Raw genomic sequence first — 54820 nt, 5'->3', positions numbered from 1 at the left:
TGCGCGGCTTCACCTCCCCCGAGGCCTCGATCGTCTTCCTGGCGCTGTCGACCATGTTTCCGCTCCCCGTTGGCACATCCGCTCGGCACCGGGCGAGGGCACTTCCGGCCCTCTCGGTACTTACTTGACGCCCGGCTAGTTCACTACACTGGGGACGGTAGACCCGTCACTAGCCGGGCGTCAAGTAAGTTCACTGGGGAGTGGCATGTCCAGCAGCAGTCCGCAGGGTCGTCGTGGCAACACGCGCCAGCGCATCCAGGACGTCGCACTGGAGCTCTTCGCCGAGCAGGGGTACGAGAAGACGTCGCTGCGCGAGATCGCGGAGCGGCTGGAGGTCACGAAGGCGGCGCTGTACTACCACTTCAAGACTAAGGAAGACATCATCATCAGCGTCTTCGAGGACGTGACACGGCCCATCGACGAGCTGATCGAATGGGCCCAGCAGCAGCCGCAGCCGTGCACCCTGGAGACCAAGCGGGAGGTGCTGCGCCGCTACAGCGAGGCCATGGCGGCGGGCGCGCAGCTCTACCGCTTCATGCAGGAGAACCAGGCCACGATGCGGGAGCTCAGCATCGGCGAGACGGTCAAGCGGCGCCTGTTCACCCTGGTCGAGCTGCTGCGCAACGAGGACGGGCCGCTGACCGACCAGGTCCGCTGCGTCAGCGCCCTGTTCACGCTGCACGCGGGCATGATGTTCCTCCAGCACGTGGAGGGCGACCCGGAGGAGACCCGGCGGGCCGCGCTGGAGGTCGCCACGGACCTCATCACCCAGGCCCACCACGGCTCCTGACCGGCCGCACCCCGGCCGGGGGCCGGCCTAGCCGGGGAGGTAGGCGAGGGCGCCGGCGCGGGGCAGCGTGACCCAGGTCCGCGTCCCGCCGCCCGGCTCCCGCGAGTCCCCGAACCCCCACTCCCCGCCGCACTCCCGCACGACCACCCGCATGAGCCGGAGGGCGGCCCGGCGCCGGGCCTCGCAGTGGGCGGCGATCCGGGGGTGGCCGTGGGCCTGGTGGCCGTCGTACACGGCGAGACGCAGGACGTCATCGCGGTAGCGGGCGGACAGGTAGACGTTGCCGCCGGGATCCAGCCGCCAGGCGGCGGCGAGCAGCTCGCCGGTCACCTGCACGGCGGCGGGCACGAGAGGGTCGAGCCCATGCGCATGCAGGGCCGCCCCCACCGCGGACCGCGCGATCTGCGCGCTCCAGGACTCCCCCGGCACGCTGAGACTGCACGCCAGCATGTCGGGCAACGGCGCGCGGCCGGACCCGGATTCAGCCCGAGCGGTCGGGCAGGCGGCAATGCTGTCCACGGACGGGTACGCGAAAGACGGCACGGACATCTCGAACTCCTCAAGCACTACACGGCGGTTGGGGCTGGCGTGGCTGCGGTGAGGTCGACGCGCACGGATGGCTACGCAATACCGGGGAGCTGTGGCCCGTCCCCGATGCAGGACATGGCGCGGCCCGGAAATGCACTTCAACTGCCTTGCGTGAGCGGTGCGATACGCACTGTAGCCGTCTTGGTGGGCTATTCACCACCGGATCCCGGTGATTGAGCCACCTTGTGGTGGGCGGGTCGGCGCGCACGGCAGACTGCACGCATGCCACCCAGGACAACACCCACGGAACGGCAGAAGCGCTTGGGCGCCGAGGTGCGGAGGCTGCGACTCGCGGCGGGCGTGTCCGCAGAGTCCGCGGCCGGGCTGCTCGGCATCGACCGCTCGAAGGTCTCCGCGATCGAGCAGGGGATCCGCACCATCAGCGAAGAGCGGCTGCGGTCGCTGGCCTGCCACTGCGACTGTGCGGACGGGGAGTACATCGACGCCCTCGTCGCCTTGGCCCAGACCGGCAGGCGCGGCTGGTGGGAGCGCTACCGGGGCTCGTTGCCCGCCGCGGTACTGGACATCGCCGAGCTGGAACAGCACGCGCAGCGCATGCGGTGCGGGCACTCGGTCCACATCCCCGGCCTGCTGCAGACCAGCGACCACGCCCTCGCGATCTTCAGGTTCGCCGTACCCGCCCTTCCGGAGAAGGAGGTGGCATTGCGCCTCGCGCACCGGCTGCAGCGGCAGCAGGTCCTGGACGGTGAGACAGCACCCGAGTACGTTGCCGTCGTCCACGAGGCAGCGCTCCGCATGGAGTTCGGCGGCGCCAAGGTCGCACGTGCGCAGTTGGAGCACCTGCTGCACATGTCGGAACGGGACAACGTGACACTGCGTGTCCAGCCGTTCAAAGCCGGCGGGTTTCCCGGCGCGGGACAGACGGTCAACTACCTGGAGGGGCCGGTCCCCCAACTCGACACCGTGCAGATCGACAGCACACACGGACCCGACTTCCTGCACACTGAGGCTCAACTAGCGAAATATCGGGTCCAGTTGGAATGGATGGAACGACTCAGCCTGACACCGGCGGCGTCACGGGACTTCATCCGCAGTCTCGCCCGAGAGCTTTGAGAGGACCGATGGCCGACATCACCTGGGAAGACGCCTTCTGCGCGGAAGGCAGCGCCTGCTACCGGATCGGGGTGGACGGGGAAGGCAACAGCTACATCGCGGTCGCCGGGCAGGAGGCCGCGTACCTCACCGACAGCGCGGAAGCCCTGCGCCAGCTGATCCGGGACATCAAGGCCGGCAAAGCCGACCACCTCCTCGACACCTGACGCGCAGGGCGGCACGCACCGCGCCCGACCACAGCTCGGCCGAGCGCGGGATTCGATCAATGCGGCGGCCCCACTGCAGTCCGCAGCCCACGTCAGGGTCAGGCCGCGGCGCCCGGTCCTCCTCCGGCCGTCAGTTCCGCCCATAGGCCCTCGCCTCGTTGATCGGGGCACTGTCGGCGCTCACCCTCGCCCGAATCGTTCGGCCTCCAACGACACACCCAGGGGTGCAACAGCCGCAGGACTTGACCGGGTGCGGCGGCCGGAGGAAGTCGACCCCGAGGCCGCCGATCGGATGTGCCGGCCGAGCCGCCCACGCCGCTGAAGGTGGAGAACGCCGCTCTGCGCAAGAAGGTCCACGAGCCGGAGGAGGAACGCGAGATCCTGCGGAAGGCGGCGCACTATTTCGCCGGGCGCCCTGCGCCCGACGACACCCGGCCGCCAGCGGGATACGGAATGTGCACCGGAAATCGGACGGCACCCAGACCGCCCAGGGTCACCGCCGAGCCTGCTGGAGGTTGGGCGGGACCTGAAGTTCTCCAAGCCGTCTCGCGAGGCCGGCCACCGACTCTCTGCCGCATGACAGGACGACGGAGAGTTTGCTGAGCGTCACACCCTCGGGTCGCTTGGTGTAGGGGCGGCCGTGGTTACAGTGGCCGGATGCGCGAAACGTCGGAAGACCTCAAAGAGCTTCAGGCCCTCCTCGATGCCTCCCTCTCCCGCTCCACCTCGCACCTCCGCTCGATCATCAACACCGAGCGGACTCTGACAGCGCAGCAGCTCACCCAGGTGCTCACCGGCATGTGCACCCTCGCCCTGTCCACCGTGACGGCGAAGGGCGAGCCGCGGATCAGTGCCGTGGACGGGCACTTCCTGCGCGGAAAGTGGCACTTCGGCACGGCGCGCACCGCCGCCAAGGCCCGCCATCTCGCCGCGCGGCCCGCCGTCAGCGCCGCGCACCTGCGCGGTGAGGACCTGGGCGTGTTCACGCACGGCAAGGCGGAGATCCTCAACCCCCAGGACGGCGAGCCGGCCGCCGACTGGCCGGACCTGCTCGCGTACTTCCAGGACTTCTACGGCGCTGACGCCTTCGACTGGGACAACGACGTGGTCTACTACCGGCTGCATCCGCACTGGATGACCGTCTACGCCCCCGATATCGCGAAGCTCACCGCCACACCCCGGGCCTGATCCGACCCAGGGCGCCAAGACCGACCACAGCCTCAGGCTTTCGGATCACGCTCGGAGGGCGTCGTCCTCGACCGCCCGCACCCGTGTCACCGGCGCCTGTCGGTTGAACCGGGGAACGGGCCGAGGATCGCACCACAGCAGTCGGGAAGGCGACACGCGGCAATTCCTCCCTCCCCACGGCCGTTCCGGGCCGCTGCCCTTCCGACTCCCGAACTCCCGTTGCTGCTGGTACCGTTGGCGCCTCTGATCCGCACCCGACCCTGACTTGCCAGGGGCGGCGCAAGATCTCCGCTGTCGCGTTGGAGGATCTTGCCATGTCCGGAATCACACCGGTGACGAACACACCCCACGGCCGATTGCACTTGCTGACCGCAGTCAGTCCCCGGAAGGGCGCAGGCAGCAGCCCCACGGGAATCATCGGACGCCGCCTGGCCCGGCAGTTGGCGGCCGTCGGCGACCGTGTGCGCGTCCTCGCGGAACCCGACCAGCTCCACGACTGGCCCGTGGGCACCGAGGTCGTCGAGGGCTCCGTCAGCCGGCGCCCGTCGGAATACGCCGAGGCGTTCGACGGCGTGGACGCGGTCTTCCTCGCCGGCGCGGTTCCGGCGACCGTCCAGGAGGTGCTGGACACCGCCCGGGGTGCCGGGGTGCGGCGGACCGTGGTGCTGTCGTCGCACGGGCCGGAGTACGAGGAGGCGTACCCGCCGGAGACGTGGTTCTGGCTGGCCATCGAGCGGGCCGTGGAGCGTTCGGGCATGGAGTGGACGCACATCCGCCCGTCGGCGGTGATGGGCGCGGTCATCGAGGGCACCTACCCGGCGACGGGCTCGGACTGGACCGACACGATCAGGAACGAAGGCGTCGCGCGGGAGGCGTTCCTGAACGGCGGCCACTACCCCTTCATCCACGAGGACGACCTGGCGGCCGTAGCGGCGGCAGCGCTGCGCACCGACGATCACGTCGGCAAGATCCTCGAAGCGGTCGGATTGCCCCTGAGCACCCGCGCGCGGGTGGCGGGCATCGCGAAGGCCATCGGCCGCGACATCACCGCCGTCGATCTGACGCCCGACGAGAGCCGCGAGACCTGGCGCCGCCGCGGCTGGCCCGACGACGGCATCGACGTGACCCTGTACGCACTCCAGGAGTACGGCGCCCGACTCGCCGAACTCACGCAGTGGACCCTTGCCCAGCGCCTGAGCGTCCACGAGATCACCGGCCGCCAACCCCGCTCGTTCGACGCCTGGGCAAGGGAACACGCCCACCTCTTCCGCTGAGAACGGCACCCGGCGGCTGTGGCGGCATCAGTGCAGTGCATCAGATGTGTGCCGACATGAGTCGAGGGCTCCGGCGCACAATGCGCGGTGCGACAGCGGCCGGCTGCCGGAGCTCCGGGAAGCCGGACGGTTGGTGTCGAGAGGCATGTGCGACGTGCCAGTGGCACGGTCAGGCGCGTCCAGACCACGGTACGTGGAACACGGCCGGCCACACGGCGATGAAGTCGCCCACCGGCTGGACTCCTTCGATCAGCGGCCGCGGTTCCCGGAAGGCGTCCTCCACCGCCGCGATCCGCTCCGGACCGCTGCTGTTGCGGGGGTGCCCGTAGCTGGCCAGTCACCGCGCATTGGCTGCCAAAACCCGCTCGACGGGCTCCAGCCGCCAGTAGATCCACCCGGGGGCTGGCCCCGCGGCGGCCACGGCGCAGGCGGGTCACGGCTCGACGGAGCGGGCGTAGTCGATCAGGGCGGGGAGGGCGGAGCCGCCGCCTGCGGCGTTGGGGCCGCCGGCCCCGCCCCAGTTCTCGGCGCTCTGGCCGGCCACGACCCGCGGCCAGGGGTCGCCGTCCCACCAGCCGAAGAACGGGCCGCCGGACTGGCCGCCCACCGCGTCGTTGCGGTGGACGATCCGGAACGAGTTGCGGCCGGCTGTGGTCTCCCCCACCGTCCGGTCCATCACCCCGCGCGGGTGGTAGACGGGCCGGACCCCGGAGCCGATGTCGAAGGGGTAGCCGACGTGCCCCCAGAGCGGTTTGGCGTCCCAGTCGGTGGAGTACGACCGCGAGCCCATCCACCCGACGGTGTCGCCCAGGCGCTGGCTGAGCACGCAGACGACGTAGTCGAAGGCAGCCTCGGTGGAGTTGATCCCGTCGGCACCGTTGGCGCGGAGCCAGGAGTAGACGCGGGTCGAGTGGGCGGTGCCGAAGGGCGTGCTCGTGTCGAACTGGGCGGGCGTGAAGGTCATCCAGTCCGCACCGCCGCTCGCGAGCCACGGCACCGAGTGGCTCGCGGTCAGCACGTGCCGGGGGCCGACCATCACCCCCGACGCCCAGCCGGAGGGGGTCTGGACGCGGCCGCAGGTGCGCCACGGGAACGAGGTGTCGGAGAACTCGAAGCGGTCGTCCGGCTGGAACACGCCGGTGGCCTCACCCCGGTCGTCCCCCTCCCGGCCGGGAGGCCGCCGCCACATGGGCGGGCGTACCTGCTCGGGCGGCACGGGCCGCGGGACCGCGCTGACCGCCACCCCCTCGGGCAGGTAGCCGTCGATGTCGTGGGAAATCTCCCGGTCCAGCGCGGACAGGTGCATCTGGGTCACGTGGACGGTCTCGGGGCGCGGGGGGAAGGAATGCCCCGGGTCCTGCACCGACCGGGCAGTGATGCGGTCTTCCCAATCGGAGGACGGGATCGGGTCGGACATGGCGGCCTCCTCGGAGCTCGGTGCGCGTCGCATTGGGCGCGGTGTGGCGCGCGACGGAGCCGAGCCTCCTCCCGTCCGGCGCCGCGAGCGGATGGGGAACGCCGGGCGGCGCCGAACACCGTACGAACGCCACACGTCCGGATCAGCGCAGCCGGCGGTCGGCCTCCTCGATCGGGACGTCGTTGATGCTGGCCTCGCGGCGGCGCATCAGCCCGTTGTCCTCGAACTCCCACTGCTCGTTGCCGTGACTGCGCCACCACTGGCCGGAGGCGTCGTGCCACTCGTACTCGAACCGGACGGAGATGCGGTTGCCGGTGTACGCCCACAGCTCCTTGCGGAGGCGGTAGTCGAGCTCGCGCTCCCACTTCTCGGCGAGGAACGCGCGGATCTCGGCGCGGCCGGTGAGGAAGCGGTCGCGATTGCGCCAGACGGAGTCCTCGGTGTACGCGAGGGCCACCCGCTCGGGGTCGCGGGTGTTCCAGGCGTCCTCGGCGGCCTGCACCTTGGCGCGGGCGGACTCCTCGGTGAAGGGCGGCAGGGGCGGGCGTACGGCGGGTGAGGTCGAGGTCATGGCGGACACACCTTTCGACGGAACGAGACCAAGGGACCAAGGGGCCAAGGGACCAAGGGACCAAGGGACCAAGGGGGAGAACGAGCGTTCTCCACTCATGCAGCGACCATAGAGAACGGCCGTTCTCTGCGCAAGGGGTTCTGGGTTACGCTGCCGCCATGGACGACGAAGAGGCCCGCACCCGGCTGCTCGACGCGGCGGAGGCGCTGTTCTACGCCGAGGGCATCCAGGCCGTCGGCATGGACCGCATCCGCACGGAGTCGGGCGTACCGCTCAAGCGGCTCTACAAGGTCTTCCCGGCCAAGGATGCGCTGGTCGCGGGCTACCTGGCGCGGCGCGACCGGCGGTGGATGGACAGCCTGCGGGCGGCAGTGGCGGCTGCCCGGGCCTCGGCCCCGGCCGACCCGGTGGGGGCCGTCTTCGACTGGCTGGCGGCGTGGTTCTCGGAGCCGGGATTCCGCGGGTGCGCGTTCATGAACACGTACGGGGAGCTCGGCGCGGCCGGGCCGGCCGGGGTCCTGGACGTCGTACGCCGGCACAAGGCGGAGCTGCGGGAACTGCTGGGCGAGGTTGCCGGGCCGGGGCGGGAGGAACTGGCCGACCAGCTCCTGATCCTGGTCGAGGGCGCCACGGCGGTGGCCGCCCTCACCCCCGGCCCGGAACCGGCCCGCCGCGCGGGCGCGGCGGCGGCCGCCCTGGTCCGGGCGGCCGGGGCCGGGGCCGGGGCTGGGGCGGCGGGCGGCTAGTTCCCGGCGCTCCGGGGGAAGGTGATCTCGACCCGGCGGTTCTTCTTGCGGCCTTCCTCGGTGCTGTTGTCGGCGATCGGGTAGTCCTCGCTGTAGCCGCGGACGTCGTACACCACGCCGGGAACGGTGACGGTCTTGGCCAGCTCCGCCTGCACGGCGTCGGCACGCTGCTTGGACAGCTCCTTGCCGTGCTCGTAGCTGCCCTGGTCGTCGGTGAAGCCGAAGACGCGGATGCGGGTGGCCTTCTGGGTGTTGATCTCCTGCGCGATGGCCTGTATCCGGGCGGCGGCCTGGGCGTTGAAGACGGCGCTGTTTTCCGGGAAGAGGACCTCGGACTGGAGCGCCATCATGACGGTCTGGTTGGTCTCCTGGCGGCGCTGCTCGCCGCCGAGGTCCTCGACGACCTCGGCGATGTCGAGCACCTTGATGGGGGCCAGGGTCCCGCCTTGGGGGATCTTCAGGCCGGGGGCCTTGGAGTCGATGGGGACGGGGGCGGCGGCGGAGGGCTCCGTGCCGGGGGGTACGGACGGCTTGACGTCGTCGGCGCTCGCCACGCCGACCCCGACGGCTTGGACCGCGGCCATGACGAGGCCGATGACGGCTACTGACGCGGCGGTGCGGTGGCGTTTTGTCATGGGGTCACCCGGAGATTTTGATGGTGGCCGTGGCGAAGGTGGGGAGGCTGAACTCAACCTCGGAAGTGGTGGCTGGGGGGGCAGGGAACTGGGCGAAGAAGGGGACTGTTTGCCCAGCCTCGATCGTGGACACTCCTGTCGTGCACAGACACCTGCCATCCGTGTCCCGGAGAACGTAGTACCGCTTCTTCCCCACCTTGTCCGTGAGAGAGACGCCAGCAACCGAGGTGCCGCTGGCCGTGAGTTCGTTGCCGCGCCACGCCGTGGTGTTCACGAACGCGGCGCTTCCAGCGTTCTTCAGCTGGCCGCTCACAGTGAGGAAGCCGCCCGATTCACGCGTTGCGGAATTGATCGACAGGACCATGCCGCCTTCACCGTTCGCGGTGGCGATAACCTGCGTCGGAGCGGGGGCCGCAGAGGCGGCGCCTCCTTGGGTGCTGCCAGCTTGAGGCTGTGAAGCCGACGGCTTGGGATCTACCTTCCCCTTTCCGTCGTCTCCACCGCATCCGGCCGACGTAAGGGTCAGTGCCACCGCAACAACCGCGGCCGCTCCACCACGGACCTTCGCCGTGTGCCGAATCCTCATCTGTGCCGCTTCCTTATCTATCGTTATGGTCAGTCGACCAGCCGTACGCTGAAGAGGGACCTAGCCAAGCGATCCAGCGCGCCTGGCTTCTCTGGATCGAGCGTGAGCGTTTCTCCCCTGCACACGAACGCGACACGGCCCAACCCGGCCGACGGCGAAGGACTCGCCGTCGGCGCCGGGTTGGCGGTGGATGTCGGCGTGGGAGCTGGTGTCGGCGACGCCGACTTCAGGGAACACCTTGGCTCGATCAGGGCCTTCGCCGTGGCTTTGCCGTGCAGAGTCTCGCTCCCGGGAACGACCGACTTGCCGACCGCCCCCTTGGTACTCACCGCGACTGTGAAGTGGGGGATGGCTGCTTCGCACCGCGCAACGGAGGCATCGTTCAACGCTGCAAATTGTGTCGCCTTTCCGCAGGATCCCTTCGCGTTCAGAAGGTTCCCCTTAACCAGTTCTTCCCAAGCGGCGGGGCTGAGCGAGGGCAGATCGAGGCCTATGAACACGTTGTCTCGCACCTCACGAGCTGCAGCCAACGCCGCCGCGTCAGCCGCGCCTTGGGCGTTGCTGCGCGTTGTTCCGGCCATACCAACCACGAAGAACGCCAGAGCAGCAAACAGGAGTCCCGCGACCAGGACGACGTAAATCGGGAAGGCCTGCCCACGATCGCCCCGACCTCCGGCCATCACTTGCCAGCCGTGATACCCGCAACCTGCGACTTGATCTTGTTGGTGATGTCCTGGCCGATGCCCGTGCCGACGATGGCGCCGATGATCACTACGACCACCAGGATGATCCCGAGGTATTCGAACGCCGTCTGGCCGCGGTCGCGGCCGGTCTGCTCGTACCGCTTCCGCAGCCGCGCCAGCGTGCTCTGCTTCATGAGGGGTCCCTCCCGGTCCGGTGGCGCTGTTGGTTTGCGGACGGTACGGCGCGTTACGGGTCGTCACCAAGGGTCCCGGGGCCCAATTACGGACCCACTGCGCACTCCGTCTACCCATGTCCCGTCACCCCCGGGCGGGCGGTTCCCAGCCAGCGGGCTATCGCCTCGCTGCGGCTGGCGCTCTGCAGCTTGGCGAAGATGCGGTTGATGTGGTTCTTCACCGTCTTCTCGCTGATGAAGCAGGTGGCCGCGATCTGCTGATTGCTCATCCCGGACGCGATCAGATCCATGATCTCCACCTCCCTCGAACTCAAGCCGAAGAGAACCGAGTTGTGCAGCCGCTCCGAAGACTGTGCCACAGTTCGTTGCGGCTGCGAAGAGGTGCGGAGGTCGGCGAGGAGGGCGCTGGCCGCCGTCGTCGTGAAATGGGCGCGGCCCTCGCGGACGTCGCGGACCGCCCGGACCAGGTCGTCCGCCGTGAACTCGCCGTGGACCAGGTAGCCGCCCGCGCCCAGCAGGAGCGCTTCTCGGACAATCTCCGATTCCTGGCTGTACGTCAGCATCAGTACGGGCGCGAGGCGGACCAGGTGCGGGAGGGCCGAGATGCCGTCGACGCCGGGCATGCGCACGTCCAGCAGGATCACGTCCGGGGCGTGGCGGCGGGTCAGGCTCAACGCCTCGCGGCCGTCGGCGGCCTGGGCGACGACCTCGAGGTCGTCCGTGGTGCCGAGGAGGGCGGCCAGGCCGGCCCGGACCACGGGGTTGTCGTCGGCGATGAGGATGCGCAGCGGTGCCATCACGGGCTCCCTTCGGGGGTGAGGGCCGCGAGCGGGAGGTCCACGCGGATCCGGGTGCCGGGCCGGCCGGGGCCGGCGGGCGTGCCGCCGGGGCCGAGGTGCAGGCGGGCCCCGACGGCGGCGGCGTGTTCCGCCATGCCGAGCAGGCCGTAGTGGCCGGCGCGGCGCAGGGCGGCGAGGTCGGGCCCGTCGGCGGGGAGGCCGCGGCCGTCGTCCTCGACGGTGAGGGTGAGGTGCGCGGTGTCGGCCGCGGCGGAGAGCGTGATGCGGGTGGCGTCGGCGTGGCGGCGGGCGTTGTCCAGGGCTTCCGCCACCACGGCCAGGAGGTGGCGGGAGACGGGGGCCGGGACCGGCGGCAGCGTTCCGGATGTGGTCACCTCGGCCTTGGCCACCTCGGCCTTGGCCACCTCAGCCTTGGCCACCTCAGCCTTGGCCACCTCGGCCTTGGTCGGCGGCTCCGCTCCGTCCCGCCCCGGCCGCGCGCCCGCCGCCAGGCGGTGGAGTTCGGGCGGGAGGTGGACGCCCGGGGTGTCGGCGGCCTCGGCCTCCTGCCGGAGGTCGGCGAGCAGGGCGCGGGATTCCGCGGCCGCGCGCCGGGCGGCATCGGACAGCAGGCCGGCCTGGCGGCGTACGGCGTCGGGGTCGTCGGTGCGGGCGAGGGCGTCGGCGGCCAGGGCGAGGCCGTGCAGGGTCTTCGCCACGGAGTCGTGCATGTCGCGGGCCAGCCGTTCCCGTTCGGCGCGTACGGCCTCGGCCACCGCCAGGCGGGCCCGCGTGTCGGTCAGGGCCCGGCTCGCCGCGCCGAAGCGGAACAGCAGGTCGCGCAGCGAGGAGCCCGCCGCCCCGGCCACGAGGCACAGCACGGGCAGGGTGAGCCCGCCGGCGAGGGCGGCCACGGCGACGGCCTGGAGAGCGGCGTAGACGGCGGAGCCGCGCCAGCCGTAGACGAGCCCGGCCAGCAGCGGGGTGCACAGCGAGACGAAGCCGAGCGGGGATTCGGGGGTGGCGGTGACCAGCAGCAGGCCGCTGAACGCCATGTCGCAGGCGAGCAGCCAGCGGTGGCGCAGCAGCAGGGGCCCGAGGCGCTCCCAGTCGCGGAAGAGGGCGTACGAGAGCATGAAGGTGAGCAGGATCGCGCCCGCGACGAGGTACGTCGGTGCGCCGGGGGCCGTACCCCCCAGGGCCACGGGCGCGCCCAGGCCGATGGCGAGCATGCGGAAGGCGAAGACGCGGCGGCACAGGGCCTGGAGGGCGTTCGCCTGGAGCGCCGGGGAGCCGCCGTCCTCATGCCGAGTCCCCGCCGGGGCTGCCGCCCTCTCGGCGCGTCCCCGCCTCCCCCGGGGCCACGGCAGCAGAGCCGCGGTGTCCGGCAGCAGTGCCATCGCCGCTCACCCGCCCCCGAGCAGGGCGCCGAAGTCGACGTCCGCCCCGTACACGAACCCGCACACCAGCAGGATCAGCGTCCCCGGCAGCATGAACATGGTCACCGCGAAGGTGGCCTTGGGGACGGCGCGGGCGGCGCGCCGGCGGGCGTTCTGCGCGTCCGTGCGGCGCATGTCCTCGGCGATGGCGATCAGCGTGTCGACGATCGGGGAGCCGAGTTCCTCGCCCTGCTGGAGCGCGGTGACGAACTGGGCGACCTGCTCGGAGTCGTTGCGCCGCCGCAGCTCGTCGAAGGCCTGGCGGCGGCTGACGCCCATGTCCATCTGCTGGAGGGTGATGCGGATCTCGTCCGACCAGGGGCCCTCGTACTTGCCCGCGACCCGCTCCAGCGCCTGCCGGAAGCCGAGCCCGGCGCTGACGACGACCGCGAGGACGTCCAGGAAGTCGGGCAGGGTCCGCTCGATGTGGTCGCGGCGGATCCGGATCGCGGACCACAGTCCGACCTCGATCCAGAACAGCCCGAACGCGACCATCAGCAGGGCCGGTACGAGCTGCCCGTTGATCAGCATCGCGAAGGCGCCGAGCGCGCCGAGGAAGCCGTACACGGCGCGCCGGGCGGCGTAGCGGTCGATGGTGAGGCCGGCCGGGTTGCCGGCCATGTCGATCTGGCGGCGTTTGCGCGCCACCCGCTCCGGGCCCATCAGCCGCAGCACCAGCGGGGCCCAGCGGATGCCGAGCCGGTCGACGGCGGAGCCGACGGCCGTGGTGCGGGTGGCGCCGACCTCCAGGGCGAGGGCCAGGTCGGACGGGAGTTTGGTCTCGGCGCGGTAGAGGCGGATGCCGTGGAAGATGCCGAGGACGGACAGGCCGAGGGCCAAGGCAAGGGCCAGGGCCAGGGCCGGCCCGATCGCGATCGCGGTCACGTGTCGTCCGCCCCCTCACACGTCGATCTTCGACAGGCGGCGGATGAGCACGAACCCGAGCGTGAACAGCCCGATCGCGACGAGCACCGCGCTCTGGCCGAGGAACGCGCCGGTCATCCGGTCCAGGGCGCCCGGCATCATCAGGTTCACCAGCAGCAGCGAGCCGAGCCCGATCGCCGGCACCAGGTACGCGGTCACCGTCACCTGGGACAGCTGGGTGCGGATCTCGCGCCGCGTCTCCTTGCGCTGCTCCAGGGTCACTGTCAGGTTGCGCAGGGAGCCGACGAGCGCGCCGCCCGCCCGCGCGGACAGGACGAGGGTGGAGACGAGGACGACCAGTTCGCGGGAGGGGAGCCGTTCGGCGATCTCGCCGAGGGACTCCTCGATGGAGTGGCCGACGGCGAGGCGGTCGGCGACCCGGGAGAGCTCCTCGCCCGCCGGGGCCTCCAGCTCCTCCGCCGCTATGGCGATGGCCGTACGCAGGGCCAGGCCGGCCTGGGTGGCGTTGGCGAGGATGCGGGCGAGCTCGGGGAGCTGGTTGATGAACCGCTCGGTGCGGCGCGCCCGCTGCCAGTTGAGGAAGGCGTCCGCCGCCCACAGGCCGATCAGGCCGGCGACCGGGCCGAAGAACGGGGCGAGGAAGCTGGCCGCGACCAGCCATGTCCCGGCGACCGACATGAGCACGTAGACGAAGAACTCGCCCGGGGTGAGGTCGAGGCCGGTCACGGCCAGCTTCACCTCGATCCGCTTGCCGAGCGCGGTCGTGCGCAGCCGGCGGTCGACGGCGGCGAAGCGGCGTCTGCGGCCGGGCGGTTCGGGGGCGCCGTCGGCGGCGAGGCGCTCGATGAGGGCGGTGCGCTGGGCGCGCCCGGCCGTGTACACGTGTACGCCCGCGATGACGAGGACGCAGGCCAGCAGCGTGGCACCGAGAGTGAGGAGGATGAGTGGGTTCACAGGGCGGTCCGGGTGATGCGGGTGGCGAGCTGGTCGTCCGACGTGGCGACCCCGAACGCCTGCGGGATCGGCTGGTTGTTCATGTAGAGGCGCTCGGCGATGCGGCGCGGCAGCGGGTGGTACTCGAACCAGCCGTGGACGCGGCCGTCGGCGCCCATCGGCTGGGCCGCGAAGCGGCAGACAGTGGTGATGCGGAAGGGTTCGCGGCCGTGGGAGTCCAGGATGGCGATCTCGGTGACGCGGCGGGAGCCGTCGCCGAACCGGGTCAGCTGGACGACCACGTTCACCGCGCTGTTGATCTGGTCCTGGAGGGCTTCGAAGGGCACCTCCACCTCGGACATCGAGGCGAGGGTCTGGAGGCGCATGAGGGCGTCCTCGGCGCTGTTGGCGTGGACGGTGGCGAGGGAGCCGTCGTGGCCGGTGGACATGGCCTGGAGCATGTCGAGGGTCTCGCCGCCGCGGACCTCGCCGACGATGATGCGGTCGGGGCGCATGCGCAGGGAGTTGCGTACGAGGTCGCGGATGGTGATCTGGCCCTTGCCCTCGACGTTGGCGGGGCGGGATTCGAGGCGGATGACGTGGGCCTGCTGGAGCTGGAGCTCCGCCGAGTCCTCGATGGTGATGATCCGCTCCCCCTCCGGGATGAGGCCGGAGAGGGCGTTGAGGAGGGTGGTCTTGCCGGTGCCGGTGGCGCCGGAGACGATCACGTTCATCTTCGACTGGACCAGGCCCGACAGCAGCAGGAGCATCTGCTCGTCGAGCGAGCCGAGCGCGATCATCTCGTGGAGGGTGAAGGCGCGCGGGAAGCGGCGGATGGTGAGGGTGGCGCCGGTCAGGGAGAGCGGCGGGATGATGACGTTGACGCGTTCGCCGCTGGGCAGGCGGGCGTCGACCATCGGATTGGCCTCGTCCACGCGGCGGTTGACGGTGGAGACGATGCGCTCGATGGTCTGCATGAGCTGCTCGTGCGAGGCGAAGCGGAGGGGGAGCTGCTCGACGCGGCCGGCGCGCTCCACGAAAATCTGGTCCGGGCCGTTGACCATGATCTCGGAGATCGACGGGTCCTCGAGGAGGGGCTCGAGCACGCCGAGGCCGAGGGCCTCGTCCACGACGCGGCGGATGAGCTGGGCGCGCTCGGCGGTGGAGAGGACCGGGCCCTCGCGGCTGATGATGTGCCCGAGCACGCGCTCCAGCCGGGTCCGCCGCTCGGCGGGGCTGAGCGCGGACATCTCGGCGAGGTCGATCTCCTCCAGCAGCTTGGCGCGGTAGGAGGAGACGAGGAGGCCGTCCTCGCGGGGGCCGTGCCGGTCGTCCGGCGTGGCGACCCGGGAACGCAGGCTCATGGTCAGGGTCCCTTCGGGTCGCGGTCGGGGTCGTCGTTGGGCATGACGGCGGTTGCCGTGGCCGGGTCGAGGGAGAGGCCCGGCACGATCGACTTCACCGTGATGGTCACGGTGGCCGTGACGGTGTCGCCCCTCGACGGCGGGACGTTGATCTTCGCGTCGAGGCCGGAGCGGACGGCCGCCAGACCGGCCGCCTCGCCGGCCCCGGGCTTGCGGGCCTCCACGCGAGCCGCGGTCCGCGCCGCCGTTTCGGCCTGCTGGTGGACGTACGCGACCCAGCCGAGCTGGATCCCGCAGAGCGCGACGAACAGCAGGATCGGGATGAACCCGATGTACTCCAGCGCCACCTGCCCGCGGTCGCCGCGCAGCAGCGCGGAGGGTCGGGCCGCGGCACTGCGGGCACGCGCGTCCGCGCGCCCGGGGCCCAGGCCGGAAGCCGAGCCCGGTCGGGGGTGGAGGGAGCGAATCCGCTGTCCGGGCCCTCGACTGCCCCACTCCCCCGCCGCGGCCGGGCGCGACCCGGCCGGCGCGGGTCCTGGGCACGCACCGCGGCCCGCCCCCTCGGGCACACGGCCCGGGGCGGGTCGGCGCTGAGGGCCGGGCCGGAACTCGGAGGCGCCGGCAGTCCGCAGGCGCACCCGCCGGTCCCGGCGATCGGCACCGACCTCTGCGGGCACGTCAACACCGCACCCGGTCGCCACGTCCGGGCCGGGCGGGGCTGCCTCGGCCCGTACGGGCGAAGGCGGTACGGGCGAAGGCGGTACGGGTGAAGGTGGAACGGGTGAAGGTGGAACGGGTGAAGGTGGTACGGGTGAGGGCGGTAAGCCGGTTCCGGCCGTGTCGGAAACGCGAGTGGGGGCGGCTCGGCTCCCCCGGCCGGGCCCGAAGTGGGGGTGGGCCGTCATGTCAGTTCCCCTCCCTCTCCATGGCCGCGCCGGCCTCGCCGCGGATACCGCCGAAGCTCAGCGACGGGTGGAGCACCGGGATTTCGAGCGTGACGGTGGCTTTGTAGAGCGCGCCCTCCCGGCCGCAGTCCGGTTTCATGTTCCAGGCGCTGCCGATGTGCTCGGCGGCGGCCGCCGCGCACGCGTCGCCGCCCTTGACCGCGCCCGCGCGGGCCGCTTCGTCCGCCGCGTTGCCCGCCAGGGAGAAGGCGTAGCCGATCAGGACACACTCCCAGACCGCCGCGACGAGCAGCAGGATCAGCGGGACCATGCCGACGAACTCGACCGCCACCTGCCCGCGGTCCCCGCGGCCCCGGCGGAGCCCCTGGAGGCCTCGCGGCTCGGCGGGGCGCCGTCGGGTACCGGAGCGACGGTGGGCCGAGGCAGCCGTGTCGGCCGCATGGCACCAGCGGGCGCTGCGGTGCGGGGCCGCCGGCGTGGCCGGGGTGGGGCCGGTCGGCGGAGGCCCGGCGGCGGGGCTGGGGGTGGGCATGTCAGTGCTCCCGGTTGCGGCGGAGCCAGGGGCCCAGGGCGCCGCGGTCGCCTGCGCTGCGGCGGAGCCGGGCCACGGGGCCGGGCGTGCGGATCGCGAGGGCCGCGCCGGGGGTGCCCGGGGTGGGTACGGGGGTCGTCGTCGCCCCGGCCGCCGCCAGCGCGCCGGCGGCCGTCGGCTCCGGGGTGGCGGGCGCCGCCAGGAGGCCCAGTTCGCCGGCCACCGTCCACAGGGCCCGCTTGACGCTGGAGCGGTTGTCGAGGTCCTGGACGCGGCCCGCGTCGACCACCGCCTGGAGCTCCTTGAACGCCGCCGGCACCGGCGTCCGCACCACCCGCGTCTTGGTGATCTTCTCGATCAGCGCCGGCTGGATCTCGGTGTGCCTGCTCCAGCGGTTGACCACCATCGCCGTGTCCTCGGCCTTGCGGACCTGGAGCCGCTCCCACATGCGGACCATCCGCTTGGCCGCCCGTACGGAGACCACGTCCGGGGTGGTGACCAGGACCGCCACGTCCGCCCCCTCCACCGCGGCCGCGTTGGCGCCGGTCACCTGGGTGCCGCAGTCGATGACGACGAGCTCGTACCGGCTGCGCAGGGCGGCGACGACGTGCCGCGCGGCCCGGTCGTCGACCTCCTCGCCGCGCTCGCCGTCCGCCGGGGCCAGGAGGAGGGCGAGGCCCGTGCGGTCGTCGTAGACCGCGTCCTGGAGCACCCGCGGGGAGATGTCCTGGATGCCGGCGAGGTCGGCGATGGAGCGCCGGAACTGCACGTCGAGGTAGGAGCCGACGTCCCCGGCCTGGAGGTCCATGTCGACCAGCGCGGTGCGCCGCCCGGCCGCGGCCGCGGCCAGCGCGAACTGCACCGCCGCGAAGGTGGTGCCGACGCCGCCCTTGGCTCCGGCGACGGTGACCACCCGGCCGCCGGGCCCGGTCGGCGCCTCGGCGGGCCGGCCCAGGTGGCGACGTACGCCGGCGGCCCACTGGGCGGCAGCCTGGACGCGGGCGGCGAGTTCCTCGTACGAGGGCGGCAGCCCGATCAGACCGCGGGCGCCGGAGTCCATGGCGGCGGAGAACAGCGCCGGCCCGGTGTCCGAGGACAGCAGGACGACCCCCACCGCAGGGAAGCGGAGGGCGACCTCGCGGATCAGGTCGAGCGCGGGCACGGGGCCGATCCGCTCGTGGACGAGGACGACCTCGGGCAGTTCGTCGACGGAGTCGGCGGCCAGCCGGCCCAGGGTGTCGAGGAGGGAGGCGGAGTCGGGGACGGGGGCGGCCGGCTCGGCGGCCGGGAGCTGGCTGAGGAGGGTGGAGATGGCGCGGGCGGCGTCCGGGTCGCCGGCCGCCGGGAGGATTCGGGTGGTCATCCTGGCCTCACCTGTCCCCGTCGAGGGTGTACGTGCGGTCGGCCGCGCCGGGCGCGGAGTCGGTGCCGGGGGCCACCAGGGCCAGGCGTACGTGCTCCGCGAAGGACTCGGCGTACGCGACGCGCTGGGTGTCCTTGGTGTTCAGGGCGAAGGTGATCGGGACGGCCTCGGCGGGGCCCTTGCGGTCGCTGTCCTTGTCGAGGGCGGTGAGCTTGCCGACGTTGATGACGCGCGCGTTGGCGACGATGATCACCGAGCGGGCGGGGTCGGACTCCTTGGCGCCCTTGAAGGTGGCGATGATGTTGACCTTCGCGCCCGAGTAGATCTTCCCGGCCACACCCGTCGCCGCGTCGATCATGATGGCGATCTCCTGCTCGCCGGGCTGGAGCTGCGGCTTGTCGACGAACATGTCCGACTGGAGCAGCGAGCCCTTCTTCAGCGTGGTCAGGGCGATCTTGTCCTTGAGTCCGCCGAGGTCGGTGACGGCCGTGTCGGACAGCCACCGCTTCGGGATGCTGACCTCCTCGAACTGCCCGGCCGCCAGCGGGCTGTAGGGGGCGATATCGGTCTTGGCCCGGTACGCGACGACCTCGGCCCCCACCTTGGAGTTGACGTCGCCGATCACCACGAGGACCCCGCCGAACGCCGCGAGGGCGCACAGGACCGACAGGAGCAGCAGGATGACGCCGCGGCGCTGGCGTGAGTTCATGTGCCGTACTACCTCGCCGTTCTTCGTTCGTTCGGGGTGGTCGGGTCAGTGTCTGGACCGGGGGCGGGACGCTCCCCCGCCCGCTCCCCGGCCCCCGCCCGCAGCCTCGGCCTCGGCCGGCGTCGGCGGTGCGGCCGACTGCGGGGGGTTCAGCGGGGCGGCGCAGAAGCCGCACCGGTCGCCGATGAGTTCGAGGCCGCACCAGCGGCACTCGTCGCGGCGGACGGAGGCGACCAGTTGGTAGAGGACGGGCAGGTCCGGGATGCCGGCGGCGAACTCCACCAGTTTCGGCGTGGCCCACCAGGCGGCGGAGTCGGCGGGCAGCGGGTTCTCCATCACGCCCTGGACCTGCCAGGCGGGGGCGAGTTCGGCCGTCACCCAGTCGGAGGCGAGCTGGCCGCGCGCGAAGGTGAGCTGGGTGGCGTACGCGGGCCCCGGGGGCAGGACGGCGCCGCCGGCCTGCCGCGCACCGCCCGCACCGAGCGCCCCGCGTGCCCGGCGAGCCCGCCGGCCGCGCCCCGCGCGGCCTTCCGGGCCGGACCCGGAACCGCCGGACCCCGACCCGGACCCCGGCCCCGCTCCCGATCCCGAAGTCCCGAGGCGGGCCAGGTGCGGCGTCGGGTGGGTCAGGACGGCGAACTGGGCCCCGGGCGACCAGGACCGGGCGTGCGCCTTGAGCCCGACCGGGACCCGGTCGAGCCGGGCGACCGAGCCGAGCAGGGCACCGGCGTGGATGTAGTGGGACAGCAGGCGGGCGGCCGCGGCGACCACGCCGGGGCTGAAGTCGCAGATGCTGAGCTGCCGCAGCTGACGTACCAGCAGGGCGGTGCCCAGGGGCGGCAGATCGACGTCGAGGAGGGCGATCCGGTCGGTTTCGAGGATGGCCCGTACGGTGTGCAGCCGCCGGACGGTGGCGGGCGGCAGCCAGGACGGTACGACGGCCAGGATGTGGCTGTGCCGTTCCAGCAGGGCGCCCATCTCGGCGAGGCTGCCTTCGAGGTCGAGCCGTCCCGGCGGGCCGAGGACGGCGGCCGTCGGGGTGTGCCGGTCAGGGGCCGGCAGCACCAGATCGGCACTGGTGACGGCAATGGCGATCGGCACGCGAACCCCCCTGTTCACCCCGTACACGCGCAGCAGTTCGCATGGCCGCCGCGTACGCGCGCACCCTGCGCGACCGCAAACGACCGACGAGCTTTCCCCCTTGCCCCAGAACCATATCGGCGTCGCCCCTGGCAGGGCAGGGCCTTGGAAATTCCCGTGCCGCGAGCACATGTCACAGGTGGCGGGAAACCCGGACAACCGGGATCGGACGGCCGATCAGTTCAAGCCACTTCGCAAAGACCCTTGACACCAGGATTGGTCTGGACCAATTCGCGTGCGGGGTCCCCCACTTGTGCCGCCGGGTGCTTCCCCATCCGCCCCGCCACCCGTTTCCCCGTCTTCCGCACCACCCCTTCCCCGCCCCCGTTCACCTCCCCTTCCTCCCCCCACGAAGACCACGTGAACCGCATCCTCCGCCTCGCCCTCCCGGGCGCCGCGACCCTCACCGCAGGCGACCTGACCGCCCCGGCCGCCGGCCCGGCGCAGGCCGCCGACGTCGGCGTCGTCCGCAACGGGGGCCTCGAGTACGGCCTCGCGCACTGGAGCTGCCGCTCCGACAGCGGGGCCGCCACTTCCTCGCCCGTCCATTCCGGAACGGCCGCCCTCCGGGCCGCTCCGTCGGGCCAGGACAACGCGAAGTGCGGCCAGACCGTCACGGTCAAGCCGAACTCGACGTACACGCTCGGCGCGCAGGTCCAGGGCTCGTGCGTGCACCTCGACTCGGCGACAAGCCGTCGAAGACCCACCCGGGACTGCGCGGCGCGATGACCCGGTCAACCAACCGGGACGGCAAAGCGGGTGGCGCTTGGTCGAACACGGTGGGTCCGAAGGTCCACGGCCTGTCGTAGGCGGTACCTGTGGGGGTGGCCTGCACGGGATCTGGCCGAATCAGGGCCCTTGACCGGGACATGCCACAAGAGCACGCTGTGCGCGTCCGCACGGCTACCCCCACACTCCCCACCCAGGAGAACGCATGCGGCTCCACACCCGACGCAGGGCCGCCGTCACGGCGGCCCTGCTCGCTCTCGCGCTCGGCGCACCCGCCTACGGCATGAGCGCCACGGCGGCCCCGCCGCCCTCGCCGTCCACCGCCACCCAGGACGAGGCCGTCGTCCAGTACGAGATCAAGGGCCCGGCCACCCCGCAGGAGCGCACCGCACTGCTCCGCACGGGCGTCTCCATCGACGAGGTCGACGCCCGCTCGGTCGTCGTCAGCGCCGACACCCTGCAGGCCAGGGCCCTGCGCACGCTCGGCTACACCCTCACCCCGCTGCCCGGCCCGCCGGACCGGTCCGAGCGGGGCGTGAAGGCGAGCCCGATGGACTTCCCGTCCGCGGACTCCCGCTACCACAACTACGCCGAGATGAGCACCGAGATCGACCAGCGCATCGCCCAGTACCCCTCGATCATGAGCAAGCGGGTGATCGGGAAGTCGCACCAGGGCCGCGACATCGTCGCCATCAAGATCAGCGACAACGTGGCCACCGACGAGAACGAGCCCGAGGTCCTCTTCACCCACCACCAGCACGCCCGCGAGCACCTGACCGTCGAGATGGCGCTCTACCTGCTCAAAGAGTTCGGCGCCGGCTACAGCACCGACACCCGCGTCACCAACGCGGTCAACTCCCGGGAAATCTGGATCATCCCCGACCTCAACCCGGACGGCGGCGAGTACGACATCGCCACCGGCTCGTACCGCTCCTGGCGCAAGAACCGGCAGCCGAACTCCGGCTCCTCCTACGTCGGCACGGACGAGAACCGGAACTGGAACTACAAGTGGGGCTGCTGCGGCGGCTCCAGCGGCAGCAAGGGCTCCGAGACCTACCGCGGTCCGGCCGCCGAGTCGACGCCCGAGGTCAAGGCCGTGGCGAACTTCGTCCGCAGCCGCGTCGTCGGCGGCAAGCAGCAGATCAAGGCCGCCATCGACTTCCACACCTACAGCGAGCTGGTGCTGTGGCCGTACGGGTGGACGTACAACGACACCGCCCCCGGCCTGACCGCGGACGACCTCGCCGTGTTCAAGACCATCGGCACGCGCATGGCCAACAGCAACGGCTACACCCCGGAGCAGGCCAGCGACCTGTACATCACGGACGGCACCATCGACGACTGGCTGTGGGGCGACCAGAAGATTTTCGGGTACACCTTCGAGATGTACCCGGAGTCGGGCGGCGGCGGCTTCTACCCGCCGGACGAGGTGATCGACCGCGAGACGGCGCGCAACAAGGACGCGGTGCTCCAGCTGCTGGAGAACGCGGACTGCATGTACCGCTCGATCGGCAAGGAGGCGCAGTACTGCTCGTAGTGCAGGTGCTGCGCAATGGTGGCCGTAGTGCAGTTGCTGTGAAGTGGCGCTCGTAGTGCTGCTCTTGGCGCTGCTGCAGTGCCGCGGCCCGGCCGGTGGTCCCGGGGCGCCCCCGCAGGCAGGGGGGCGCCCCGTTCCGCTGCCTGCGGGTGGCGGCCGCTCTCGACCCCGTCGATGTGGACCCATCGCCACCTGGGATGTTAGACAGCAGGCGGTACTACCCGTAACGCACGTTGCAGAGCATGCAACGCGAGGAGGATCCGCATGGGCAGCAGTGACGCAGTCCGCAAGCTCGCCGAAGAGCCGGTCGACCACCGCTTCAAGGGCCTGCCCCCGGACGCCGAACGGGCCGCCCTGACCGTCGGCGGGCTCGCGCAGCAGCAGCGCAACCTGTTCACCGGCGGGTTCACCACCCCGGTCCTCACCCTCGACGCCGACGCGCTCGAGCACAACCTCACCGCGCTCGGCGAGTACGCCGCCCGCCACCACCTGGCCTTCGCCCCGCACGGCAAGACCTGCATGGCCCCGCAGCTGTTCGAGCGGCAGCTGGAGCACGGCGCCTGGGGCATCACCGCGGCCGTCCCCCACCAGGCCCGCGTCTACCGGGCCTTCGGCATCCGCCGGATCTTCCTCGCGAACGAGCTCGTCGACCCGGCCGCCCTGCACTGGGTCGCCGAGGAGCTCGCCTCCGACCCCGACTTCCGGTTCGTCTGCTACGTGGACTCCGTGCGCGGCGTCCACCTCATGGACCGGGCCCTGCGCGGCCGGGCGGCCGTCGTCGACGTCGTCGTCGAACTCGGCGCCGGCGAGGGGGCCCGTACCGGCGCGCGGACCGAGGAGGACTGCCGGGCGGTCGCCGACGCGGTCGCCGACGCCGCCTCCCTGCGCCTGGTCGGCGTCGCCGGGTACGAGGCGGAGGTGCCGAACGCGGACCCGGAGTCGGTGCACGCCTGGCTGCGCCGGCTCACCGCGCTGGCCGTCGAGTTCGACAAGGCCGGCCGGTTCGCTCCCGACCTGGAGGAGATCGTCGTCAGCGCGGGCGGCTCCGCCTGGTTCGACGCCGTCTCCGACGTCTTCACCGAGCTGCCCGAGCTGTCCCGGCCCGTGCTGCGGCTGCTGCGCTCCGGGGCGTACGTCTCCCACGACCACGGCTGGTACACCCGCCTGACCCCGTTCAACCGGATCCCGCAGGAAGGGGGCCTGCGGCCCGCGTTCCGGCTGTGGACCCAGGTCGTCTCCCGGCCGTCCCCCGTGCAGGCGTTCGTCAACGCGGGCAAGCGCGACGTCGCCTACGACCTCGGCCTGCCCGAGGCCGAGCTGGTCCGCGACGCCCTGACCGGCGAGGAGCGGCCCGCCGCCGGGGTGCGGGTGGTCAAGCTGTCCGACCAGCACGCCTGGCTGGAGACGGACTCCGCGGACGCCGTCGAGGTGGGCGACTGGGTGGCGCTGGGCATGTCCCACCCGTGCACCATCTTCGAGAAGTGGCCGCTGATCCCGGTCGTGCAGGCGGACGGCACGGTCACGGAGTTCGTGCGCACCTTCTTCTGACGCCTCGGGTGGTCCGGGGGCCCGCGTCGTCGACGGCACGGGCGGGCCCTCGTACCGCGCCGACGCCGGCCTCCACGGCGGCCGCATCGCCGGGATCGGCCGGGTCCTCCCCGGGGCGGGCCGTTCCCCGGGGCGGGTCCTCCTCGGGGCTGATCCCCGCGGGCCCGGGCCGCCCCTAGGCTGAACCTCATGATCGCTTTCGCGCCGGCCGCCGTCCTGCTGCTGCTGTTCCTGGTGAGCGTGTGGACGGACCGCCGGCGCTTCCGCAATGCCGTCCTGCTGGGGCTGACCCTCATATGGGCCTCGATCGGGGTGCTGTTCCTGATCCCGTCGCTGCCGCCGATGCTCGCGATCACCGCGGTGGCGCTGGTCCTGCTGGTGCCGGCGCTGGGCACCCTCGCGCTCGGCGTGTTCCTCGTGGGCAACGGCATCACCATGCTCCGCAAGGAGGGCCGCCGCCCCGCCAACCTGCTGTCGCTGGCCGCCGGGCTGGGGATCTTCGGGCTGATCGCGCTGATCGCCTGGGTCAGCGACCGGGGCTCGCCGGCGATGGACGCGGCCGTCGGCGGGCTGGTGCTGCTCGTCGGCTACGTCTCCTTCCTCTTCGTGTGCTTCCTCGCGTACGCCTTCCTGTACGGGCGGACCCCGGTGCGCCGCGAGGTGGACTACGTGGTCGTGCTGGGCTCCGGCCTGATCGGCGGCGAGCGGGTGCCTCCGCTGCTGGCCTCCCGCCTGGAGAAGGGCCGGCGGATCCAGGCCGCGCAGGCGGCGCGGGGCGGGAGGGTGCCGCTGCTGCTGGTGTCGGGCGGGCAGGGCCCGGACGAGAGGCTGCCGGAGGCGCGGGCGATGGCCGACTGGCTGATCGCGCAGGGTGTGGCGCCGGAGCTCGTCCGGCTGGAGGACCGCTCCCGGACGACGGACGAGAACCTCGCCTTCAGCCGGGCCGTGATGGAGGAGGAGGCCGGGCCGGACCACCGGTGCGTCGTCGTCACCAACAACTTCCACGCCTTCCGCGCCGCGATGACCGCCCGCAAGGCCGGGGTGAACGGGCAGGTCGTGGGCTCGCCGACGGCCCGCTACTTCTGGCCGAGCGCCACCATCCGCGAGTTCGTCGCCGTGTTCTGGGAGCACCGGCTGGTCAACCTGGTGGTCTGCGGCGCGATCGTCGTGGCGACGGGGGTGGCGGCGCTGTCCGCGTAGTGCCGCCACCGGGTGGTCCGTGCCGCGGCGCCGGCAGGCGGTGCGCTGTGGATCTGTGATCAGGGTCGAAAGCCTGGTCAGGGTGCAGATCGGCGGGGCGGTGGGCGACGGTGCCGTCGTCACAGGCGCTGCCGGAGCGCGGGGACGTTCGGGGCTGCGCCGGCCCCGTCTTCCTCCCGCCGCTGAGCATGGGGATCTCCTCGGATTCCGCGGGGGACGCGGAATCCGCCGTAATTCCAACGGGGGCCCGGGTGCTGCCGGTTGGCCCCTCCCCCGGTGTCACGGCCGGGCCGCGGCCGCGGGCGGCGGCCCGCCGAGGTGCGTTCTTGGGGCCGCGGCCGGAGGATGGGGGCAACCAAGCAGGGCACTGCAATGGAGGCACCGATGGGAACTGAATCGGACCAGCAGCCCCAGGCCACATCCCGGCCGGTCAGGCTCAACACCGGCGGGGAGGGCGCGTACGACCCCGAGGACCTCGTCATGGCGACGGGCGCCGACCCGACTCCGGAGCGGGTCGAAAAGGCCCGGAAGCTGATCGAGAAGGAGGGCAAGCAGGTCATCGAGCGCTTCCTTCCGTAACGTTCCGTAACGGAAGGCGTACGAGGGCTGCGGTCGGCCCCGGCCGGACCCATCCGGCCCGGGGCCTCGCGTTGCCGCTGCCCGGCCGGCCCGGGCCGGCACGCCGGGGCCCGCGACGACCTGCGGTTCGGCGGTGCCGCAGTCGGCCGCCGGCGCGGGCACGGCCGCCGGCGCGGGTACGGCCGGTGGGGCGGGCACGGCCGGTGGGGCGGGGTGTGGCGCCCGGGGCGGGGGGCGGCGCCCGGCGCGCGAGCCGGTCCACGAGCCCGCCGAGCAGCGGCCCGTGCGTACCGCCGGCCGGTGGCCCCCGGCGCCCTCGCGGGCGAGGCGGACGGCCCCACCTGGGCTCGCAGACCAGCCTGCGTTGCGCCATGAGTGTGACGGACCGTATCCGGGCGAGCTGAAGGATCGTTAAGGCAGCCGGGGACCGTTACTCGGAGGCAGCATGCAGACGATCACCGTCGACTGGGACCACCCCACCGACCCCGCGCCGGAACTCGCCCGGGACCACGTACGCGACTACGTGCGCACCGGCGGCGTCGACGGCCACCTCTGGCACGGGGTGCCCACCCTCCTGCTCACCACCCTGAACCGCGCCACGGGCCGCACCTTCCGCACCCCGCTGATCTACACGGCGGACGAGGACCGGCTGGTCGTCGCGGCGGCCGGCTGGGGCGCCCCGCAGCACCCGGCCTGGTACCGGAACCTGGCCGCCCACCCGGAGGTCCGCGTCCAGGTGGGCCCGGCGGTCCGCCCCGCCGCGGCCCGCAGGGCGACGGCGGTCGAGCGCGAGGTGTACTGGCCGGCGCTGGCGGCCCTGTGGCCCGCCTTCGACGACTACCAGGAGCACACCCTCCGCGTGATCCCCCTGGTCATCCTGGACCCGGCCCCGCCGGCCCGGTACTAAGCGGCCTCGGGGAAGTGGGGTGCGTTTCCGCGTCGTCCGGTGCGGTGCATCGGCGTGCTGCCGCATCGCCCTCGTACTGGACGTACTTGGGTGATGTGGCAGTGCGGCGAGGTGCCGTGCCGGGCGGCGCGGGGGCGTGCCCCACTTCCCCGAGGCCGCTTAGTCGCCCGGGCGCGGTCGCGGGTCCAGGCCAGGGCTCCCACCAGCAGGGCCACCGCCACCGCGGACAGCGGAAGCCACAGGGTCGTGGTGGCCGCCAGGCAGTCGGCGACGGCCTTGCGGCTCTGGTCCTGCCGGGCGAAGGCCAGGGCCGCGGCGTCGCTGCCGGCCAGGTTGCCCAGCGCGGCCTCCGCCTGGAGGGCCGCGTACCGGCCCGCCAGCCCGCAGCTGCTGCGGGTCTCCGGCATCGGGAACAGCCAGGCCCGGCGCTGGAGCACGGGGGCGAGCGCGATCGCCACGCACAGGCCGACGACCAGCGCGTACGCGACCAGGCTGCGCGTGTACCCCGCGCGGAGGTCCGGCGTCCACGGCGGCCGCCACTGGAAGGCGACGCGGGCTTCCTCGAGCTGGGATCGCTCACGGGCCTCTCCTGCGGCGGCGGGGAAGGCCCCGGCATCCGTCGCGGGACGCCGCGGCCCCCGGCGCCATGCCGTACGGGCCCGGGCGCCCCGCCCGGATGGGCCCCGGCCACCGGCCGCCCGCGGGGGCTAGCCGGCGGCGGGGCGCGGGGTGCGCCACATCGCCCATACCCGGGGGCCGCCGCCCGGGAGCTCCATCTCGGCGACCACGGCGAAGCCGAAGTGCTCGTAGAACGGGATGTTCTCCGGCTTGGAGGACTCCAGGGCGACCGGCATGCCCTCCGCGTCGGCCTTGGCCAGGCCCGAGCGGAGCAGCGCGGCCCCGTGCCCCTGGCCCTGGGCGGCCGGGTCGGCGCCGACGACGGCCAGGTACCAGTGGGGGTCCCGGGGCGGGGCGGCGGCGGCCGCCTCGACGGCGTCCCGGAAGAGGGAGGCCCGGTCGCCGAGGATGCCCTGGAGCTCCTCGACGGTCCCGGCGTCGGGGACGGCCTTGTCGAGGGCGTGCGGCGGCACCCAGAAGGCGGCGGCGGCGTCGGTGAGCTCGCAGACGCCGTGGCGGCCGTACTGCCGGGTGAAGAGAGTGGCGAAGTAGCGGCGCATCCCGTCCTCGCGGGAGGCGTCGTCGGGGAAGAACCAGCGCATCATCGGGTCGTCGCCGAAGGCACGGGCGAGGGTGGCACTGACCGTTGACGCATCGTCGGGCGCTGCCGCCCGCGGAGTGTTCGCATTCGACATACCGGTCATTCTGCACCTGATGATCTTGGCCGTCGACGCGGGGGTCCCCGGCCCGCAAAACCAACAACTCCGCTTCAGCGGGAAGTTGGCTCCCACCCCCCTGGGGGCGACTGCGACCAGCAGTCAGGGCCTCGGCTCCCTCCCGGATCCGCCGACCCGTTCGGCCGGTGCACAGACAAGAGACGGGGAGGTCCGGAAAGGATCCCCCTCCGGCCGGAGTTTCCATGAGGGCAGGTGGCTCACCGCCTGGGGACGAGGCGCGATGCCGGGCGGCGCGGGTCTGGGCTCCGCAAGAGGCGGACCGGGCACCCCGGGGCCGCCTGTCGAGGCGGTGCCGTCCTCCTCGATCGATTCCACGTCCGGCATTGCCGCCAGGGAGGTGAGCTGGCCCGGCGTGAGGCGGGCGGCGAAGCCGTTCAGGCTGTCGCGGTAGACGTGGAGCGGGCGGACGCCCTCGACCCGGTCCGCGACGGCGGCCGGGTCGAGGGCCCGGTCGACGGTGACGATGTACGTCGGCCAGTCCGCCGGATCCTCACGGACTTCGCGGACCTCGCAGACCTCGCGGACTTCGTGGGCCGCGGGGCCCGCAAAGGCGTCGGCAGCGGTGGCGGTGGCGGGCAGGGCGGCTACGGCGGCCAGGGCGGCGGCGAACGCCGCCGGGAGGGCACGCCCGAGGCTGGTGCGCATGGTGCGAGGCGATCACGCCCGGCCGGTGCAGGTCAACGACGTCCGGCGGCGCGGCGGCGGCCTCCGGGAGCACACCCCGGAGTGCGCCCCGGGCGGCGGCACCGGCCGGACGGGTGGTTTCACCGCCTCCCCCGGGCCCCCGGGGGAAACGGCCGCCCGGCGCCGGTGCCCACCGCAGCCCAGGTGAATCGTTTCCCCGCCCGCCGCGCCACCGCTCCCCCGCCCCCGCCCTCGGCCCTCGTCCGAACGGAGCGGGCCGTTCAAGTCGGGCCCGCGCGGCCACCGATGCAGGGAAGAGCCCCGCCCGACGCCGCATCCGGCGGGGCGGCGGCCCGCTCGTGACGGCCTTCCGACCACCCCCAGGAGCCCCCGCCCATGCGTCTGCTCGCGCCTTTGACGACCGCCGCTGCCGCTCTCCTCGCCCTGGCCCCCGCCACGGTCGGCGGCGCGGCCGCCGACACCCCCGAGCCCAGCCCGGTACCGCTGCACACCTCCTCGAACGCGATCCCCGGCCAGTACATCGTCACCCTCGACAAGACCGCCGACCCGGCGGCGGTCGCCGCGGTCACGGGCGTGAAGCCGTCGTTCACGTACTCCAAGGCGATGCGCGGGTTCGCCGCGTCCCTCACCGCCGCCCAACTCCAGGCGATCCGGGTGCTGCCGGGAGTGACCTCCGTGGAGGAGGACGCGGCCCTGACCGCCCCGCCCGTCGCCGCGCCCGCGCCCCGGGTCGCGGTCGCGGCCACCTCCTGGGGGCTGGACCGCATCGACCAGAAGCAGCTGCCGCTGGACAACGAGTTCACCGTCCAGGGCAACGGCGCCGGCGTGACCGCGTACATCCTCGACACCGGCATCGACTTCGCGCACAGCGAGTTCGGCGGCCGTGCCAAACCCGGCTTCGACGCCGTCGGCGACGGCCGGGGCGGCCTGGACTGCCACGGCCACGGCACGCACGTCGCCGGCACGATCGGCGGCCGGACGTACGGTGTGGCCGCCAAGGTGAACCTGGTCAGCGTCCGGGTCCTGGGCTGCGACGGCAGGGGCTCGTACTCCGGGATCATCGCGGCCCTCGACTGGGTCGCGGAGAACGCCACGCAGCCCGCCGTCCTCAACGGGTCCCTGGGCGGTGCGCGGTCCAGCGCCGTCAACGCCGCGGCCGACGCGCTGTTCGACGCGGGCGTCCTCCCCGTCGTCGCGGCCGGCAACGAGGCGCAGGACGCCTGCAACGTCTCCCCCGCGTCGGCCTCGCGCGTGGTGACGGTCGCGGCCACCGACCGCTACGACCGGGAGACGGGCTTCTCCAACTTCGGCCAGTGCGTCTCCCTCTACGCACCCGGCCAGGAAATCGTCTCGGCCCGCCTGTCCGGCGGCAGCGTGGCCCTGGACGGCACCTCGATGGCCGCCCCGCACGTCACGGGCGTCGCCGCCCTCTACAAGGCGGCGCACCCCGACGAGTCCCCGGACCGGGTGGCCGGCTTCCTGGAGCAGCAGTCGACGAAGGACATCCTGAGCCGCCTCGGCTACAACACCCCCAACCGGCTCCTCAACACCGCCGGCTACTGAGCCCCGTCGGGGCCGCCGGCGCCGGTGTGCAGCTCGAACCACACCACCTTGCCGATGCCGCAGGCCCGCGGGTACGCACCCCACTGCGCGGCCAGCTCGGCGACGATGGCGAGCCCGCGCCCGGCCTCGTCCTCGGGCGCGGCCGTGCGGGGCGCGGGCAGGGACGGGTTCGCGTCGAGGAACTCCACCCGCAGCCGGTCGCCGTACCGGCCGCCCCGCATCCACACCTCCCGCCCGACGGGCACGCGGGCGTGCCGGCAGGCGTTCGTCATCAGCTCGCTGACGAGCAGTACGGCGGTCTCCACGGTGCCCTCGGGGAGCTTCCACTCCCGGACCTGCCGGGTGAACAGGGCCCGCGCCAGGCGGACGCTGCGGGGGCTTCGGACGAAGCGGTACTCAAAGGTGTGGTCCATGATCCGCACCCTCCCGCCCGGGCCCGGGCCCCGGCGAGACACGGCACCGGAGGCGGGGGCCGTGTACCCGTGCGGTACCCGGCCGGGGTGCGCCCTCCGGACCCGAATGGCCGGCCGGAGCGGGGACGCGCACGCTGGAAGGATGGGAACCGAGACATACGGCACGTCCACCGGCGCGTTGTCCGGGCTCCTGGAGAACCCCGTCGTCGGAATGTCGCCGTGGATCGTGTTCTCCCTGCTGGTCGGGCCGGGACGGTTCGAGCTCGCGGTCGGGATCTCCCTGGCGGCGGCCGTCGTCCTCGTCGTGCTGGGCCGCGTGGTCAACCGGGGCAGCTCGTGGAAGCTGCTGGAGCTGGCCGACGTGGTGTTCTTCGGCGCGATGACCGTCGTCGGGGCCCTGGCGAGCGAGGGCACGCGCACCTGGCTGGAGACGTACGCGGGCGAGGTCGCGAACTTCACCCTCGCCGCGATCGCCTTCGGCTCGATGGCCGTGGGCATGCCGTTCACGCTCCAGTACGCCCGCGAGCAGGTTGATCCGTCCCTCTGGCACACGCGCGGCTTCATCCGGACCAACTACATGATCACCGGGGCGTGGGGCCTCGCCTTCCTGGTGGCCGGGCTGGCCGGCCTCGTCGGCGACCTGATCCTGCGCAGCCCGGACAACATGTGGACCAACTGGATCATCCCGATCCTGGCGATCGTCGCCGCCCTCCGGTTCACCGCCTGGTACCCGGACGTCGTACGGGCCCGCGCCGCCCGCGAGGCGAAGGGGCTGGGCCGCGAGCCGCCGAACCTGGCCTCGCTGATGCTGCCGGTGGCCGGCCTCCTCGTACCGATCGGGATCGCCGTCCTCGTTTTCGACGGCGACCTGTGGTGGCTGGGCGTGGCCCTGATCGTGGGCGGCGGCCTCCTGACGAAGGCCCTCCACGCACGGAGTTGAGGCCCCCCGCAGCCCTTCGGCCAAACCGCCACTCGATCGTGTGATCGATGGTCGCCCGCGCCCCTGCCCGGGTATGGGCCGGGCGGACAACAGCACGGCCGAGGGGCGGGGCGCGATGAGCGAGGCATGGCGGTACGGCGGCAACCAGATCAAGCTGTGGCGCACGGAGGCGGGCAAATCCCGCGACGAACTGGCCGAAGAAGCCGGTTACGCCGCCGAGTACGTGAAGTCGATGGAACAGGGCCGCCGCCGCCCGACGCTTCATTTGTTGCAGATCGCGGACTCGATGTTCGGCGCGGGCGGAAAACTCGCCGCTGCCTCTGAGTACATGAAGCCGGAGCCGTACCCGAAGCGTTCCGAGGAGTTCATGGCCACCGAGGCCGAGTGCATCGCGTTCCACTCCTACGAGCCGCTATTCATCCCGGGACTGCTGCAAACCGAGGAATATGCGCACGCCCTGATCAGCTCCAGCTGTCCGCCGCTTGACGACGAAACGGTGCACGAACGAGTGTCCGCACGTCTGGAGCGCCAACGGACGATGATCCGCCGAACCGGCACGATGTACACCTTCGTCGTCAACGAAGCGGCGTTGAAGACGAACGTCGGCGGTCCCGGCGTGATGCGAGGTCAGCTGCACCACATCCTGGAGCTCTCCGAACTCCGCAACGTCTCGGTCCAGCTGCTGCCCACGGGTCGGTGCCCAGGCGTTGCGCTCGTCGGCCCGATCGTGCTGCTGAAGACGCCCGAGCACCAAGTCTGGGCCTGGGCTGACGGGCAAGAGACCAGCGCCATGTACACCGACCACGACAAGGTCAGCGCGCTTACGCAGGCGCATGACATGATCCGCACGAACGCCCTTAGCAAGGCGGACACAACGGAGTTCATCAAGAAGTTCGTGGAGGAGCTATGAGCAGCAGCCGCCTGACGTGGTTCAAGTCCAGCTACAGCGACGGCCAGGGCGCCAATTGCATAGAAGTCGCTCTTGACTGGCACAAGTCGAGCTACAGCAACGGCCAGGCCTCGGCCTGTGTCGAGGTGGCGGCCTGCCCGCACACCATCCACGTCCGTGACTCCAAGCTCGGCGAGGACGGGCCGACGTTCGCCGTCCCCGCCGAGGCCTGGCAGGCGTTCCTGAGCCAGGTCAGCTGAACACGACCGACCGCAGCTTCAGCCGCTCGGAGCCGTAGCCCGTGAGGGGCCGCAGGGTGAACGAGTCGCCCTCGCAGTCGGGTTCGGTGAACACCGTCGCCGTGGAGTCGGTGTGGTTGCGCGGCGAGTGGGCCGGGTTGCTGGCGCCCGGGTCGGCAACTTCCGGCAGGGTGATGCACTCGTCGCTTTCCGGGCCCAGCAGAACGCCCACCTGCGGGCGGCCGTCGAGGCCGGAGTAGACGTACGTGAACGCGCCTTCGGCGGCGACCGCGGACGTCGGGATCGTCAGGACGAGGGTCAGCGCACCGAACACGGCGGCGGCGGCATTGCGAAGACGCATGGAAAGGGTTCCCCTCACAAGGAGCAACAACGTGCAGGAACCACCCTTCCGGCGCACTGCACCCCAGGTCACCGGCCACCCGGTGCCGAATCGATCCGCCCTCGCCCGAATGGCCCAGCGTCGTCAACTCAGGTCGTACACCGTCACCGCCACGCCCCGCGCGGACAGCGCCTGCGTGACCATCGGCTCGACGCGGGACCACTTGCCGCCCGCCAGCCCGCAGCCGATCCGCGGCATGTGGACCGAGGCGTCCAGCTCGACGGCGTGGTCCGCGAGGGCGGCCAGGCAGCGTTCGAGGGCGTCGTAGCGGATCGGGACGCCCGCGCTGCCGGTGCGTATGCCGCGCTGGCCGACCATGTTGGCGACCCAGGTGTCGTCCTTGACTCGGACCAGCCGGACCGCGCCCAGCCCGAAGTCGTTCTTCGCCCGGCCCCGGTGCCAGGCCCGGAAGTCGGCCTCGGGCTCCGGCCAGCGCTTCGACAGGGCCAGGACGAAGCCCTTGCCCCAGCCGCCGATGTCGTTGCACACATGCGCGATGATTTTCGGCCCCTTGGCCTGCGGGCTCGTCGCGTCCCCGGCAATGATCCTCAGCGGTGTCATCCCCCCACCGTAAGCGCGGCCACTGACAGGACCGCGGCCTACCGGAACCGGTCCCCCGCGAACCTCTTCAGCGCCGCGTCCACCCGCTCCCGCGGCAGCGGCAGGAACTGGGCCTTCGCGTCCAAGGGGTGGACCAAGAGCTCCCCGCGGGACCGCTGCACGTACAGGCGCCAGGCCCGCCGGTACTGCGAGGCCGCGCCCTCCCGCAGCCACACGACCAACTGGTCCCGGAGGACGGGGTACTGGAGGTTACTGCTCCTCCGCGTCACCAGCTGGATGTCCTCCCACGGAATGTCCAGGCTGCGACCTCGCATCCGCAGTGTGAAGGTCTGCCGGTCCAGGGCCAGAGCAAACCTGTCCCGAACGAGGAACGACACCGGGAAGGCGGCGAGGAAACCCGAGTAGAGGAAGAGCAGGAAACCGCCCAGCGAGCCCGGCAGAAGGCCGCGGGAGACGGTGACCGCCACGGACACGGACGCCGCCCCGGCGGCCAGCGTGCGCCAGCCCGGCACGCTGCCCTCGAACAGGGCCCCGTCCTCGTCGTCACGGGCGATCCCGTGCTCGGGGCGCGCATGGGGGTCCCACGCGTGCGGGGCGAACCGCTCCAGCGCCGACTCGACCTCGGCCCGCCGGACGCCGAGGGAGAACAGGTCGCACACGATCACCCCGCCCAGCCGGGGGACCCGCCACGGCAGGCCCCGCCGTGAGGCCTGCTCGTCCGCACCCGGGTCGAGCGGCCGCACGAACAGGGCCCCGTTGGACGCGTTGCCCCGCCGCCACGACACAACACCGACCTGCGCGACGGCGCTCCACGGCCAGTGGGCCGTGCGACCCCGGTGAACGTAGGTCACGCCCGCTGCGTCCAGGGTGAGGGCGCCCGGGAAGCAAAGGCAGAGCGCCGGGGGAAGCACCGGAACGCACAGGAACACGGTCCACAGCGCCAGGAGCACCCCATCGAGGACATCGAGGTTCCGGGTCGGGTCGGTCAGGACCAGCACCGCCGGTGTCACGGCGACAGCGGCGAGCAGAAACGCCAGCACGGCCAGCCGGGCCCGCCGCGTGGTGCTGTGGAAACCCTGGGCGGTGGCCCGGCGCGATCGCCGCCGGGCTGCGTACGGCGGCGGGCGCTCCGTGTCCGGGGCCGGCTTCCACACCAGGCCGCCGAAGCGCTCCAGCACCTTGCCGATCTGCTCGGGCGTGCAGTCGAGCCGGGAGACATCGGCGGCAATCACCCTGCCGAGGCGGCGGGCGACCCGGGCACGACCGAGGAACAGGTAGCTGCGCGTCGGGGTGTCGGGCAGCAGGTTCAGCACGAGGTAGTACGTCCCGCGGGTGCGGGAAAACAGGTGCGGGCACCAGGCCAGCCGGGCTTCGGAAATCCGGTGCCACGCGTACCGGTAGCGGCGGCGGGGCTGGCCGGGCTTCCCTCGCACGAGGACGACTTCCCCGGCGGAGACCTCCAAACCGTAAGGCTCCATAAAGCGCCGAACACCCAGCCAGCCGATCAGCGCGGCAACGAGGAGGGAGGAGCCGAAGACGGCGTCGGGAACCCGCGCGTACACCCCTTCGGTCGGCTGACCGTTCCGGCTCGCCCGCGACAGCTCCGCCATGAACGTCGTGACGTCTCCGTAGGCGACGAGGCTCCAGAAGGCGAGCAGCGCTCCGAACAGGGCTGCCACGAGCAGCACCATGCGCCCGCCCTGGTTGCGACGGACATACCGCACGGCCGGCTGCTCGGCATCTGGCTCCGGGTCGCGCCCGGCAGCCCGCTCCGGCTTCGCCAGGTTGGGCCGGTAGGCCGGGTTGCGGGCCACGCCGAGGCTGCCCGCGGTGTTGAGGTCGCTCTTCTGGGGCTCCGGCAGGCCGCGTACGACGAGCCGGGCGCGTGCCTGCTCGTACAGGGTGTTCAGGTCGATCAGGGCCGGGCCGTCCGCCACACCCTGTCCCAGTACGCGGAGCAGCTCCCCGGTGAAGGCGGTGTTCCGTTCGCCCGGCTCGGCCTTGGCCGTGGCCCCGGCGTGCGCGGCGGCCAGGAGGCAGATGCCCTCGACCCTGGCATGGGCGGCGAGGTCCGCGCCGCCGCTCATGGCATTGGCGGCGAGGCCGCTGTAGCAGCAGTCGAGCACCACCACCCGGCGCAGGGACGGGGCCTTCAGGACGGCGGGGCGCAGGTGCCGGTACTCGATCCCGGTGTAGGCGTGCCCGGTCCGCGCGGTCGGGAGCCCGAGGTACAGCTCGTCCGTGTCGGGGTCCACGAGGCCGTGGCCGGCGAAGTAGACGAGGAGGGTGTCGGTGGCCCGGGCCGCGGCGGCGCGGATGGCGTCGAGGACCTCTTCCTGGCTCGACGGCTCGGCGAGCACGGTGCAGTGGGCCTCCGGCAGGTTCCAGGAGGAGGGGCCGGTCAGCAGCGCCCGCAGGTCGGCGAGGTTGCGGGCGACGTGCGGCAGCTCCGACAGCGTGCGGTAGCGGCTGACGCCGATGAGCACGGCGCGGGAGCCCGCCGGGTCGGGCAGCGGCATGACCCGGCCTACGCCCCCGTCCCGTCCGACGCACCCGTACCGCTGGCTCCGGCGTCCCCGTCGGCCCGGACGGATGCAGTGGCCTCGCTCATGTCGGCCGGTACGGCGTCCGCGCGGTCCAGCAGGGCGACGGCCTGTCGGAGTTGTTCCTCGTCGGCGCCGGTGAGGACGATCTCCAGGTCGCCGCGCCGGACCGTGACCGCCCGCGGGTCCGGCCGCGTGCCGTGCCAGGCGGCGATGGACACCACGAGCGAGGCGGCGGACCAGCCGCTGCCGACGATCAGGGTCACCAGGTCGAGGACGTCGCCCATGTCCCCGGGCCGGGGCTCCCGGCCGGTCAGGTCGATGTGAGCGGTGCGGCGCAGGTCGGGATCGCGGGAGAGCCACTTGTAGAGGGAGCTCAATTCGGCCCGGTCGCCGTGGACTTGCAGTTCGACGCGCATGAAGCCCCTTCACCCGCCCAGCAGTCGTGCCCCGGATGCCCGGACTCCCCATCCTGGCACCGCGCACCGGGCCGAGTCCGGGGAACGGCCACATCGGCCGGCGAGTCCAAGCCCTCCCCGGGCCAGACCCGTGCCCAGACCCGTGACCAGGCCCGTGCCCAAACCCCTGACCAGGCGCCCGCGCCCCGACCCAGACCCGTGCCCAGAGCTGTGCCCAGGCCCGTGGCCAGGCCAACGCGCGGGGCGGGCTTTGGTGGTCCTGCAGGCACGACGCCCTGGCAAGGCGCAGCCGGGGCCCTGCATCTCTGATGAAGCCGTCATGCCTCTTGTGCCCCCTGGCCGTTCTTCGGGGGCTTCCCGGCAGTCTGTTGGCATTCCGGGGCGGGTCGGCCGGTCAAGGGTGGCCGAAGGCCATCGCGCAGCGACGCGACGACGAAGGAGGAGCGCCCTTGAGGGGCCGGCCCGCCCCGGGAGGACAATGGGCTGCCGGGAAACCCCCTACACGCTCCCGACCCCGGCCGACCGCGCCCCCGCCCCTTCCGCCCTTCCAGCCCCTCCCACCCCTTCCGTTCTCCCCCTTCCAGCCCCGCCCCGCCCCCCGATCAGAGGTATTCGCGGGCGAATTCCACCGCCCATTCCACGGCCGCTATGGGGATGCTGCCGGGGCCGGAGGCCGGGTCGATGGCGAGGCGGGCGTCCTCCCAGCCGCGGCCGTGGTCCCGGTAGATCGCGAAGCGTCCGTCGTGTCCGCTCCCACCGTCGTGCCGGTGGACCAGGAACTCGATCGCCCGATCGTCGCCGTCCGTGCCCACCGTCGTGATCGTCATGCCGCCGACTGCGAAATCCACCGCGCCGCCCCTCCCCGCTGTCCCGGAAGGCCAGCCTCTGCCACCACACCGCCGCGCCGCATGAGCGCGCGTACTCAGCCGACGTACTCAGCCGACGGGCTCAGGCCGACGCACTCAGCCGACGCACTCAGCCGTCGCACCCAGGGCGACGCACCCAAGGCGACACACTCAGCCAACGCACCCAGCGAGACGTACCCCGGGCGACGCACCCAGGGCGACGCACCCAGGCCAGCGCACCCAGCGCGACCCGCCCGCCCCGCCTTACCCCGCCCCACCCCGCCCTACCCCCCGGTACGTGACGAGCACAACACCGCCCCCGGCCCCCCACCCACACCCCCGCCGATTCAGCCGATTCCACAGGCCGAGCAGCATCGCGGCCGCCGTTTCCAAGGGCGGACCGCACCGGCACCCACCCATCCACGAAATCCGGACATTTCTGCCACGGCTTCGTGACATCAATTCCGCCGCCGCCCACCCCCCGGGCCCGTAAGCTCCTGTTATGCAGGTGATCCAGTCAACGAAGCTCGCCAATGTCTGCTACGAGATCCGCGGCCCCGTCCTCGAAGAGGCCATGCGGCTCGAAGCGGCAGGTCATCGCATCCTCAAGCTCAACACCGGCAACCCCGCGGCCTTCGGCTTCGAGTGCCCGCCGGAGATCCTTGAGGACATGCTCCGCAACCTGGGCAGCGCCCACGGCTACGGGGACGCGAAGGGGCTGCCCTCCGCGCGCCGGGCGGTGATGCAGCACTACCAGACCAAGGGCATCGAGCTGGACGTCGAGGACATCTACCTCGGCAACGGCGTCTCCGAGCTGATCCAGATGGCGATGCAGGCGCTGCTCGACGACGGCGACGAGGTGCTCGTCCCCGCCCCGGACTACCCGCTGTGGACGGCCGCCGTGTCGCTGGCCGGCGGCACCGCCGTGCACTACCGCTGCGACGAGCAGTCCGACTGGATGCCGGACCTGGCCGACATCGAGCGCAAGGTCACCGATCGCACCCGCGCGATCGTCATCATCAACCCGAACAACCCGACCGGTGCCGTCTACGACGACGAGATGCTGCGGGGCCTCACCGACATCGCGCGCCGCCACAACCTGATCGTCTGCTCCGACGAGATCTACGACCGGATCCTGTACGACGGCGCCACGCACACCAACACCGCCGCGATCGCCCCGGACCTGCTGACCCTCACCTTCAACGGGCTCTCCAAGAACTACCGCGTCGCCGGCTACCGCTCCGGCTGGATGGCGGTCTGCGGTCCGAAGAAGCACGCCTCCTCGTACATCGAGGGCCTGACGATCCTGGCCAACATGCGCCTGTGCGCCAACGTGCCCTCGCAGTACGCCGTGGCGACGGCCCTCGGCGGCCGGCAGTCCATCGAGGACCTGGTGCTGCCCGGCGGACGGCTGCTGGAACAGCGGGACACCGCGCACGACCTGCTCACCCAGATCCCCGGCATCACCTGCGTGAAGCCCAAGGGCGCGCTGTACCTGTTCCCGCGGCTCGACCCGGCCGTCTACAAGATCAAGGACGACCGGCAGATGGTCCTGGACCTGCTGCGGGCCGAGAAGATCATGGTGGTGCACGGCACGGGCTTCAACTGGAGCGAGCCGGACCACTTCCGCATCGTGACCCTGCCGAACGCGACCGACCTCGCGGACGCGGTGACGCGGATCGGCAACTTCCTGGACGGCTACAGCCAGCCGTAACCCCCGCCCCCGCGCGCACGCCGTCACACCCGGCCCCGCCCCCGCGCGCACGCCGTCGCACCGACCCGGCCCCCGCCCGCGCGGGCACGCCGTGGCACCCGGCCCGGAGCCTGCACGGCCCCGGACCGGGGCCGGTCAGGGGCGCCCGGCCAGGTCCCGGGAGACCGGGTCCGGATCCAGGGCGGCTGCGTGCGCGTCCATCCGCTCGGCGGCGAGGATCGCGACGGTGGTGTCGGCGCGGGACGCGGCCACGACGAGCGCCCGGCCGGCGAGGTCGCGGGCGCGCTGGTGCAGGGCGGCGGGGTCAGCCCCCTGCGCCCGGGGCGCACGGACGGGCTCGCTGCCGCGCAGGCGCGTGACCTGGGCGGCGATACGGGCGCCCGCGCTGTCGAGGCCCAGCTGGTCGGTGACGGCCAGCAGGGCGCAGAGGTGGCCGGCGAGCTGGTGGTCCAGCGCTTCGGCCCGGCTGCTGTGCGGGTAGCCGGCACGGCTGTCGTGGCTGCCGGCGTGGTGGCCGCCCGCACGGTGGACGGCCGGCTTGGTCCGGATCGGCTCGTACATGAGGTGGCCTCCTGCGGGGTCAGGCGACCATCCTACATTGGATCCATTCTAAAGTTGAGTTCGATCCTGAAAGCCGGACGCGTACGGGACCCGCCCCGGCCGGAGGGCCGGCGTGTGCGGAAGCGGCCCCGGCCGGAGGGCCGGCGCGTGCGGAAGCCGCCCCGGCCGGAAGGCCGGCGCGTGCGGAAGCCGCCCCGGCCGGAAGGCCGGCGCGTGCGGAAGCCGCCCCGGCCGGAAGGCCGGAGAGCCGCCACCTCACGGCGCGGGCATCGGTGCTGCCGGCGTGAACTCCGCCGCCACCTCACGCCGCCGGCATCGGCACCGCCGGCGTGAACTCCGCCGCCGCCACCCCGCACCACGGCACCGCCGCCGCCGGCCACACCGGGCCGACCGCCTCCCCGCGCTCCACCGCGCCGGGGGCCACCCCGGGCACCTTCACCAGCGCCTGGGCCGCACGCCCGCCCGGCACCGGCTCGGCCTGCTCCCGGAACTCGACCGTGACGACGTACGCACCGACGCCCTCGGGCCGGCCCGCCGCCTCCACGGCCGCCACCACCCGCCGACTCGCCGCGTCGACCCGGCACCCCGTGACCCGTACGTCCGCCACCGCGGGCCGCGGCGGCGCGCCGCCCGCGCCGTCGCCGGCCCACACGTACAGGCCCAGCGGGGCGAACACCAGCAGGGCGGCCACGGCCGACAGGCCGACGGCCCAGCCCTGCCACTTCAACGCGCTCACGCTCACGCTCACGGCCATGCCACGATCCTGACGGCCCGCCGCCCCCGCTTCCAGCACCCGCGGATTCATACGGCATTTCGAAGTGGGACCGCCTGGTCACCCGGCGTTCACCCAACTCCTCGCGGAATGTGGGTTTCCGTGAGCAGGCTGCACCCGTGAGACGCATCCTGGCAATCGTGCTGGGTGTCCTCCTCCTCGGCGGCGTTGCAGCCGTCGTCCTCCTGGGAGGCACCGAGCCCACGGCAACGAAGACCGTGGAAGGCGTCATCGGGTCCGAGAAGGCAGAGTTCTTCCGCGACCCCGACGTCGTCAAGGCCCTGAAGAACAAGGGCTACACCGTGAAGACCGAGACCTCCGGCTCCTGGGCGATGGACCGGCTCCCGCTGAAGAGGTACGACTTCGCGTTCCCCTCCAGCAGCGAGCCCGCCCCGGAGATCGAGGCCGCGGCCGGCATCAAGGGGGCCCAGACCACCCGTCCCTTCTTCTCCCCGCTCGTCGTCATCGCCCGCGCGGGCGCGGCCAAGGTCCTCGCCGACAACGGCCTGGCCAGGATGGCCGGCAGGAACTCCGGCACCCTCCTGATGGGCCCCTACCTCAAGGCCGCCGGGGAGGACCGGACCTGGCAGCAGCTGCCCGGCTCGGCCGCCCACCCCGAACTCACCGGCACCGTGTTCATCAAGACCACCGACCCGGCCGCCTCCAACTCCGGCGCGCTGTTCCTCGCCGCCACCTCCAACGTCGCCAACGACAACAAGGTCGTCGCCGACGACGCGGCGATCGAGCGGACGGCCCCGCTGATGCGGAAGCTGATCTCCGTGCAGGGCGCCCTGGAGCAGAGCACCGACGACCCGTTCCGCTCCTTCATCAGCGGCAGCGGCGAGCCGCTCATCCTCGCCTACGAGGCCCAGGTCGCCGCCCTCGTCCAGCAGAAGCAGGCCCCCGCCGACATGGTCGTCCTCTACCCGGACACCACCGTCAACTCCCCGCACACCTTCGTCCCGATCAGCGAGAACGCCCGCGAGCTCGGCACCCTCCTGGCCACCGACCCCGAGTTGCGCAAGCTGGCCGTCCGGCACGGCTTCCGGCCGCAGGACGGCGTGCCCGAGTTCACCGCCGCGACCGCCGCACACGGCGCGTACCTCAACCCGGAGCTGACCGGCATCCGCCAGGTCGGCGCACCCACCGTCAAGATCCTCATGGCGCTGGCCGAGCGCGCCAAGGGCTAGGGAACCAGGGGGACCCGCACCATGACACTCTCGCCTCCCGAGGACGGCCCGCTCGTCCTCACCGCACCCGAGCCCGTGCCCGCCGTCCGGCGGGAGCAGGCCTCCGGCCTCGTCCCGCTCGACGACGCCGTCCGCGCCGAAGCGGCCCGCCGGGCCGCGGAGTACGCCGGCTCGCTCACCGGGATCGACCCGCGCTCCCCCGAGTTCGCCGCCCGGATCGGCGAGGTCACCGGGCTCGGCGCGGCCGACATGCGCACCGCCGACCGGCAGTCCAACCGGATGCTGGAGCGGGCCGTGCGCGCGCTGGGCTCCGAGGGCGGCGACGCCCAGGCGCGGGTCGCGGGCTCGCTGGTCGAGCTGCGCCGCACCGTCGAGGACCTCGACCCGCGGGACAACCCGGGCCGGGGCGCGCGCCGGCTGCTGGCGAAGCTCCCCGGCGGCAACCGGTTCCGCGACCACGTCGCGAAGTACGCCTCCGCGCAGGCCACCCTCAACCGGATCGTCGGCGCGCTGCGCAGCGGCCAGGACGAGCTGCGCCGCGACAACGCGGCCCTGCACACCGAGCGGGCCCGGCTGTGGGAGACCATGGGCCGGCTCCAGGAGTACGCGTTGCTGGCCGAGGCCCTCGACGCGGCCGTCGAACAGCGGATCGCGGAGGCCTCGTACGCCGACCCGGAGGCGGCCGACGCGCTCCGCGCCGACGTGCTGTTCCCCGTCCGGCAGAAGCACCAGGACCTGCTGACGCAGCTGGCCGTGTGCGCGCAGGGCTACCTGGCGATGGACGTGGTCCGCCGCAGCAACGAGGAGCTGGTCAAGGGGGTGGACCGGGCGGCGACGACCACCGTGGCCGCCCTGCGGATCGCGGTGATGCTCGCGTCGGCCCTCGACAACCAGCGCAAGGTGGCCGAGCAGGTCGGTGCGCTGCGCTCCACGACGGAGGACCTGATCCGCGGCAACGCCGAGATGCTGGCCACGCAGAGCGGGGAGGTGCAGCGGATCGCCGCCGACCCGGCCGTCGGTGCCGAGACGCTGCGGGCCGCGTTCGCGCAGATCTATACGACGCTCGACGCGATCGACACCTTCAAGGTGCAGGCCGCCGAGACCATGGCCGCCACCGTGGACGCCCTGAGCGGGGAGCTGCAGACGGCCTCCGCCCACCTGGCGCGGACGCGGGCGGCCGACGCCGCAGAGGGGGGTGCGCTGTGAACGACGGGACGACGGTCCGCCGGCGGGCCCGGCGGTGGCCGGCCACGTGCCTGGCGCTCGCGGTCCTGGCGGGCGGTACGGCGGGGTGCACCGCCGACGGGCCCGCCGGGCCGGAGAAGAGCGCGTACAAGGACGGGACGCTGCGGGTACTGGCCTCCAGTGAACTCGCCGACATGGAACCGGTGCTGAAGGCCGCGAAGAAGGCCACCGGCGTCAGCGTCGAGCTGACCTGGTCGGGCACCCTGGACGCGGCCGAGGCGGTCGCCTCCGGCAAGGCCGACGGGAAGTACGACGCGATCTGGCTGTCCTCCAACGACTACCTGCGGCTGCGCCCGGAGGCGGCCGTGAAGATCGGCAGCGAGACCCCGGTGATGTCCTCGCCCGTCGCGCTCGGCGTGAAGCCGGACGCGCTGGCCAGGCTCGGCTGGAAGCCCGAGGAGGTCACCTGGTCCGCGGTGCACGAGGCGGTGGCCGCCGGGAAGCTGACGTACGGGATGACCGACCCGGTGCGCTCCAACTCGGGCTTCTCGGCGCTGGTTTCGGTGGCCTCGGGGCTGTCGGGGGCGCAGGCGGCGCTGACCGACGCCGACGTGAAGACGGCCCAGCCCAAGCTGAAGCAGTTCTTCGCCGGGCAGAAGCTGACCTCCGGCTCCTCCGGCTGGCTGGCGGCCGCGTACACCAAGCGCGGGGACGTGGACGCCCTCGTCAACTACGAGTCCGTGCTGCTGGCGATGAACCGGGACGCGAAGACGGACCTGGCGGTGGTCCGGCCGCGCGACGGGGTCGTCACCGCCCACTACCCGCTGGCCCTGCTGGCCTCGGCGCCGGCCGGGGCCCGCGAGTCCGGGCGGGCCCTGACCGACTGGCTGCGCGGCACCGAGGCACAGAAGCTGATCACGGAGGGGACCTTCCGGCGGCCGGTGGCGGCCGGGGTGGCCCCGGCGGCCGGGCTGAACCCGGACAAGCGGCGCGAGCTGCCGTTCCCGGGGAGCCGGCAGGTCGCCGACGGGCTGCTGGCCTCGTACGAGAACGAACTGCGCCGGCCCTCGCGGACGGTGTACGTGCTGGACACCTCCGGCTCGATGGCGGAGGAGAACCGCATCGGGCGGCTGCGGGACGCGCTCATCGAGCTGACGGGCACCGGGGACGCGGGGCCCGGGCGGCGGTTCCGGGACCGGGAGGAGGTGACGCTGCTGCCCTTCGGCGACAAGGTGAAGCAGGTCCTCACCCACGTCGTGGAGCCGGGCAACCCGGGGCCGGCGCTGGACGCGATCCGCAAGGACGCGGGCGCGCTGCGGCCCGAGGGCGGCACGGCGGTGTACGCGAGCCTGCGGGCGGCGTACGAGCACCTGGGCAAGGGGAGCACGGACGGGTTCACCTCGATCGTGCTGATGACCGACGGGCGGAGCGGGGACAAGGCGAAGGACTTCGAGGCCTTCCACGCCGCCCTGCCGGAGGCGCAGCGGCACACCCCGGTCTTCGCGGTGCTGTTCGGGGACTCCGACCGCAAGGAGCTCACCCGGATCACCGAGGTGACCGGCGGGCGCCTCTTCGACGCCACCGGCGGCAACGACTCGCTGCGCGGGGCCTTCGAGGAGATCCGTGGCTACCAGTAGAGCGGCGGGCAGGGCCGCCGGCGGAGCCCTGCGCTACCTGGAGTCGAAGAAGAACCTGGCCGGCTCCGCGTGCGGGGTGGCCGGGGTGGTGCTCACCCTCACGGGAGCGGCCGGCGCCTACTGGCCGCTGGTGGTGGCCGGGCTGTACGGGGCGGGGGCGCTGGTCGCGCCGCCGGAGCGGCCGGCCCCGCCCCGGCCGGAGGGGCTCACCGAGCAACTGAACGGTGTGCGCGAGCAGTTCGGCCGGCTGCGGGAGTACCTGGCCGAGGTGGAGCTGCCGGAACCGGCCGGGGGGCGGCTCGCGGAGCTCGTCGAGCTGTACGCGGCGCTGCTGGAGCCGGGCTGGGTGGCGGACGTGCTAGCCGGGGAGCCGGAGCTGGTGCACGCGCTGTCGCGGGCGATCGAGGTGGACGCGCCGGAGTGCGTGGACACCTTCAACCGGACCCGGTGGTGGACCCGGCTCACCCCGGGCGGGGAGTCACCGGAGCGCCACCTGGAGCGGCAGCTGGAGCTGCTGCACGAGGAGGCGGAGCGGGTGGCGGCGGACCTCCGGGAGACGGAGGCCCGCCGCCAGCAAACGCACACGGCCTACCTGGAGGAGCGCGGACGCTCCTGACAGGCAGGCCGTGGCTGCGGTGGGAACCGCTTGGTCGGGGGCTCCCACTACGGTGGGAAACCGCTTGGTCGGGGGCTCCCACATCTTCGGGCCCTGGCAGGCAGGGCGGTCATTCGTCAGCCCAGGCGCTCGACCAGGGCGTGGTACTGGTCCCACAGCTCCTTCGGCGTGTGCTCGCCGTAGGTGCCCAGGTGCTCGGGGACCAGGGCGGCCTCCTCGCGCCAGACCTTCTTGTCGACGGTCAGGAGGAAGTCGAGGTCCTCGTCGGAGATGTCGAGGCCGTCGAGGTCGAGGGCGGCCTTGGTCGGCAGGATGCCGATCGGGGTCTCGACGCCCTCGGCGGTCCCGTCGAGGCGGCCGACGATCCACTTCAGGACGCGGCTGTTCTCGCCGAAGCCCGGCCACACGAACTTGCCCGCGTCGTTCTTGCGGAACCAGTTCACGTAGTAGATCTTCGGGAGCTTCGCGGCGTCCGCGTTCGCCCCGACCTTGATCCAGTGGGCCATGTAGTCGCCCATGTTGTAGCCGCAGAACGGCAGCATGGCGAACGGGTCGCGGCGCAGCTCGCCGACCTTGCCCTCGGCGGCGGCGGTCTTCTCGGAGGCGATGTTCGAGCCGATGAAGACGCCGTGGTTCCAGTCGAAGGACTCGGTGACCAGCGGGACGGCGGAGGCGCGGCGGCCGCCGAAGAGGATCGCGGAGATCGGGACGCCCTTGGGGTCCTCCCACTCGGGGGCGATCGTCGGGCACTGGGCGGCCGGGACGGCGAAGCGGGCGTTCGGGTGGGCCGCCGGGGTTCCGGACTCCGGGGTCCAGGGGTTGCCCTTCCAGTCGATCAGCTCGGCCGGGGTCTCCTCGGTCATGCCCTCCCACCAGACGTCGCCGCCGTCCGGGGTGAGCGCGACGTTGGTGAAGACGGTGTTGGCGTACATCGTCTTCATGGCGTTGGCGTTGGTGTGCGCGCCGGTGCCGGGGGCGACGCCGAAGAAGCCGGCCTCGGGGTTGATCGCGTAGAGGCGGCCGTCCTCGCCGAAGCGCATCCAGGCGATGTCGTCGCCGATGGTCTCGACCGTCCAGCCGGGGATCGTGGGCTCCAGCATGGCCAGGTTGGTCTTGCCGCAGGCGGACGGGAACGCGGCGGCGACGTACCTCGCCTCGCCCTGGGGCGGGGTGAGCTTGAGGATCAGCATGTGCTCGGCCAGCCAGCCCTCGTCGCGGGCCATGACGGACGCGATGCGCAGGGCGTAGCACTTCTTGCCGAGGAGGGCGTTGCCGCCGTAGCCCGAGCCGAAGGACCAGATTTCGCGGGTCTCCGGGAAGTGCGAGATGTACTTGGTGGTGTTGCACGGCCACGGCACGTCGGCCTCGCCCTCGGCGAGCGGAGCGCCGAGGGTGTGGACGGCCTTGACGAAGAACCCGTCGGAGCCGAGCTCGTCGAGGACGGCCTTGCCCATGCGGGTCATGGTGCGCATGGCGACCGCGACGTAGGCGGAGTCGGTGATCTCGACGCCGATCGCGGAGAGCTCCGAGCCGAGGGGGCCCATGCAGAACGGGACGACGTACATCGTCCGGCCCTTCATCGAGCCGCGGAAGATGCCGTTCTCGCCGGCGAAGATGTCCTTCATCTCCGCCGGGGCCATCCAGTGGTTGGTGGGGCCCGCGTCCTCTTCCTTCTCCGAGCAGATGAAGGTCCGGTCCTCGACGCGCGCGACGTCGGACGGGTCGGAGGCGGCGTAGTACGAGTTCGGGCGCTTCGACTCGTCGAGCTTCTTGAAGGTGCCCTTGGCCACGAGCTCCCCGCACAGGCGCTCGTACTCGGCCTCGGAACCGTCGCACCAGACGACCCTGTCGGGCTCGGTGATCGCCGCGATCTCGTCGACCCAGGCGACCAGGGCCTTGTGCTTGGTGGGGACGGAAGTGGGAGCCGCGTTGTCGCGCGCCACGATTGCTCCTTGTTGAGGGGTGTGTTTGGTGTATGCCCCGTGGGGGCTGCGACCCGGACGCTTCGCGCTCCGCTCATCCGGTGCCGACCGCACTCATCTGATCATCCGGTGCATGTGCGCATATGTCCAGAGGGCCTCTCACGTGAGCATCGCCACTCCCGTCAATCTTCCGTAAAGCAGACCGCCGGAAACCTACGGACCCGTAGGTAGCATGACGCCCATGACTTCTGACGCCGCAGTCGCGCCGGAGGCCGCCGCCGGGCCGGCCGCCACAGCAGCACCGGAGGCCAAGCCGCTCATGCGCGGCTGGCTGCACGCCGGGATGTTCCCCGCCGTGGTCGTCGCGGGCCTGGCGCTCATGGCCTTCACGGACTCGGGCGAGGCGCGGATCGCCTGCGGGGTCTACATCCTCACGGCCTGCCTGCTGTTCGGCATCAGCGCCGTGTACCACCGCGGCACCTGGGGCCCGCGGGGCGAGGCCATCCTGCGGCGCCTCGACCACGCCAATATTTTTCTGATCATCGCAGGGACGTATACCCCGCTGACCGTCATCCTCCTCCCGCCCTCCACCGGACGGACGCTGCTGTGGGCGGTGTGGCTTGCGGCCGCCGCCGGGATCGCCTTCCGCGTCTTCTGGGTCGGCGCCCCGCGCTGGCTCTACACCCCCTGCTACATCGCGATGGGCTGGGCGGCGGTCTTCTTCCTGCCCGACTTCCTGCGCACGGGCGGCATCGCCGTCCTGGTGCTGGTGGTCGTCGGCGGGCTGCTGTACAGCGCGGGAGGGGTCATCTACGGCATCAAGCGCCCCAACCCCTCCCCGCGCTTCTTCGGCTTCCACGAGGTCTTCCACTCGCTGACGCTCGCGGCGTTCGTCGCGCACTACGTCGGCATCTCGCTCGCCGCCTACCGGCACTGAGCGGCCCGGCCCACCGGCGGGAGCGCCGGCTTGAAGGTGCGCGGGGAACGGCGCGAGCAGCCGCGGGGGGGGGGGGGGGCGGCCCCCCCCCCCCCCCCCCCCCCCCCCCCCCCCCCCCCCCCCCCCCCCCCCCACTTCCCGCGCAGCGCTCAGCAGGCCCGGCCGTCGCGGTCGGGGTCCAGGCGCAGCGGGTCGCTGCCGTGGACCTTCATCCGCTTCGGGTACCGGTGGGAGGCCAGCCAGTCGCAGCGGGCCTGCGTGGTCTCCTGCACCTCCGCCGGGAACCGGGTCGGGACGCACTGGTTGACGGTGCCGTAGTGCCGGTCGCAGCCGGCCGTGCTCGGCGGGACCGGGACGGAGTCCCGCTTGCCCGGGTTCTGCTTCGGGGCGGCCTGCGGCGCGTCGGCGAAGTCGTGGACGTGCGGCGAGGGGCTCTTGTCGGCGGCCGCGAGGGCCGACGGGCCGCCCAGGTGCACCCAGGTCGCCACCGACGGGACGCCGTTCGCGTCGACCCCGAAGAGCATGTACCAGCCGGGCGGCGCCAGGTTCGGGTTGCTGGTGACGTTGAGGTCCACGGTGGTGTCGTTGACCACGCTCAGCGGCAGGTCCACGAACCGCTGGTTGGGGTCGGAGGAGTGGGTGACCGCGGCCGGGCGGATCAGCTCCGCCTTGGCGATCGGCCGGTCGACGGTGATCCGCTGCGTGTCCCCGTACGTCCACTGCCGGTCGATGACCGAGGTCAGCCGCGGGCGCGGGCCCTTGAACAGGTAGGGCGGACTGTAGATGGACACGTTGTGGTTGTAGGTGCCGTTGCCCGGGTTGTCGCCGACCGCCATCACCCGGCCGTCGGGCATCAGGAAGGCCGCCGAGTGGTACGTCCGCGGCACCGGGTCGGCCGGCAGGCCCGCCTGGTAGGTGTTGGTCACCGGGTCGAAGAACGAGGCCTCGTACACCGGGTCGGCCCGGTCGTGCAGTCCGCCGCCGGTCTCCAGCACCTTGCCGTCCGGCAGGAGCACGGCCGAGACGTACATCTTGCCCTCGGCTCCGGTCTGCGGGCGCTTGCCCTGGCCGGTGTCGACCAGGCCCTGCGGCAGGTCCGGGCCCGGCGTGTACGCGGGGTTCGGCGCCTTGAGGTCGATCAGGTCGGTCAGCCGGTTCGCCGCCGGGTTCCGCTCGTTGTTCCCGCCGCCGATGGTCAGCACCCGCTGGTCCTGGGCGGGCGGCAGCAGCACGCTCGCGGACTCGTCGCGCTCGTCCTTGTTGCGCAGCCCGGGCACGTCCGTGATCGTGTTGGCGTCGTAGTCGTAGATCGAGGCACCGGTGCCCGGGGTGCCGTTGCCGAAGGTGTGGCTGCCCGAGTAGAACAGCCGCCCGTCCTGCATGAGGATCATCGACGGGTACAGGCCCCAGTACGACCAGGTCTGGTTGACCTCGTTCATCGGCAGCCACTTGTTCTGCGCCGCCGAGAACTTCTCGGCGGTCACGTTGCCCGTGGAGTCTTCCTTCAGGCCGCCGAAGGAGATCACGTCGCCGTTGCCGAGGATCGTCGCCGACGGGTACCAGTGCCCGCCGTTCATGTCGTTGGTCCGGGTGTACGACTCGGTCGCCGGGTCGAAGACGTAACTGTCCCTCAGCCCCTGGTAGCCGATCTTGCCGTCGGCGGACGGGTAGCCCTTGTTGCCGCTCATCACGAGCACCCGGCCGTCCGACAGCTGCACGTGGCCCGCACAGAACATGTCGACCGGCGTCGGGATCGTCTTGAAGCTGCCGTTCTCCGGGTCGTACACGGCGGAGGTGAAGGTGCCCGCGTTGAACTGGGAGATGTCGTTGCCGGAGCCCGCGATCAGCAGCACTTTGCCGTTCTTCAGCACGACGGCGTGCATCGAGCGGACCGGGTTCTTCGCCGGGATCACCTCCCACCTGCCCTTCGCGCACTCCTCCGGGGTGCCGGAGCAGGAGGGCTGCGGCGGCGGCGCGCCGACCTCCTCCATGGCGTAGTCGTCGGTGGTGACGGAGCCCGTGCCGTAGACCGACAGCCCCCAGCTGATCTTGTCGGTGTTCGGCGGGACGGCCGGGGTGCGCACCTCCGTACGCGACCAGCCGGCGCTCACCGGCGGGTTCTGGAGGTCGGTCCAGTACTGCCAGCCGGTGGCGGTGTCGTGGCGGAAGAGGGTCACCGACACGTCCGGGGTGTCCGACTTGTACCAGGCCGACAGGTCGTACTGCCGGCCCGGTACGACGGTCGGGGCGCAGGTGGCGTTCTCGGTGACCAGGGCCTTGCGGTCGCCGGTCACCCGGCGGGTCAGCGAGACCCGCATCGCCTTGGTGCCGCTGTGGGCGTCGGCGACGGTGGCGAAGGTGAAGTCGTTGTCGCCCCAGCCGGACTTCTCCCAGCAGGACGGCATGTCGGTGCCGGGCGCGCCGGCGGTCTCGAAACCGGGGTTGGTGAGCAGGTTGGGCGGTCCGGCCGTGGCCTGCTGCGGTGCGGTGAGCAGCAGGCCCGCGGTCATCGCCCCGACGGCGGCCAGGGCGGCCCGCCGCCCGGCCCGCCGTCGGATGTTCGCTCGCATGGAGGACTTCCCTTCTGTGCGGCTCAGCTCCTGTTGGTGCGCGCGGTGCGCGGCGTACGGGCCCGGCGCGACCCGCGGCGCGGTCTGCGCGGCAGGTAGACGAGGGCCTCGGTGGCCGCGAACCGCAGGACGAAGGTGGTGGCCAGGGCGAGGGCGGTGGCCGGCAGCACCGGCATGCCGAGCCGGGCGACGAACCATCCGGTCAGCGGCAGGCGCAGCACCAGGTCGGCGTTGGCGAGCAGGGCGAACCGGCCGAGGCGGTCCGGCCAGGGGCGGTGCCGGCGGCGGTCGCGGAAGAACAGCACCTCGACGAGGGCGAAGTTCCACAGCACCCCCGCCTGGTTGGCGGCGATCCCGGCCGGCAGGTAGTGCATCCCGGCCCGGGTGAGCAGCCACAGCGCGAGCAGGTTCGGGACGAAGCCGGAAAGCCCGACCAGCCCGAAGCCGATCATCCGGGCCAACGGGGTCGCGGTCCGCAGGGCGGCGAGGTGGGCGAGGAAGCGCATCCCCTCGCGGGCGGTGGACTTGGACTCGCCCGCGTGCCGGTCCTGGAAGACGAACGGCACCTCGGCGGTCCGGGCGGGGCGGCAGCGGACCGCCAGCTCCAGCAGGATCTTGTAGCCCAGCGGCCTGAGGGCCTCGGCGGTCACGGCCGAGCGGCGGATGGCGAAGAAGCCGCTCATCGGATCGCTGATGCCGCGCAGGGCGCGCGGGAAGAGCCCCTTGGCGAGCCAGGTCGCCCCGCGCGAGACCGCGACCCGGTAGCTCCCGGCGAGGCCTGCCCGGCTGCCGCCGGGCAGGTAGCGGGAGGCCACGACGAGTTCGGCGCCGGTCCGCTCGCCCTCGCCGACCAGCTCGGGCACCAGGTGGGGCGGGTGCTGGAGGTCGGCGTCCATGACGACGACCCAGTCCCCGGCCGCCCTCTTGATCCCCTCCACCACGGCCCCGCCGAGACCGCCGTCCGCGGTCCGGCGGTGCAGGACGGACACGGGGAACGGGCAGCCCGGGGCGGCCTTCTCGATGACCTCCGGGGTGTCGTCCGTGGAGTCGTCCACGAACAGCACCGTGCAGGGCAGGCCGGCGGGGAGGGAGGCAGCGAGCCGGTCCAGCAGCTCGGTGATGTTCCCGGCCTCGTTGAACGTCGGGATGACCAGGGTGACGCTGCCGTGGGCGGTGGCCCCGGCCGGCTCCAGCAGGCCCAGGCCGTCCAGGTCCGGGGCGCCCAGGCCCGGGCCGTCCAGGTCCCGGGTGCCCGGGGCGTGCGGGGCGTGCGGGGCGTGCGGGGTGCGCAGCTCGTCGCTCATGCCGGCTCAGCTCCCGTCCGGGCGGCCGGCGGACTCGGTCCGGCGGATCTCGATGCGGTCCTCGCCGGAGCCGAAGACGGCCACCACGGTCGAATGCTCCAGCGCCGCCCTGACAAGGGGCAGGTCCCGGGCGTCCCGGCGGACCGTGGGCGAGGAGACCACGTAGTCGATGTCCCGCCAGCCGCGCGGCACGGTCGCGGTGACGGCGGGGTCGAGGTCCGCCTTGTAGAACCAGATGGCACCGAGCCCCGGTTCGAAGCCGTGGTGGACCGCGTCCAGCCAGAGCGCGTCGTCCAGCAGGACCCGGGTGTGCGCCGGGTCGGCGACCTCGCGGCCGAGCCAGGCGGCCGCCTGCCGGTAGGGGGCGTTGGCGTCGGCCGTGAGCGCGGTGCGGTTGCCCTCGTACCAGCGCGGCAGGACGTACACGGCGGCCGCGACGGCGAGCATGCCGACCAGCGCCCGGCGCCCGTACGTGAGCACCCGGCGCTCCCCGGCCGCCCGGCGGCGGCGCAGCACCGCGTGGGTGACGCTCGCCGCGCCCCCGGCCAGGACCAGCGCGAGGAACGGCAGCGCCTGGATGACGTACATCGCGGGCAGGTAGCCGTCGGGCCGCAGTGCGACGGCCGCGAGGATGGCGGCGGCCAGGGCCGGGCCCGCCAGCGCGCGGGCGGTGGCGGACACGGGGGTCCCCCCTGCTCGGGCGGGGCCGAGGGCTCGGGGGAGGAGGGCGGCGAGCAGCAGCAGGGCCCCGGCCAGCCCGCCGAGCGGCAGGACGGTGTCGTAGTAGAGCCAGGAGCGCAGGACGCCGTTCGAGCCGGAGCCGGGGGTGAGGAGGAAGCCGGAGCCCGGGCGGCTCATCTGGTAGGTGATGCCGTCGAGGAGCGAGACGTGTCCGGGACCGGGCAGCAGCTCGTTGTTGAGGAGCGCGTACAGCGGGTACGACAGGCCGATCAGGGCGCAGGCGGTGACGGCGCCGGTGACGGCGAACTTGCGGGTGTCGGGGTGGCTGTGCCGCCACATCGTCACCAGCAGCGCCGGGAGCACCACCAGCATCGTCTCCTTGGTCAGGACGGCGGTCGCGGCCGCCAGTCCGGACGCGAAGTGGTGCCACAGGTGCCGACGGGGGGACGCGGCCAGGCAGAAGGCCAGCAGCATCCACGTCACGGCGAGGTTGTCGAGGAATATCTCCCGCTGGAGCACGACGGACAGCGGCGAGAGCCCGAAGAGGGCCATCGCCAGGCCGGCGGCCCAGCGCGGCAGCCGCAGGCGGCGGGCGAGGACGTAGAGGAGCACGGAGCTCGCGGCGGAGACGGCGACCATCGACAGGCGCATCGGCGCCACGGTCATCCCCTCGGGCACGAGGAGGGACGGCAGCCAGGTCAGGGCGGCGATCTGGATCCAGCCGAGCGGTGGATGGTCGTACCAGTACGTGTAGTGGGCGAGGCCCTCGCCCTGTTGGACGGCCCACGCCTGGGCGAGGTACGTGCCCTCGTCGTCGCTCAGGGCGGGGAAGTTGGTGATGTTCCAGCCCTGGACGAGGACGATCACGAGGAGCAGGGCCCCGCAGAGCAGCAGGTCGGGGCGGGAGGAGCGGAACCGCACCAGCGGGCCGGCCGGGCCGGCCGACGCGGCCGGGGCGGAAGGCCGGACTCCGGGGCCGGCGTCGGGGCGCGGCCCGGCGGGGGCCGGGGCGGTCCCGGTGGCGGCGGTGGCCGTGACCGCCGCCGCGGCCTCGGCCGTGGTGGCCTCGGGTTGGGGATCAGTGGCCGTGGGCAGGGTGGCGGTCACCGGTGGCTGTCCTCTCGGATCGCGGCGGACGCGGTGGAGGCGGCGGGGGCGGCGGGGGCGGCGGGGGCGGCGGGGGCGATGGGGGAGTCGGCAAGGGCGGTGGAGTCGGCGAGGTGGGCGCCGGTGTGGCGGGTCAGCTCCCACTCGGTGCGGCCTCGCTGCTCGCGCCAGACCGCGCGGAGCGCGGCGCCCGCCAGCATGACCTGGTAGAAGGGGCCGCCCGCGATCAGCTTCAGGTAGTGCACGAAGCGCACGCGCAGCCCGTACTGGCGGCCGAAGTCGTGCAGGCCGACGATCTCGAAGACGAAGGTCACCAGCGCCGTGATCAGCGGCAGGAAGGTGATGATCGCGACGCCGACGGGGACGTCCAGGAAGAGTGCGACGGCGGTGTTGACCGGGATGATCACCCCGGAGGCCGCCTGCATGAACGGGGTCATCAGCGTGTAGCGGGCCAGCCAGCGCTGGCCGCGGCCGGGCAGTTGCCGCCAGTCCCGCTTCCGGTAGACCTGGAGGAAGCCCTGGTTCCAGCGGGTGCGCTGTTTGAGGAGGCTGACCAGCGAGCCCGGGGTCTCCTCGCGGGTGACCATGTCGGAGTCGTAGGCGACGACCACCTTCTTGCCGGCCGACGACAGCCGTACGCCCAGGTCGCAGTCCTCGGCCAGGCAGTTCTGGTCCCAGCCGCCGGCCTCGCGCAGGACGTCGGTGCGGACGAAGACGGTGTTCCCGCCGAGCGGGATGAAGCCCTTCTCGGCGTGCAGGTGCAGCCGGGAGCGGAACCAGAAGAAGTACTCCAGGCAGTTGCGCAGGCTGTACCAGCTGGAGTGGAAGTTGATCAGCTGGACGCCGCCCTGGACCACGTCGGCGCCGGTGGTGCGGAAGGCGTGGTCGACGTGGGCGAGGAGCTCGGGATGGACCTGGTCCTCGGCGTCGAAGACCCCGACGACGTCGCCCCGGCAGTGCGGGAGGGCCGTGTTGAGGGCCTTGGGCTTGTTCTTGGTCTCGTGGTGGTCGACGACGACGCGGACGCGGTCGGGCGCCCGGGCGGCGGCCGCCTCGGCGACCGCGGTGGTCTCGGGGTCGTCGTGGCCGACGATGACGATGATCTCGTAGTCGGTGTGGCTCGACTCGAGCAGCCGCTCGACGGTGTGCCGGAGGACGGCCTGTTCGTGGCGGGCCGGCAGCAGGAGCGAGAAGGCCAGCCGGCCCTCGCCGTCGGGCCGGTCGAAGCGGGTGGAGGCCAGCGTCTCGGGCGTGCGCCAGGCGTGCATCTGCCACCACAGCGTGAACGCGGCCATCCAGAACAGGGCAATG

The 54820-nt window shown here is 72.6% G+C and carries 56 protein-coding genes and 1 pseudogene (2 of these 57 only partly in view); 22 read left to right on the top strand and 35 right to left on the bottom strand.

Annotated elements, in window-relative coordinates; translation table 11 throughout:
• Positions 1 to 55: the 5' portion of an MDR family MFS transporter gene (locus AC068A_RS04055; RefSeq protein ID WP_478580357.1), read on the bottom strand. The gene continues 1532 nt to the left of window position 1, outside the view; 55 of the gene's 1587 nt are visible here — the first part of the coding sequence; the start codon lies at positions 53 to 55; its stop codon lies off the left edge, out of view.
• Positions 56 to 205: 150 nt separating this feature from the next.
• Here AC068A_RS04055 and AC068A_RS04050 point away from each other — a divergent pair, with 150 nt between their 5' ends.
• Positions 206 to 790, top strand: a complete 585-nt coding sequence (locus AC068A_RS04050; protein WP_478580354.1) for a TetR/AcrR family transcriptional regulator — start codon at positions 206 to 208, stop codon at positions 788 to 790.
• Between the two features lie 27 nt (positions 791 to 817).
• On the opposite strand, the gene AC068A_RS04045 is transcribed toward AC068A_RS04050, so the two are convergent.
• Positions 818 to 1339 (bottom strand): ATP-binding protein, encoded by a 522-nt coding sequence (locus tag AC068A_RS04045; protein WP_478580351.1) that lies wholly within the window; start codon positions 1337 to 1339, stop codon positions 818 to 820.
• A 261-nt stretch (positions 1340 to 1600) separates the two neighbouring features.
• Here AC068A_RS04045 and AC068A_RS04040 point away from each other — a divergent pair, with 261 nt between their 5' ends.
• From AC068A_RS04040 to AC068A_RS04025, 4 genes are all read left to right on the top strand, one after another.
• Positions 1601 to 2452, top strand: a complete 852-nt coding sequence (locus tag AC068A_RS04040; protein WP_478580348.1) for a helix-turn-helix domain-containing protein — start codon at positions 1601 to 1603, stop codon at positions 2450 to 2452.
• An 8-nt stretch (positions 2453 to 2460) separates the two neighbouring features.
• On the top strand, positions 2461 to 2658 hold the full coding sequence (locus AC068A_RS04035) for a hypothetical protein (RefSeq protein WP_478580346.1): 198 nt from the start codon (positions 2461 to 2463) through the stop codon (positions 2656 to 2658).
• A 657-nt stretch (positions 2659 to 3315) separates the two neighbouring features.
• Positions 3316 to 3846, top strand: a complete 531-nt coding sequence (locus AC068A_RS04030) for a pyridoxamine 5'-phosphate oxidase family protein (RefSeq protein ID WP_478580343.1) — start codon at positions 3316 to 3318, stop codon at positions 3844 to 3846.
• Positions 3847 to 4160: 314 nt separating this feature from the next.
• Positions 4161 to 5120, top strand: coding sequence for an NAD(P)H-binding protein (locus AC068A_RS04025; protein ID WP_478580341.1), 960 nt, complete (start codon positions 4161 to 4163; stop codon positions 5118 to 5120).
• A gap of 433 nt (positions 5121 to 5553) precedes the next feature.
• On the opposite strand, the gene AC068A_RS04020 is transcribed toward AC068A_RS04025, so the two are convergent.
• Both AC068A_RS04020 and AC068A_RS04015 read right to left on the bottom strand, forming a co-directional pair.
• Positions 5554 to 6537, bottom strand: coding sequence for a trypsin-like serine peptidase (locus AC068A_RS04020; RefSeq protein WP_478580338.1), 984 nt, complete (start codon positions 6535 to 6537; stop codon positions 5554 to 5556).
• Positions 6538 to 6679: 142 nt separating this feature from the next.
• The gene (locus tag AC068A_RS04015; RefSeq protein WP_478580336.1) at positions 6680 to 7108 is read right to left on the bottom strand and encodes a nuclear transport factor 2 family protein; all 429 of its coding nucleotides are present in this window, start codon (positions 7106 to 7108) and stop codon (positions 6680 to 6682) included.
• A 158-nt stretch (positions 7109 to 7266) separates the two neighbouring features.
• On the opposite strand from AC068A_RS04015, the gene AC068A_RS04010 reads away from it, so the two are divergent.
• On the top strand, positions 7267 to 7854 hold the full coding sequence (locus tag AC068A_RS04010) for a TetR/AcrR family transcriptional regulator (protein WP_478580334.1): 588 nt from the start codon (positions 7267 to 7269) through the stop codon (positions 7852 to 7854).
• On the opposite strand, the gene AC068A_RS04005 is transcribed toward AC068A_RS04010, so the two are convergent.
• From AC068A_RS04005 to AC068A_RS03935, 15 genes and pseudogenes are all read right to left on the bottom strand, one after another.
• Positions 7851 to 8489 carry an OmpA family protein gene (locus AC068A_RS04005; RefSeq protein WP_478580331.1) on the bottom strand — a complete coding sequence of 213 codons (639 nt, stop codon included), beginning with the start codon at positions 8487 to 8489 and terminating at the stop codon, positions 7851 to 7853. The two genes, AC068A_RS04010 and AC068A_RS04005, sit on opposite strands and share 4 nt — an antisense overlap.
• A 4-nt stretch (positions 8490 to 8493) precedes the next feature.
• Positions 8494 to 8853, bottom strand: coding sequence for a hypothetical protein (locus AC068A_RS04000; RefSeq protein ID WP_478580329.1), 360 nt, complete (start codon positions 8851 to 8853; stop codon positions 8494 to 8496).
• A gap of 251 nt (positions 8854 to 9104) precedes the next feature.
• Entirely contained in the window at positions 9105 to 9575 is a 471-nt protein-coding gene (locus AC068A_RS03995; protein WP_478580881.1) for a pilus assembly protein TadG-related protein, read from the bottom strand.
• A 27-nt stretch (positions 9576 to 9602) separates the two neighbouring features.
• Positions 9603 to 9755: pseudogene (locus AC068A_RS03990) on the bottom strand (pilus assembly protein TadG-related protein); the annotation flags it as partial.
• On the bottom strand, positions 9755 to 9952 hold the full coding sequence (locus AC068A_RS03985; RefSeq protein WP_478580326.1) for a hypothetical protein: 198 nt from the start codon (positions 9950 to 9952) through the stop codon (positions 9755 to 9757). The pseudogene AC068A_RS03990 and the gene AC068A_RS03985, both read right to left, overlap by 1 nt.
• A 110-nt stretch (positions 9953 to 10062) precedes the next feature.
• Positions 10063 to 10749 (bottom strand): response regulator, encoded by a 687-nt coding sequence (locus tag AC068A_RS03980; RefSeq protein WP_478580324.1) that lies wholly within the window; start codon positions 10747 to 10749, stop codon positions 10063 to 10065.
• Positions 10749 to 12131 (bottom strand): sensor histidine kinase, encoded by a 1383-nt coding sequence (locus AC068A_RS03975; protein WP_478580321.1) that lies wholly within the window; start codon positions 12129 to 12131, stop codon positions 10749 to 10751. Before AC068A_RS03975 ends, AC068A_RS03980 begins: the two co-directional genes overlap by 1 nt.
• Before the next feature lie 6 nt (positions 12132 to 12137).
• Positions 12138 to 13028, bottom strand: coding sequence for a DUF5936 domain-containing protein (locus AC068A_RS03970; protein ID WP_478580855.1), 891 nt, complete (start codon positions 13026 to 13028; stop codon positions 12138 to 12140).
• A 42-nt stretch (positions 13029 to 13070) separates the two neighbouring features.
• Positions 13071 to 14009, bottom strand: coding sequence for a type II secretion system F family protein (locus tag AC068A_RS03965; RefSeq protein WP_478580319.1), 939 nt, complete (start codon positions 14007 to 14009; stop codon positions 13071 to 13073).
• Positions 14006 to 15352, bottom strand: a complete 1347-nt coding sequence (locus AC068A_RS03960; RefSeq protein ID WP_478580317.1) for a CpaF family protein — start codon at positions 15350 to 15352, stop codon at positions 14006 to 14008. The genes AC068A_RS03965 and AC068A_RS03960 overlap by 4 nt, the downstream gene beginning before the upstream one ends.
• Positions 15353 to 15354: 2 nt before the next feature.
• Positions 15355 to 15699 carry a TadE/TadG family type IV pilus assembly protein gene (locus AC068A_RS03955; RefSeq protein ID WP_478580314.1) on the bottom strand — a complete coding sequence of 115 codons (345 nt, stop codon included), beginning with the start codon at positions 15697 to 15699 and terminating at the stop codon, positions 15355 to 15357.
• A 559-nt stretch (positions 15700 to 16258) separates the two neighbouring features.
• The gene (locus AC068A_RS03950; RefSeq protein ID WP_478580311.1) at positions 16259 to 16789 is read right to left on the bottom strand and encodes a TadE/TadG family type IV pilus assembly protein; all 531 of its coding nucleotides are present in this window, start codon (positions 16787 to 16789) and stop codon (positions 16259 to 16261) included.
• Between the two features lies 1 nt (position 16790).
• Positions 16791 to 18152 carry a CpaE/TadZ family protein gene (locus AC068A_RS03945; protein ID WP_478580309.1) on the bottom strand — a complete coding sequence of 454 codons (1362 nt, stop codon included), beginning with the start codon at positions 18150 to 18152 and terminating at the stop codon, positions 16791 to 16793.
• Positions 18153 to 18159: 7 nt separating this feature from the next.
• Positions 18160 to 18861, bottom strand: a complete 702-nt coding sequence (gene cpaB, locus AC068A_RS03940; protein WP_478580306.1) for a Flp pilus assembly protein CpaB — start codon at positions 18859 to 18861, stop codon at positions 18160 to 18162.
• Positions 18862 to 18906: 45 nt separating this feature from the next.
• On the bottom strand, positions 18907 to 19962 hold the full coding sequence (locus AC068A_RS03935) for a hypothetical protein (RefSeq protein WP_478580303.1): 1056 nt from the start codon (positions 19960 to 19962) through the stop codon (positions 18907 to 18909).
• A gap of 399 nt (positions 19963 to 20361) precedes the next feature.
• Between AC068A_RS03935 and AC068A_RS03930 the strand changes: the two genes are divergently transcribed.
• The 6 genes from AC068A_RS03930 to AC068A_RS03905 all read left to right on the top strand — a co-directional run bounded on the left by AC068A_RS03930 (position 20362) and on the right by AC068A_RS03905 (position 26501).
• Positions 20362 to 20730, top strand: coding sequence for a carbohydrate binding domain-containing protein (locus AC068A_RS03930; protein WP_478580301.1), 369 nt, complete (start codon positions 20362 to 20364; stop codon positions 20728 to 20730).
• 205 nt (positions 20731 to 20935) lie between these two features.
• Positions 20936 to 22267: a M14 family metallopeptidase gene (locus AC068A_RS03925; protein ID WP_478580299.1), complete on the top strand. Its 1332-nt coding sequence runs from the start codon at positions 20936 to 20938 to the stop codon at positions 22265 to 22267.
• A 264-nt stretch (positions 22268 to 22531) separates the two neighbouring features.
• Positions 22532 to 23815 (top strand): alanine racemase, encoded by a 1284-nt coding sequence (locus AC068A_RS03920; protein ID WP_478580297.1) that lies wholly within the window; start codon positions 22532 to 22534, stop codon positions 23813 to 23815.
• 189 nt (positions 23816 to 24004) lie between these two features.
• Complete coding sequence (locus AC068A_RS03915; protein WP_478580295.1) at positions 24005 to 25015, top strand: YdcF family protein; 1011 nt, start codon at positions 24005 to 24007, stop codon at positions 25013 to 25015.
• A gap of 384 nt (positions 25016 to 25399) precedes the next feature.
• Complete coding sequence (locus tag AC068A_RS03910) at positions 25400 to 25594, top strand: hypothetical protein (protein WP_478580292.1); 195 nt, start codon at positions 25400 to 25402, stop codon at positions 25592 to 25594.
• A gap of 445 nt (positions 25595 to 26039) precedes the next feature.
• The gene (locus AC068A_RS03905; RefSeq protein WP_478580290.1) at positions 26040 to 26501 is read left to right on the top strand and encodes a nitroreductase/quinone reductase family protein; all 462 of its coding nucleotides are present in this window, start codon (positions 26040 to 26042) and stop codon (positions 26499 to 26501) included.
• Here AC068A_RS03905 and AC068A_RS03900 read toward each other — a convergent pair.
• From AC068A_RS03900 to AC068A_RS03890, 3 genes are all read right to left on the bottom strand, one after another.
• Complete coding sequence (locus tag AC068A_RS03900) at positions 26498 to 26959, bottom strand: hypothetical protein (RefSeq protein WP_478580288.1); 462 nt, start codon at positions 26957 to 26959, stop codon at positions 26498 to 26500. The genes AC068A_RS03905 and AC068A_RS03900 overlap by 4 nt on opposite strands.
• Before the next feature lie 249 nt (positions 26960 to 27208).
• Entirely contained in the window at positions 27209 to 27823 is a 615-nt protein-coding gene (locus AC068A_RS03895) for a GNAT family N-acetyltransferase (protein WP_478580285.1), read from the bottom strand.
• A 114-nt stretch (positions 27824 to 27937) separates the two neighbouring features.
• Positions 27938 to 28501 carry a protease inhibitor I9 family protein gene (locus tag AC068A_RS03890; RefSeq protein ID WP_478580283.1) on the bottom strand — a complete coding sequence of 188 codons (564 nt, stop codon included), beginning with the start codon at positions 28499 to 28501 and terminating at the stop codon, positions 27938 to 27940.
• Positions 28502 to 28876: 375 nt separating this feature from the next.
• Between AC068A_RS03890 and AC068A_RS03885 the strand changes: the two genes are divergently transcribed.
• Positions 28877 to 30064, top strand: a complete 1188-nt coding sequence (locus tag AC068A_RS03885; RefSeq protein WP_478580280.1) for a S8 family peptidase — start codon at positions 28877 to 28879, stop codon at positions 30062 to 30064.
• Here AC068A_RS03885 and AC068A_RS03880 read toward each other — a convergent pair.
• On the bottom strand, positions 30058 to 30477 hold the full coding sequence (locus AC068A_RS03880; protein WP_478580277.1) for an ATP-binding protein: 420 nt from the start codon (positions 30475 to 30477) through the stop codon (positions 30058 to 30060). The two genes, AC068A_RS03885 and AC068A_RS03880, sit on opposite strands and share 7 nt — an antisense overlap.
• 142 nt (positions 30478 to 30619) lie before the next feature.
• On the opposite strand from AC068A_RS03880, the gene AC068A_RS03875 reads away from it, so the two are divergent.
• The 3 genes from AC068A_RS03875 to AC068A_RS03865 are packed head-to-tail and all read left to right on the top strand — an operon-like array spanning position 30620 to position 32566.
• The gene (locus AC068A_RS03875; RefSeq protein ID WP_478580275.1) at positions 30620 to 31417 is read left to right on the top strand and encodes a hypothetical protein; all 798 of its coding nucleotides are present in this window, start codon (positions 30620 to 30622) and stop codon (positions 31415 to 31417) included.
• A 40-nt stretch (positions 31418 to 31457) separates the two neighbouring features.
• Positions 31458 to 32327, top strand: a complete 870-nt coding sequence (locus tag AC068A_RS03870) for a helix-turn-helix domain-containing protein (protein WP_478580273.1) — start codon at positions 31458 to 31460, stop codon at positions 32325 to 32327.
• Positions 32324 to 32566: a DUF397 domain-containing protein gene (locus AC068A_RS03865; RefSeq protein WP_478580271.1), complete on the top strand. Its 243-nt coding sequence runs from the start codon at positions 32324 to 32326 to the stop codon at positions 32564 to 32566. The genes AC068A_RS03870 and AC068A_RS03865 overlap by 4 nt, the downstream gene beginning before the upstream one ends.
• Here the strand turns inward: AC068A_RS03865 and AC068A_RS03860 are convergent.
• The 5 genes from AC068A_RS03860 to AC068A_RS03840 all read right to left on the bottom strand — a co-directional run bounded on the left by AC068A_RS03860 (position 32559) and on the right by AC068A_RS03840 (position 37295).
• Positions 32559 to 32906 carry a hypothetical protein gene (locus AC068A_RS03860; protein ID WP_478580269.1) on the bottom strand — a complete coding sequence of 116 codons (348 nt, stop codon included), beginning with the start codon at positions 32904 to 32906 and terminating at the stop codon, positions 32559 to 32561. The genes AC068A_RS03865 and AC068A_RS03860 overlap by 8 nt on opposite strands.
• Before the next feature lie 123 nt (positions 32907 to 33029).
• The gene (locus tag AC068A_RS03855) at positions 33030 to 33506 is read right to left on the bottom strand and encodes a macro domain-containing protein (protein ID WP_478580266.1); all 477 of its coding nucleotides are present in this window, start codon (positions 33504 to 33506) and stop codon (positions 33030 to 33032) included.
• Between the two features lie 38 nt (positions 33507 to 33544).
• Positions 33545 to 36025: a caspase, EACC1-associated type gene (locus tag AC068A_RS03850; RefSeq protein WP_478580263.1), complete on the bottom strand. Its 2481-nt coding sequence runs from the start codon at positions 36023 to 36025 to the stop codon at positions 33545 to 33547.
• 8 nt (positions 36026 to 36033) lie between these two features.
• On the bottom strand, positions 36034 to 36468 hold the full coding sequence (locus AC068A_RS03845) for an effector-associated constant component EACC1 (protein WP_478580260.1): 435 nt from the start codon (positions 36466 to 36468) through the stop codon (positions 36034 to 36036).
• A gap of 602 nt (positions 36469 to 37070) precedes the next feature.
• Complete coding sequence (locus AC068A_RS03840; protein ID WP_478580257.1) at positions 37071 to 37295, bottom strand: hypothetical protein; 225 nt, start codon at positions 37293 to 37295, stop codon at positions 37071 to 37073.
• A gap of 520 nt (positions 37296 to 37815) precedes the next feature.
• On the opposite strand from AC068A_RS03840, the gene AC068A_RS03835 reads away from it, so the two are divergent.
• On the top strand, positions 37816 to 39027 hold the full coding sequence (locus tag AC068A_RS03835) for a pyridoxal phosphate-dependent aminotransferase (RefSeq protein WP_478580254.1): 1212 nt from the start codon (positions 37816 to 37818) through the stop codon (positions 39025 to 39027).
• Between the two features lie 135 nt (positions 39028 to 39162).
• On the opposite strand, the gene AC068A_RS03830 is transcribed toward AC068A_RS03835, so the two are convergent.
• Entirely contained in the window at positions 39163 to 39588 is a 426-nt protein-coding gene (locus AC068A_RS03830; protein WP_478580251.1) for an SCO4983 family protein, read from the bottom strand.
• A gap of 301 nt (positions 39589 to 39889) precedes the next feature.
• Positions 39890 to 40342, bottom strand: a complete 453-nt coding sequence (locus AC068A_RS03825; RefSeq protein WP_478580249.1) for a hypothetical protein — start codon at positions 40340 to 40342, stop codon at positions 39890 to 39892.
• A 137-nt stretch (positions 40343 to 40479) separates the two neighbouring features.
• On the opposite strand from AC068A_RS03825, the gene AC068A_RS03820 reads away from it, so the two are divergent.
• The 4 genes from AC068A_RS03820 to AC068A_RS03805 are packed head-to-tail and all read left to right on the top strand — an operon-like array spanning position 40480 to position 44988.
• On the top strand, positions 40480 to 41550 hold the full coding sequence (locus tag AC068A_RS03820; RefSeq protein WP_478580247.1) for a hypothetical protein: 1071 nt from the start codon (positions 40480 to 40482) through the stop codon (positions 41548 to 41550).
• 21 nt (positions 41551 to 41571) lie between these two features.
• Positions 41572 to 42756: a toxic anion resistance protein gene (locus tag AC068A_RS03815; protein WP_478580245.1), complete on the top strand. Its 1185-nt coding sequence runs from the start codon at positions 41572 to 41574 to the stop codon at positions 42754 to 42756.
• Positions 42753 to 44372 (top strand): substrate-binding and vWA domain-containing protein, encoded by a 1620-nt coding sequence (locus tag AC068A_RS03810; protein WP_478580243.1) that lies wholly within the window; start codon positions 42753 to 42755, stop codon positions 44370 to 44372. The genes AC068A_RS03815 and AC068A_RS03810 overlap by 4 nt, the downstream gene beginning before the upstream one ends.
• Entirely contained in the window at positions 44359 to 44988 is a 630-nt protein-coding gene (locus tag AC068A_RS03805; protein WP_478580241.1) for a hypothetical protein, read from the top strand. Before AC068A_RS03810 ends, AC068A_RS03805 begins: the two co-directional genes overlap by 14 nt.
• 116 nt (positions 44989 to 45104) lie before the next feature.
• Here the strand turns inward: AC068A_RS03805 and AC068A_RS03800 are convergent, their stop codons facing one another.
• Positions 45105 to 46931 (bottom strand): phosphoenolpyruvate carboxykinase (GTP), encoded by a 1827-nt coding sequence (locus AC068A_RS03800; protein WP_478580239.1) that lies wholly within the window; start codon positions 46929 to 46931, stop codon positions 45105 to 45107.
• Between the two features lie 220 nt (positions 46932 to 47151).
• Here AC068A_RS03800 and trhA point away from each other — a divergent pair, with 220 nt between their 5' ends.
• Complete coding sequence (trhA, locus tag AC068A_RS03795) at positions 47152 to 47847, top strand: PAQR family membrane homeostasis protein TrhA (protein WP_478580236.1); 696 nt, start codon at positions 47152 to 47154, stop codon at positions 47845 to 47847.
• Between the two features lie 149 nt (positions 47848 to 47996).
• On the opposite strand, the gene AC068A_RS03790 is transcribed toward trhA, so the two are convergent.
• The 4 genes in view from AC068A_RS03790 to AC068A_RS03775 are tightly spaced (at most 23 nt apart) and all read right to left on the bottom strand, a layout consistent with a single transcriptional unit that may run on beyond the window.
• Complete coding sequence (locus AC068A_RS03790) at positions 47997 to 50417, bottom strand: galactose oxidase-like domain-containing protein (RefSeq protein WP_478580234.1); 2421 nt, start codon at positions 50415 to 50417, stop codon at positions 47997 to 47999.
• Between the two features lie 23 nt (positions 50418 to 50440).
• Positions 50441 to 51721, bottom strand: a complete 1281-nt coding sequence (locus tag AC068A_RS03785) for a glycosyltransferase (RefSeq protein WP_478580232.1) — start codon at positions 51719 to 51721, stop codon at positions 50441 to 50443.
• A gap of 6 nt (positions 51722 to 51727) precedes the next feature.
• Positions 51728 to 53509, bottom strand: coding sequence for an ArnT family glycosyltransferase (locus tag AC068A_RS03780; protein WP_478580229.1), 1782 nt, complete (start codon positions 53507 to 53509; stop codon positions 51728 to 51730).
• On the bottom strand, positions 53506 to 54820 hold the 3' portion of the coding sequence (locus AC068A_RS03775) for a glycosyltransferase (protein WP_478580228.1). It continues 32 nt past the right edge of the window; the window shows 1315 of its 1347 coding nt (coding positions 33-1347); its start codon lies beyond the right edge, outside the window; it ends in the stop codon at positions 53506 to 53508. Before AC068A_RS03775 ends, AC068A_RS03780 begins: the two co-directional genes overlap by 4 nt.

The organism is Streptomyces sp. NPDC043854, assembly GCF_056436005.1.
Note: the sequence above shows the minus strand (reverse complement) of the source record. Positions and strands in the feature narration are given on the sequence as shown.

Bases quoted from the DNA above. Each gene is read 5' to 3' on its own strand.
- AC068A_RS04050 (WP_478580354.1), top strand. From the start codon at position 206: ATGTCCAGCAGCAGTCCGCAGGGTCGTCGTGGCAACACGCGCCAGCGC.
- AC068A_RS04045 (WP_478580351.1), bottom strand. From the start codon at position 1,339: ATGTCCGTGCCGTCTTTCGCGTACCCGTCCGTGGACAGCATTGCCGCC.
- AC068A_RS04040 (WP_478580348.1), top strand. From the start codon at position 1,601: ATGCCACCCAGGACAACACCCACGGAACGGCAGAAGCGCTTGGGCGCC.
- AC068A_RS04035 (WP_478580346.1), top strand. From the start codon at position 2,461: ATGGCCGACATCACCTGGGAAGACGCCTTCTGCGCGGAAGGCAGCGCC.
- AC068A_RS04030 (WP_478580343.1), top strand. From the start codon at position 3,316: ATGCGCGAAACGTCGGAAGACCTCAAAGAGCTTCAGGCCCTCCTCGAT.
- AC068A_RS04025 (WP_478580341.1), top strand. From the start codon at position 4,161: ATGTCCGGAATCACACCGGTGACGAACACACCCCACGGCCGATTGCAC.
- AC068A_RS04020 (WP_478580338.1), bottom strand. From the start codon at position 6,537: ATGTCCGACCCGATCCCGTCCTCCGATTGGGAAGACCGCATCACTGCC.
- AC068A_RS04015 (WP_478580336.1), bottom strand. From the start codon at position 7,108: ATGACCTCGACCTCACCCGCCGTACGCCCGCCCCTGCCGCCCTTCACC.
- AC068A_RS04010 (WP_478580334.1), top strand. From the start codon at position 7,267: ATGGACGACGAAGAGGCCCGCACCCGGCTGCTCGACGCGGCGGAGGCG.
- AC068A_RS04005 (WP_478580331.1), bottom strand. From the start codon at position 8,489: ATGACAAAACGCCACCGCACCGCCGCGTCAGTAGCCGTCATCGGCCTC.
- AC068A_RS04000 (WP_478580329.1), bottom strand. From the start codon at position 8,853: ATGGTCCTGTCGATCAATTCCGCAACGCGTGAATCGGGCGGCTTCCTC.
- AC068A_RS03985 (WP_478580326.1), bottom strand. From the start codon at position 9,952: ATGAAGCAGAGCACGCTGGCGCGGCTGCGGAAGCGGTACGAGCAGACC.
- AC068A_RS03980 (WP_478580324.1), bottom strand. From the start codon at position 10,749: ATGGCACCGCTGCGCATCCTCATCGCCGACGACAACCCCGTGGTCCGG.
- AC068A_RS03975 (WP_478580321.1), bottom strand. From the start codon at position 12,131: ATGGCACTGCTGCCGGACACCGCGGCTCTGCTGCCGTGGCCCCGGGGG.
- AC068A_RS03960 (WP_478580317.1), bottom strand. From the start codon at position 15,352: ATGAGCCTGCGTTCCCGGGTCGCCACGCCGGACGACCGGCACGGCCCC.
- AC068A_RS03950 (WP_478580311.1), bottom strand. From the start codon at position 16,789: ATGCCCACCCCCAGCCCCGCCGCCGGGCCTCCGCCGACCGGCCCCACC.
- AC068A_RS03945 (WP_478580309.1), bottom strand. From the start codon at position 18,152: ATGACCACCCGAATCCTCCCGGCGGCCGGCGACCCGGACGCCGCCCGC.
- cpaB (WP_478580306.1), bottom strand. From the start codon at position 18,861: ATGAACTCACGCCAGCGCCGCGGCGTCATCCTGCTGCTCCTGTCGGTC.
- AC068A_RS03925 (WP_478580299.1), top strand. From the start codon at position 20,936: ATGCGGCTCCACACCCGACGCAGGGCCGCCGTCACGGCGGCCCTGCTC.
- AC068A_RS03920 (WP_478580297.1), top strand. From the start codon at position 22,532: ATGGGCAGCAGTGACGCAGTCCGCAAGCTCGCCGAAGAGCCGGTCGAC.
- AC068A_RS03915 (WP_478580295.1), top strand. From the start codon at position 24,005: ATGATCGCTTTCGCGCCGGCCGCCGTCCTGCTGCTGCTGTTCCTGGTG.
- AC068A_RS03910 (WP_478580292.1), top strand. From the start codon at position 25,400: ATGGGAACTGAATCGGACCAGCAGCCCCAGGCCACATCCCGGCCGGTC.
- AC068A_RS03905 (WP_478580290.1), top strand. From the start codon at position 26,040: ATGCAGACGATCACCGTCGACTGGGACCACCCCACCGACCCCGCGCCG.
- AC068A_RS03895 (WP_478580285.1), bottom strand. From the start codon at position 27,823: ATGACCGGTATGTCGAATGCGAACACTCCGCGGGCGGCAGCGCCCGAC.
- AC068A_RS03890 (WP_478580283.1), bottom strand. From the start codon at position 28,501: ATGCGCACCAGCCTCGGGCGTGCCCTCCCGGCGGCGTTCGCCGCCGCC.
- AC068A_RS03885 (WP_478580280.1), top strand. From the start codon at position 28,877: ATGCGTCTGCTCGCGCCTTTGACGACCGCCGCTGCCGCTCTCCTCGCC.
- AC068A_RS03880 (WP_478580277.1), bottom strand. From the start codon at position 30,477: ATGGACCACACCTTTGAGTACCGCTTCGTCCGAAGCCCCCGCAGCGTC.
- AC068A_RS03875 (WP_478580275.1), top strand. From the start codon at position 30,620: ATGGGAACCGAGACATACGGCACGTCCACCGGCGCGTTGTCCGGGCTC.
- AC068A_RS03865 (WP_478580271.1), top strand. From the start codon at position 32,324: ATGAGCAGCAGCCGCCTGACGTGGTTCAAGTCCAGCTACAGCGACGGC.
- AC068A_RS03860 (WP_478580269.1), bottom strand. From the start codon at position 32,906: ATGCGTCTTCGCAATGCCGCCGCCGCCGTGTTCGGTGCGCTGACCCTC.
- AC068A_RS03855 (WP_478580266.1), bottom strand. From the start codon at position 33,506: ATGACACCGCTGAGGATCATTGCCGGGGACGCGACGAGCCCGCAGGCC.
- AC068A_RS03850 (WP_478580263.1), bottom strand. From the start codon at position 36,025: ATGCCGCTGCCCGACCCGGCGGGCTCCCGCGCCGTGCTCATCGGCGTC.
- AC068A_RS03845 (WP_478580260.1), bottom strand. From the start codon at position 36,468: ATGCGCGTCGAACTGCAAGTCCACGGCGACCGGGCCGAATTGAGCTCC.
- AC068A_RS03840 (WP_478580257.1), bottom strand. From the start codon at position 37,295: ATGACGATCACGACGGTGGGCACGGACGGCGACGATCGGGCGATCGAG.
- AC068A_RS03835 (WP_478580254.1), top strand. From the start codon at position 37,816: ATGCAGGTGATCCAGTCAACGAAGCTCGCCAATGTCTGCTACGAGATC.
- AC068A_RS03830 (WP_478580251.1), bottom strand. From the start codon at position 39,588: ATGTACGAGCCGATCCGGACCAAGCCGGCCGTCCACCGTGCGGGCGGC.
- AC068A_RS03825 (WP_478580249.1), bottom strand. From the start codon at position 40,342: ATGGCCGTGAGCGTGAGCGTGAGCGCGTTGAAGTGGCAGGGCTGGGCC.
- AC068A_RS03815 (WP_478580245.1), top strand. From the start codon at position 41,572: ATGACACTCTCGCCTCCCGAGGACGGCCCGCTCGTCCTCACCGCACCC.
- trhA (WP_478580236.1), top strand. From the start codon at position 47,152: ATGACTTCTGACGCCGCAGTCGCGCCGGAGGCCGCCGCCGGGCCGGCC.
- AC068A_RS03790 (WP_478580234.1), bottom strand. From the start codon at position 50,417: ATGCGAGCGAACATCCGACGGCGGGCCGGGCGGCGGGCCGCCCTGGCC.
- AC068A_RS03785 (WP_478580232.1), bottom strand. From the start codon at position 51,721: ATGAGCGACGAGCTGCGCACCCCGCACGCCCCGCACGCCCCGCACGCC.